This is a genomic window from Pseudarthrobacter sp. NPDC080039 (assembly GCF_040702335.1).
GTDB lineage: Bacteria > Actinomycetota > Actinomycetes > Actinomycetales > Micrococcaceae > Arthrobacter > Arthrobacter enclensis_A.
This window is the reverse complement of the sequence record NZ_JBFBKY010000023.1, coordinates 1-55,700: the sequence shown is the minus strand read 5'-3', so window position 1 is coordinate 55,700 and position 55,700 is coordinate 1. Positions and strand designations below refer to the sequence as shown.

Genomic DNA, 55,700 nt, shown 5'->3' with positions numbered 1-55,700 from the left:
TGCGGCATAGCCGCTCGACCTGACGCGATGACCGCACGCCGCGGCAGTACGCATAGACCAGCAGTCCCAGGAGCATCCGTGGATCGTATCCCGCTGCGCCGACCCCGCCGCGCCGCCGCGACGCTTCGAAAGATGACACATCGAGCGTCTCGACGATCTCAATGACAAGCCAGACGAGATGATCTTCCGGCAGCCAGTCCCGCATATCCGGCGGAAGCAGAAACACCTGATCACGCCGCACAGGACGATAACTCCGAGCCATACCCGATTCTCCCAAGCACCTTGCCACCGCCCGGGCTGGGACACGCCATTCTGCGACAGGCTCTACGACGTGGAAATCCGGCGGGTCATCTGCAGCACCAACGCCATCGAATCCGTCAACGCCCGCTACCGGCGCGCGGTCAGGGCACGCGGCCATTTCCCTACCGAGCAGGCGGCCCTGAAATGCCTCTATCTGGCCACCCGGGCCCTGGACCCTACAGGCAAAGGCAGGGCACGATGGGCCACACGATGGAAGCCGGCACTGAACGCCTTCGCCATCAGTTTCGACGGAAGAATCAACTAAATGCCAACCGCGGATCCACCGAAAATCGGACAGTCCCATCCCCCTTGGGCGGGCGTGCCGCCGGCCCCTGTGTGTGCTGGCCCCTGCCGGCTTTGGCTGAAGCGGTTGCGGGACAGCATCTCCCCAAACACGGTTTCGTTTCCGTTCGCCGGGCCTCCTGTTCACCGCTGGTCTTCTGTCGGGCATTAGGGCGTACTTTGCTCTTGGGCATAAGCGGGGGTTCCTTCCCGTTTGGGGCGACAGGGGCCCGGGTCTGGTTCCTGTGATCATCACTCTGTTCGAGCTGGTTATCCTTGCCGGGCCTTCATTCGGGGGTTTTTCTTGTTGATGACGAAGGTGCGGCCTCGGCGTCGGACTATCTGGGCGCCGGGGATCTTTTTCAGCGCCCGCAGCGAGTTTCGTACTTTCATGAGTTTCTCCTTGATGTTGTTTCGGTGGTCCGGTTCAGCTCGAACGGGTCTTGGATCGATTCCGGGCTGCCGGCCATCTCCGCTTCGGTTAGTTCGCAGGCGGTGAGCAGGGCGGCAATCTCCGCGGCGTCGACCTCGTCGCCGGTGACGGCCAGGACGGTTTCGGGGTGCCCGGTTTCCGGATGGCAATCCTGCCCGGGACCTGAAGGGGCTATGGACAGGTCCACAGGAAGCGGCCCGCGTTCTGCCTGCCATGGGCCGGTGTTCTCCAGCCAGATCCTGGGACCGATGCCGTGGACAGAGATCCGGCAGTCCGGTGCTGACGCCACCCAGAGCCGGCCGCGAAGTGAGCAGGATCCTTCGGCCAGGGACGCCAGGGCGTGGCGGAAGCGTCCCGGATGCAATGGACGCTCGATGCGCTGGACCACGGTAGTGAAGGGCGGGGATGATGTGGCCGGGGTCCGCGCCGAGCCCGGAGCAGTGCGTGCTGTGGCCGCTGCGACGTTGTGCCGGCCCGGCCGGACCTCGCCCGCGCTTTCGATGACCACAGCGTGCGGAGCCAACTCTTTGATCAGCTGGACTCCGCGGACCCGTGCTGCAGGATCAACCGGCAGCAGGGCCGGGTCGGCCAGCAGCACGGTGTCGCTGAACAACAGCTCTCCCACGACAAATTCCCCTGGCGTCCGGTCATCCTCCGGGACGGGAGTAAACCCGGACTCGAACAACGTGTGGGGATCCCATATCTGATCCTCAACGGCATCCGGGGCGCAGGCCAGTACCACCGAATCAATGGTGAAAGTGCCACCCAGGCCCCTCAGAAGCGCATGCACCGCCGTCGACGAGGCAACAGCAGGGGGCAATCCCAAAATGATCTGGGTACCGGCCTCAAGCAGCCTCTTCACTGTGGGGACAACATCCAGACGCACCGTGCAGCTAAGGCATCCGTGTTCCAGAGTCGATTCCGCCCGCTCAACACGACGACCCTCCCTGAATGTCCTTCGGATGACGAGCCCGTCTTCCAGAAGATCATGGAAGACGACCAGGGCACCCGGGGAATCGGCCGCCAGCGCAGCGCAGGCCTTCTGACGGCTGAAGACATCGAGGGAGCTCACGATGGTTACATGCATGGCCAAGAACCTACATGAGAATCGTTCTCATTTACAAACCCGCCACCTTGGGTGGCCTCCGGGCGGCCCTGGGGTCCGTTATTGACACTGATTCTCATTTAGCTGACAATGAGTGTTTATGAGACCCGGCGCCCACCTCCTGCGGGTCTTGACCTCCCAGCTGGAGACCGACGTCAATGTCGGGCTGCGCGGGGAATCCTGAGATGGAGCGCATCACCCGCCAGCAATTGGCCCTGCGCACGGTGCTGGAGCGGAGCCGTGACTTCCGCAGCGCCCAACAGCTGTACGCCATGCTGCGCGAGGACGGCGAAACGGTCTCCCTGGCCACCGTCTACCGGATCCTGCATTCGATGGCCCGGGAAGGCAGCGTCGACGTGCTGCGAACACAGGACACCGAAAGCCGCTACCGCCGCTGCGAGCGTCAGGAACATCACCACCACCTGGTCTGCCGCCTTTGCGGACACACCGTTGAAGTCACAGAGACCACAGTGGAACGCTGGGCCTCCCGCACCGCGAGCGAACACGGCTTCGCCGCCGTCTCCCACACCGTCGAACTCCTTGGAATCTGCGCCGGATGCGAAGGCACCTCACGCGTCTAGGCATGGCGCCTGACACTCCTCGGAAGACACTGCCGATAGACGGTGCCCTGCGCGCCCATTTTCCGGGCTGGCCGGGGGTCTCGGGCACGCCCCACATCCCGAAACCCGAGTTTCCCGAACCAGGCCGCATGCCAGGATTGCCCGGACCTGGGAAAGCATTGATAGGTGCATAAAAGCGTGCTCATATTTCTATGTGGCCGTCGACGAGGAATCCCGTCCGGGGGTGGCGGAGTTGTTCAAGACGCTGCCCTCCACCTCTCGGCCGCCCATCCTGTGCGCGCTTGCCCACGAGGCCTCGTCCGTAGGCGCACTGGTTGGGGCAGCGACAATGTCCCAGCCCTTGGTTCCCCAGCACCCGCGGCTGCTCCGGGGAATCAATCCGGTCACTGCCAACAGGTCAGGGCGCGAAATTATCCACTCCCTGACCAGTGCCCACGTGGCCCGCGTCATCCAGGACGCCATCCCACACAGTCTCGAACGGTAGGCGCCGACCGTTCGGCGCCCGGGAAGGAAAAGGATCATGACCGAGGAAGTCAAAGCAGAACACACACTGGCCGAGCACCAGCACGGGAGCCCGGACTGCACCCACGACACAGTCCAGCACGGCGACCATGTGGACTACCTCCACGACGGACACCGCCACGCCGAACACGAAGACCACTACGACGAACACGACGACCCGGCCGAGCACACGCCGGCCGAGCACCAGCACGGGGGCCCGGACTGCACCCACGAAAGGGTCGAGCATGGCGACCATGTGGACTTCATTCACGACGGACACCGCCACGCCGAACACGAAGGCCACTACGACGAACACTAGCAACACCCAAAGGCTCAGATACCGGAGCTTCTCACACCGGGCGCGCTTTTCACCGCACTCCCACTCAGCCCGCTATCCACGACCCAGCGGGTAGCTCCCACGCCCTGGCGCCCGACCCCCTGGTGCCCACCACCACTCAGCACCAGGGGCTTTAAGGGTCCGCTCATCAAGGCGATCAAACGAGGGGGCTGGACTCCGGCCCCGAAACTGCAGCGCAATTTCGCCGCAGAAGCGAAACCAGGTGGCATCCTTTATAGTTAACGAGATTCATTCTCAATAACAGTTAGGTGTATCGGATGCAGGACGAAAAACATGGTCACCGGCTCTTCCCGGTGGCTCTCGCGGCGGCTGGAACGGCGTTGATGCTGCTGCTGGCCGGCTGCAGTTCCAACAGCGCGGGACAGGCATCCACAACCGCCGCGCCGGTGGAGGTGACCGCCTCCACCGATGTCTACGGCGACATCGCCCAAACCATCGGCGGGGACAGAATTCATGTCACGCCCATCATTCACAGCGTGTCCCAGGACCCTCATTCCTATGAGGCCACCGCACAGGACAAGCTTGCCGTCTCCAAGGCCAAAGTCCTGATCGAGAACGGTGGCGGATACGACGATTTCTTCAACACTCTCGTCGCCGACAACACCACAGGCGATCACCGGCTCATCAACGTCACCGAACTCTCCGGGCTGGCACCCAAGGCCGGAACGGCCAGCCCGGGCGCCGCCCCGGAGACGCAAGATTTCAACGAACACCTGTGGTACAACTTTCAGACCATGACCGCGGCCGCGGACGCCATCGCCCAGGAACTATCACAGGTAGACCCAACCGGCGCCTCTTCGTACGCTGCCAACGCTGACCGGTTCAAAGCCGAACTCGGCAAACTCCAGGACCGTACCGCCGGGCTGAAAGCGAGCCACGAGGGTGAAGCCGTAGCCATCACCGAGCCGGTTCCCCTCTACCTGCTCGAGGCGGCCGGCCTGGTCAACAAGACCCCGGAAGAATTCAGCCACGCCATCGAAGAAGGCCGGGACGTCCCCGTCACCGTTCTGCAGGAAACCCAGAACCTCATCACGGGCAAAGCAGTCAAGATACTCGCCTACAACGACCAAACCGAGGGCCCGCAAACCAAGAAACTCAAGGACACCGCAACCGCCGCCGGCGTGCCCGTGGTGGACTTCACCGAAACCCTGCCCGAGGGCAAGAACTACCTCCAATGGATGGGCGAGAACGTCGACCACCTCGAAAAGGCCCTGCAACCCTAGTGCAGAACTACCGCCCACGCGTTACTGGAGCCCCGGACAAACCTGTCCGGGGCTCCCTCGTCGATGCTCTGGAGACTCGGCCGCTGCCCGAAGAATCGGGCGCAAGCCTCCTGCACCAGTGCCACCGGGTCCGGTTGGTGGCGCTGAAGTGCTTTCACGCGCTTGTCCAGCAGCAGCACCCTGGCCAGCACCTCAGCGCCTGCTCAGCAAGGTAGCGGCGCGGCAGCTGACTGCGACAGTGAAATCCAGCGACGGGACAGGCGCGTTGTGGGCCAGTTGGCGGCCCGGGTTCAGCAGCCGGCTTACAAGCTGGTCTAACCACAGCACCGCATCCTCCGCCACGTTCCGTGGTGGTTCCACATGCCATTTACCGATTACAGAACGCCGCCAAATAGCGCCGAAAGTCACACGGTCTGCTGAACATGCCGAGGGGTGTCTCGTGAACGATCGTTACCGAGACGAGTCATGATCTTAGAATTCACGGACCCATGGGTGGGTGTGATTGGGAATGGTGGTTTAGTCGCAGCCTGAGATGGCCGTTCGCCCTTTTCGCGTACGGAACGGCGAACGACACCCCGCAGGGAGCGGGGTGCCGTTCATCGATACTCGGGGCCGGCGCGTGTTTGCGACCTAGTTTCCGTGGGCCTCGATTGACACCGGCTGCCATTCTTTCCATGTTGCCAGGCGTGATTCGTAGTCCTTGGTTGCAATGTCCAGGGGTGCTTTGCCGAAGAAGATCCGCAGCGGCGGGTTCTCGGCGTCGACCACCTTGAGGATTGCGCCCCGGGTGGCGGTGGGGTTGCCCTTGTTGTTGGCGGAGGGGCGGCTTGCCGCGGCCGTGCGGACCTCGTCATAGACGTCCATCTGCTCACTGTGCGAGGCGGACGGCCCGGACCAGTCGGTAGAGAACCCGCCCGGTTCCACGAGCGTCACGTGGATATTAAAGCCTGCGACCTCCTGGGCGAGTGACTGGGAGAAGCCCTCCAGCGCCCACTTCGAAGCATGGTAGACGCCCACGGTGGGGAAGGCGCTGATCCCACCGATGCTCGATACCTGGATGATGTGTCCCGAACCCTGTTTCCGCATGATGGGAAGTGCCGCCTGCGTAATCCAGAGTGCACCGAACACGTTGGTCTCAAGTTGAGCCCGTACTTCGGCCTCGGTGAGTTCTTCGATCGTGCCGAAATGTCCGTAGCCGGCGTTGTTCACAACGACGTCGAGCCGCCCGAAGTGCTCGGAGGCTTTCTGGACTGCCGTGAAGTCGGCAGCACGGTCGGTGACGTCGAGCTGGATGGGCAGGAAAGTATCAGCGTACTTTTCAACAAGATCTTGAAGAGTCTCGAGCTTTCGCGCTGTGCCGGCGACGTTGTCTCCGCGCTCCAGGGCAGCTTCGGTCCATTCACGCCCGAAGCCCTTGGACGCGCCGGTGATAAACCAGGTCTTACTCATGGGTACGTTCCTTTCGATGGTGTACGTGGACAACTAACGTCCGGCGAGGACAAACACTTCCCAATGCATCGTGCCCGGGGGTGCCCCGGCAGCTTACCCGCACTGACAGTTCAGTTGGTCGGGAGAGTTTGCCGATGGTTTGGGCCACGGTGCACTCCACCCTCGCCTCCGACCTGAAGCTCGGTGCCTTGCGTGAAGAGTGGATGGACTCACCACAGCGGGCAACGGAAGCCGCAGCGGAGTGGAACGCGGCAGCGCGCAACAGGCGCACCGTGTCCAGGACCGGTCCCGAGAACGGAATACCCCCGGCGGAGATGTGGGTGGAGTACACGCGGAACGCGAGTGCACTGGTTGAGCAGCTGCGCACACTGCCCCGTGATGACCACGCCACGTGGGCGAGGGCAGCGCGGGAAGTCTCCGGTGCGTTCGCGGCATGGTCCCACCGGCTCGAACCGACGCCGGGGCCATTGGCGGCCACCGCCGCCGAACTGTCCCGCACCGCCCAGCTCCGGGCACCACGGGATCACAGCAAGCCCGTCGCCCTGCCGTCCATTGCCGGGACTGCCGTGTTGTTCATGGCCGCGTCCAGCAAGAACAAGACGGCCGCCCAATCGGCGCTCATGCTGCAGCTGGTCAATACTGCCTTCGCCATCCACGAAATGCACCAACAGTCCGGACGAACCCGTGAAGCGCAGCGGCTCCGTGCCGTCGTGACGGAACAGCTGAAACCGTTCGCGGCGACCATGCCCCGACCGGTCACCGTCGGTGCACCGGAACAGGCCCCGGCTCCTAACTCCGTAGAACTTGGACTGCGCGGCATGGCGCCCATCCGTCCAGGGTCAGCGGTGCCGAGCACACCAACGCCGGCCAAAACCGACCAGCACACGGGCCGTGATTCCGGCCCCGTACTTGACCGATAGGGACCACCACCAACTGCACGGGGAGCACGATGAGTGAATCAGACGGAATGGACGAACTGCTGGACGGCGGAATGCGGCAGTCCCTCATGATCGCGTCCCGCATTGCCGAGACGCTGTCCCGTCGCAGGCAGGAATCCCAACGGCAGCAGGAACACCAGGATGCACAGGCAGCGCACGAAGCGCAGGCCCGCCTCACGGCAGACCGCAGCGCAGCACGAGCGGCTCTGGCACAGGTAGAGAAAGACCAGTGGTGGGACAGGGCCCAGCCCCACGACATCGCCACGGCCCACGCCGTCGCTGAGGGCTGGAAAGACCACGACCCGGCCGCCCTCGCGGCCTCGGAAAAGATCCGGCAGGAAGTCCTCACCCGCTACGGCATCGACACCCACGACGTCGGCGCGGACGCCGCCTACCTGGAATCAGGGATCCAGACCATCACCACGGAAAAGGCACGGCAGGACGCACTGGAACGCAGCCAGGAAGAGACACGCAAGGCGGCCGCCGAGCACGAGAAAGCCATGGGATTGCTCGCCGCGGCCCGCGCCGAAGAACTCCGCGCCCAGGCCGCGACACTGGCCCCGGAAATGGAACGCCACCAGGTGCCCGTGGAATACCTGGCCAACCCCGAGCTGGCCCAGGCATTGCAGACCGCCCACACCGCCAAAACACCCACAGCGGTAGAGGCCGCGGACGCCGCCGTGCAGGAGCGACTGTTCCTCATCGGCAAGGACGGCATCAACGGTCCCGACATCGACCAGCTCCGCAAAGAAACCACCGCGAACGTCAACGGCGCCGGCGACTCCCACTTCGAGGATCCCGAGTTCGTGAAAGCGGCCAGGGACATGCACGAGGCCAAACTCCTGGCAGAGGGCGGTTTCACAGGGTCCGAACGGACGCCCGTGGAACAGCGGTATGAACGGGCCGAAAAGGAACTCTTCGCCCGCATGGAAAGCGTCGGCCGTGAGATCGAGAACCGCGTCACCGGCAACGACAGCAGCCGGCCCAAGGACAAGGGCCTCAAAGCGGAGAGCACGTCGGCCGCCGACTACGGCGCAGCGGAACGGCAGGAAGCTTTCGCCGCGTCCCTGGCAACTACCGGCGCCAACGAAAACCAGATCCGTGGGCGCCTCGCCGCAGCACGTAGCGAGGGCACACACCCCAGCCGGCCGTCACCATGGGTAAGGGCGCAGCCAAGGCCAGGAAGACCCGCACAGGGGCAGCCGTGGGGGCCGAACGGGCCAAGAGCGGCCCCGCCCGCTAGAAATCTTAGGGCAGCTGTGAAAGGGGGAGGCTATTTCACGAAGTAACTTGGAGCCCTTCTTTGGGCCCGGAGAGTTCCGCGGGGAACTGGCGTTGGCCTGGGCTCTGGTTAGAGATAGCTGCAGATGCGTTCCGGGTCGCAGGCTGTTGGGCCTCCTGCGGCCGCGGCATTATGGAATTGGGCGACGGTTGTACGCAGTGCTGATAATTCTGCGATCCGGGCCTCGAGGTCGCGGAGCTGGGTGGCCAGCAGATCACGGACATGTACGCAGGGAGCCTGGCCGAGGTCCCGTAGGGCGAGGATGTCACCGATCTGGGTCAGGGTCAGCCCGGCGGTGCGGCCACGGCGGATGAATTCCAGCCGGCTGACCGTCTCGTGGGTGTAGTCGCGGTACCCGTTAGGAGTTCTCTCGACGGACGGCAGCAGGCCGCGGTCCTCGTAGAACCGCAGGGTCTTAGCTGTCATGCCGGCGGCCGCGGCGGTTTCACCAATACGCATCGTGCATACCTCTCGATCCGGGGGTCTCTCTTGACCTTCCACTTTAGTGGAAGGTCAAGAGCCGATACCGACCCAGGCTGATTGTGCCGGCCGGCGTGAGCCCATGTTTTTCCGGGATCCCGGCAGAAGACCGCGACCCCGTGCCGGTGTGCTGACGATCCAGCTTTCCACCCGGTGGGCCCACTTCAAGGCGCTCCTCGCGGTGGCCGAGGCCAGCCATGTCGTCCTGGAATGAACAGCTTCCACGCTCCGGCCGCCTTAGCGGCATCGGGGGAGCCGGGTGTCTGGTTTCGGAGGCTGTGGTGGCTTAAATTGCGTCCATGGCAGAGGACCCTGTTCAGACGAATCCGGATAATTACCGGCTGATCTTCGAAAACGATCGCGTCCGTGTGCTCGAGTATGCGGACGCTCCCGGGCACACAACCACCGAGCACTACCATCCGGACAGTGTGATGATTACGGCCAGCGCTTTCCGTCGCCGTATCTCCTCAAACGGCAAGACCGTAGATGTGGAGCTGCCCGCCGGGGCCGTGCGGTGGGTGGCGGCGCAGCACCATACCGGTGAAAACACCGGAGATACGGACACTCATACGTTCTTCGTTGAGCTCAAGGACGCCGCGCCGCCTCCATCCAACGAGACCGCCGATCAACTCGGACCAAGCGACCCCTAGACCTGGCCGGGCAGCGGCTGGCAGCCGGAGGTTCGCTCACCGGTTCCCACATGGCCGCCGGTGCGTCCGGTCCTGCTTCGCGGCCGTGGAGGGGTACGGCGTCAGGCCCAGTGCCGCCGGTTGCCCGGGTGCAGGGTTTAGCAGCAGCGTCCTTGGGGGTTGTTTTCCTGGCGGTCTGTTTTGTCGCGCCAGAATTCCCGTTCGGTCATCAAGGGGTGGCTGGTGTCGGTGGGCGGGTGGAGTTTTTGGTGGTGGGTTTTGTATTTTTCGTAGGCGTCTTCGCCCATGATGCCTTTGAAGAACCAGGTGAAGCCTGTGACGCCCTTGCGGGCGGATTCGAGGATGGTCATCAGTGGCCTGTCCGGGCGGGTGTCTTGTGTGCGGGGAGAGCGTCCCATTCTTTCTGGAGGTCCTTCTCGGCCGGGGTGGGGATGAATCCGGCGGGGGCGAAGATCCGGGACGCGACGGCGGGGTCTTCGCTGCTGGCGTTGGCCCCGGTTTTGTAGGCCTTCCAGGTCGCGAGGGTCGCGGCGGCGATGACGATGATCGAGAGTGTGACGAACAGGATGGAGAGGACGCCTTGGATCATGGTGTTGCGGATCACGGCTTCGATCGCGGTAACGGTTTTGGCTGTCCCGAAGCTGGTTTTACCTTCGGCCAGTGCTTTGGTGAAGGCCTGGTTCTGCGCGAAGTAGCCTACTGCCGGGACGTCGGAGAAGATCTTGTAGAACGAGGCGGTGATGGTCACGACGGCGGCGAACGCCAGGGGCAGCGCGACGACCCAGATGTGCCGGAAGTTCCCGCGTTTGGCCACGATTGCCATGCAGACGGACAGGGCGATAGCGGCGAGGAGCTGGTTGGCGATCCCGAACAGCGGGAACAAAGTGTTGATCCCGCCGAGGGGGTCGGTGACACCCATGATCAGCACGGCACCCCAGGCGGTAACCATGATCGCGGTTGTCAGCCAGGCCCCGGCACGCCAGGAGGTGTCCTTGAATTTGGGGATGAAGTTCCCCAGGCTGTCCTGAAGCATGAACCGGGCGACCCGCGTGCCGGCATCGACGGCGGTAAGGATGAACAGGGCTTCGAACATGATCGCGAAGTGGTACCAGAAAGCCATCATGGTACTGCCTCCGATGAATTGCTGCATGATGTGGGCCAGGCCCACGGAGAGAGTCGGGGCGCCGCCGGTGCGGGAGATGATGGTGGTTTCTCCGACGTCCTTCGCGGTTTGGGTGAGCATGTCTGGGGTCAGGCTGACGCCTTGGAGTCCGAGGCTGTTCACGAACGCGACGGCGCCCTCGACCGTGCCGCCGGTGGCGGCCGGGGAGGCGTTCATGGCGAAGTAGATGCCCCGGTCAATGGAGAGCGCGGCGACGAGGGCCATGATCGCGACGAAGGACTCCATCAGCATCCCGCCGTAGCCGATCATGCGGCTCTGGCGTTCCTTCTCGATGAGTTTGGGGGTCGTTCCGGAGGAGATGAGGGCGTGGAAGCCCGAGAGCGCACCGCAGGCGATGGTGACGAACAGGAACGGGAAGAGGGAGCCGCTGACCACCGGCCCGTTGTCCTTGGAGGCGAATTCGCTGAACGCGGGGACGTTGATTTCGGGCCGGACGATGACGATCGCCACGGCGAGCATCACGATGGTTCCGACCTTCATGAAGGTCGAGAGGTAGTCCCGTGGTGCCAGTAGCAGCCACACGGGCAGGATCGCGGCGATGAAGCCGTAGATGATGATGCCAACGGCGATGGTGACCTTGTCCAGGTGGAACAGGGCTGCGCCCCAGCCGGTTCCGGCGATCGCGCCGCCGCCGATGATCGCGGCGATCAGCAGAATGAATCCGATGATGGAGATTTCGGTGACTTTCCCGGGTCGGAAGAACCTGAGGTAGCAGCCCATGAACAGGGCGATCGGGATGGTCATGGAGACAGAGAAGACACCCCAGGAGCTTTCGGCGAGGGCGTTGACGACAACCAGGGCCAGGATGGCCACGATGATGATCATGATGACGAGGGTCGCGATCAGGGCCGCGGTGCCGCCGATGACGCCGAGTTCATCGCGGGCCATCTGGCCCAGTGACCGGCCGCCGCGGCGCATGGAGAAAAACATCACCAGGTAGTCCTGGACGGCGCCGGCGAGGATGGCGCCGACGATGATCCAGATCGTCCCGGGCAGATACCCCATCTGGGCTGCCAGAACGGGACCGACCAGCGGGCCGGCACCGGCGATCGCCGCGAAATGGTGCCCATAAAGGACACGGCGGTCAGTGGCGGCGAAGTCCTTCCCATCGGCCTTGTATTCCGCCGGGGTCGCACGCCGGTCATCGGGCTTCAGCAAATACTTCTCGATGTACTTGGAGTAAAACCGGTAACCAATGAAATACGTGCTCACCGATGCGAAGACAAACCACATGGCATTCACCGTCTCGCCCCGGACCACCGCGAGGACAACCCACGCCACACCGCCCAGGAGAGCGATCGCCACCCACAGAGCAATCTTCGCCGGAGTCCACCGCGGCGCGCCGGTACCGTCGGGGCCCTCATCCACCGCTACACGTGGCAACCCCGGATCCTGCTCCGGCACCCCCGCCGGACCGGTTGTCGGGTTTGATCCCAGGGGCGTGGCACCCATGGCTCCTCCTTGAGATGATGCGTGCGGATGTGATCTTAGCTACCCGAGAGTAACAGCACCGGCAGCCACCCCGAATACCGGAAAAGGCACATGCCGTCATAAACCAGTAAGCTCCCGACCACCGGTCCAAGGCAACCCCGGGCCGTTTGCCGACGATGATTCCAGCGTGTTCTTCTCGAGATGCACCGGGGCAGCCACCGTCAGGAAGCCGAGCCGGCGATGTTCCCACCGATTTAGCCCTTCCATCGGCGCGCGGGTACACCGGCCGAACGCGCCGGTGGGCGGAGTACGTGAGGTGGGGATCGGGTGATGTGTGTTCCGGATCGCAGAACCCCGGAGAGATCTCGCCTAGATTCGTGAAGAAGACGGGTTCACCCAGTCAAAATGACGCTCCCATAGAGGAGTCTTGATGTGCCGTGCTTGCTGAAGCTGCCCGGGAGGTTCGTTCCGGCATGGTGGAACGTAATGTTTGGTCAGCGCGGCGGGATGAGAGGACTCTGGTGTGGGGCGCCCCGGCAGTACGGGCCGGGATTTTTCGAGAGTGCCGATATCGATGATGATGAGGGGTTTTCATGGCTGAGGAAGTCGATGTTGTTGTGATCGGGATGGGCCCGGGCGGTGAGGCTGCCGCCGGGGAACTGGCTGAAGCCGGCCTCTCGGTCGTAGGAATCGAAGGACGCCTGGTGGGCGGGGAGTGCCCTTATTACGGCTGCATTCCGAGCAAGATGATGATCCGGGCCGGTAACTCCCTGGCGGAGGGGCAAAGGATCCGCGGACTGGCGGGGGAGGCCGATGTCCGTCCCGGCTTCGCGCCGGTGGCGGAGCGCATCCGTTCCGAGGCGACCGATGACTGGGACGACACCGTCGCCGTGGACCGCTTCACAGGTAAGGGCGGCCGCTTTGTCCGCGGCCTGGGCAAAATCACCGGGCCGCGCACAGTCACAGCGGCCGGCCAGGACTTCACCGCCGGTCGCGCCATTGTGGTCAATACCGGTACGGAACCGATGATCCCGCCGATCCCGGGGCTGGCCGATGTGCCGTTCTGGACGAACCGGGAGGCAATCGCCGCCGGCGACGCCCCGGAATCCCTGATCGTTATCGGAGGAGGGGCCATCGGTGCGGAACTGGCGCAGGCGTTCGCACGCTTCGGCACCCGGGTCACCATCCTGGAAGCCGCACCGGGCCTGCTGCCCCCTGAAGAGCCCGAAGCCGGCAAGCTCCTTGAGGATGTTCTCCGCGATGAACGCATCGACGTCCAGGTCGGGGCCCGGATCGAAAGTGTCCGGCACACCGCCGGCACGTTCACCATCGACGTCGGCGGTTCAACGCTTAGTGCCGGCAGGCTTCTGGTGGCAACGGGCCGTACTACCAACTTCGAATCCCTCGGCGTAGCTGCACTGGGACTGGACCCGGCCGGCCGGTTCCTGGAACCCGATGCGCACATGCGGATCGCCGACGGCGTCTACGCCATCGGGGACATCACGGGCAAGTGTGCCTTCACGCATATGTCCATGTACCAGGCCTCTATCGCCGCCGCGCATATCCTTGGCCGTGACCAGGCTCTGGCCGAATACCATGCGGTTCCGCGGGTGACGTTCACCGACCCGGAGATCGGTTCCGTTGGCCTCACCGAGGCACAGGCCCGCGCGAAGGGCCTGAAGGTGCGTGTCGGATTCACGGACCTGGCAGCGTCCGCCCGGGGGTGGATCCACAAATCCGGCAACCAGGGATTCATCAAACTCGTCGAAGACGCCGACCGCGGCGTGCTTGTCGGCGCGACGTCTGCAGGCCCCGCCGGCGGCGAGGTCCTGTCGGCCCTGACACTTGCCGTCCATGCCCGGATTCCGGTGAGCACGCTGCGGCGGATGATCTACGCGTATCCGACGTTCCACCGCGCCATTGAAGACGCATTGGACCGTCTTGAATGAATCCGGCCCGGCTGTGCAGATGAGAACTGAACCCGTTGCCCGCCACGGAATGCACCGGACTTTCCGTCCCGGCGCGGACGTGAGCGCCAAGTGAGGGGTCCCGTTTCGGGCGGCCGGCGCAGGGCGGCCCTTCGGCTGGGGGTCCTGGTGCTTCTCGTGGCAGCCGCCGCCGTGGCCATACTCGTGGCTCCGCTTCCGCCGGTCGAGCAGATCCGGAGCTATCTCGGCAGTACGGGTTGGTGGGGTACGGCGGCGTTTATCCTGGGCTACGCCATGCTGACGCTGGCTCCCGTGCCGAAAAGCATCCTGTCAGTTGCCGCGGGCCTGGTCTTTGGGTTCGCCGGCGGTGTCGCGGTCGTCGTTGCCTCCGCGATGTTGGGTTCCGTCGCTGCTTTTTGGCTGGGCCGCTGGCTGGGCCGGGAAGCCGTGGAGAGGTTCACCGGGGGGCGGGTGGAGAAAGTCGATCAGCTGCTGCACCGCCGCGGACTGGTAGCCGTGATCGGTGTCCGGCTGGTGCCTGTACTGCCTTTTACGGCTATCAATTATGCCGCGGGGCTGAGCTCTATCCGGTGGTGGCCCTACTTCCTCGGAACCGCCATCGGTATCCTTCCGGGGACAGTAAGTTTCGTGACCCTGGGTGCGTTCGGATCGCAGCCGGGTTGGCAGCTCAACACCGCCCTTGGGGCCCTCGCTGTGCTGACTGTGGCCGGCCTGGTGGTCGCGCGCCGGCGGCGCCGGAAAGGCTCGGCCGCCGATGTTTGATGCCCGGTTGCGCCGGGCCATGGAGCCGGCTCTGGGGCGGGCCGCGCTCTGGCTGGACCGGGCCTGGATCACCCCGGACGGTCTGACGGGCCTGAATCTGGTGCTTGGCCTTGCCAGTGCGGTCCTGGCTGCGGTGCAGTGGTGGCTTCCGGCCCTGGCCGCATGGCTGTTGTGCCGGGTAGCCGACGGCCTGGACGGGCCGCTGGCCCGGCGCCGGAACCGCCGCGCGGGGATTGAGGACACCGGAAGCGGTGGTTTCTGGGACATCTGCGCGGATTTCATTGTCTACGGCGCCACAGTGGTCGGCGTCGGGATCGGCGCGACAGCGGCATTCGGCGCCCCGTGGCTGCCATTCCTGCTGGTCCTGTTCGCCTACTACATCAACGGCACGGCCTTCCTGGCATTCTCCTCCATCGCCGAGAAAACCGGCCGCCAACTCAGGGACGGCCGGTCATTATCGTTCCTGTCAGGCCTGACCGAGGGCGCCGAAACCGTAGCCGTGCACAGCCTCTGGCTGATCTTCCCGGGCGCCGCGTGGGAAATCGCCTCCGTCTGGGCGCTCCTCGTGACCGCCAGCGGCGTCCAGCGCATCCTCGCCGGCTACCGGTCCCTGCGGTGAGGAACGGTCCGGTTCAGCCAGCGCCGCCGGAACCAGACCAGCCCCGCCATCGCCCGGCGCACCAGGGGAGAAGCCAGACGCTCCCGGACGTCAGCGACGGCGGCATTCCAGACCCCGTCTGAATAGGTCGGGTAGGGGTGGGTTGTTCCGGCAATGTCGGACGTTGTCATGCGTTTCTGGACGGCCAGGGTGAGTTCAGCCAGGGATTCCCCGGCCCGGGGACCGACGATGGTGCCGCCCAGGATCTTTCCCCGCCGGTCCAGGATGAGCCTCGTGAAGCCGCCCGTGGAGTCCTCCGTCACGGCACGGTCCACATGGGTGTGCCGGACTGTCCTGGCACGGTGCTGCCGGTGTGTGTCGGCCACGGTGAGCCCGACGGCGGCGACTTCCGGGGACGTGAAGGTCACCCTGGGCACGGTGCCGCTGACCTGGCGTTTGAGCCCGAGGACCGCGTTCGAGGCGGCCACGGAAGCGTGGACGCCGGCCAGATGGGTGAAGCGGGGGTTCGCGGTCACGTCTCCCGCGGCCCGGATGAGCGGATTGGACGTCATCATCCGCGAATCCGTGATCACCTGGCCGTCCTTGTCCAGCTTCACCCCGATCCGTTCCAGGCCAAGACCCACGGTGCGGGGGGTGCGTCCGGTGGCCAGCAGGACCGTGTCCGTCTCAACGGCGGCACCGCCCGCCAACTGGAGCATGGTTCTGGCGTGCGTGGTGACCGCGTCCTCGATGGTTGTGTCCTCCAGGACGCGGACTCCGTCGTTTTCGAGGGCCTTCCGGACGAGGGCGGCGGCGTCGGGGTCCTCCTTGGGGAGGACCCGGGAGCGGACGATCATGGTGACCTCGGATCCAAGGCGGGCGAAGGCCTGTCCGAGTTCGCAGGCGATCGGCCCGCCCCCAACAATCGCCAGCCGCCCCGGAAGGGTGTCGAGGTCCCAAATCGTGTCAGAGGTCACTGTGGCCCCCGGGTCCAGACCCGGGATGCAGGTGCTGACCGGTGCGGCGCCGGTGGCGATCAGTGCCTGCCGGAAGCGGATCGTCCTGCCGTCAACCTCGGCCACACCGGGGGAGCGGAACACCAGGGAGCCCTTGATGACCTCCACACCGGCGGCTTCGAGTGCCGCCGGGGAGTCGACGGGTTCGATGATGCGGATCGCGGCAAAGATGCGTTCCCTTACGTCAGCGAATTCCGGTGGCTGCCCGGTCAGCGCACGGGCTGTCGCGGCGTGGTTGGCTGCCGACAGAAGGGTCTTGGACGGCACGCATCCGGTCCACAGGCAGTCACCGCCGGTCCGGGCCTGTTCGACAAGGAGGGTTCGCGCTCCGAATCCGGCTGCCGTTTTGGCGCCCACGATTCCCGCGGTTCCCCCGCCGACGACCAGGAGGTCGATGACCGGGTTCTCGACTGTCATGATGGACTCCTCGTCAGTGATGTTGAACGCCGGACATTGCGCCCGCCGACGCGGTCGTTGGCACCCGTGCCGCTGCGGCGGATCGAATCGGAAGGAGCCTGCCATCGGCGATAAATACACGCTGTTTGCCCCGTTTTACGATCTGCTCTCGGGCGAATACCCTGTCTATCATGCCGGGCGGGTGCTCGGCATCAACGCCCTCGCCCCAGGCGCGGGCCAGCAGGTGCTCGACATCGGATGCGGAACCGGGCTCAATTTTTCCTTGTTGCAGGAACGCATCGGCGCCTCCGGGACCATCGTCGGGATCGACCGCAGCGCCGAGATGCTCCGCCAGGCGCGGCGCCGCGCCCTGGCGCACGGCTGGCAGAACGTGATACTGGTCCAGGCCGACATGGTGCTGCTGGATCCCGGGACCATCGCTGCCCGCATCGAAGCCAGCGGGGGAACTGCCGTTTCGGATGCGGCCCTGGCGACCTACTCCTTGTCCCTGATGGGGGACTGGGAGCAGGCGTGGATGAACATGACCGGGCTGCTGGCCAAAGAAGCCAGCGTCGGGGTGGTGGACCTGCAGGACCCGGTGGGATGGGCCCGATGGCTCACGCCGCTGGCACGGCTGGCCTGCGCACTGGGAGGATCCGACATCACCGCCGCCCCCTGGCGGGCCGTGGAGGAACGCTGCGTCGAAGTCGTGCGCGCCTCGGCCCGGGGAGGGCACCTGCAAATCCGGGCCGGTAAGTTGATGCACGACAGATAAGTGCAGCCGCCGCCACGTTCACATCCTGGCTTTGCGGAGGGGCAATGCACCGCCGACCTCATCTATTTGTGTTGTGTACTGCAGATTACTGAACGGTGTCCCGGCCCGCCCATACGTTGAAGACATCAGCATGAAGCACTTCCATGGAAGGCCGCAGTTATGGCTTCTGCATCAGCTCTTTCACATCCCGCCTCCGGCACCGGCCCCGGCCGGCGCGTTCTCGCCGGGGGCATCGCCGCCGGCATCGTCTTCGGGATGCTCATGGCCATGATGGGCATGTTGCCGGTCATCGCGTCCAGGATCGGATCCAGGTCGGCCGTGGTCGGCTTCGGAGTCCACATGATGATTTCCGTGGCTTTCGGCTTGGGCCTGACGGTATTGTTCGGCAACCGGTTCCTGACCTCGTATGGCCGCGGCGCCCTCGTCCGGCTCGGCTACGGTGCCATCTGGTGGGTCCTGGGCCCGCTGATGATCATGCCGGTCATGATGGGCATGCCCCTGTTCGCCGTTGACCTGACCGCGTTGATGAGCCTGATGGGCCACCTGGTTTATGGCGTTATTCTGGGACCGGTGGCGGTCCTCGTCCTCACGGGCCGGGCATGACCGGTACCTGCCGGGTCGATGTGGCGGCCACCGTCTCCGGAGACCTGCGACCGTGGGCCCCGCGGCAACGAGAGGCCGACCCGCTCATGGTAGGACCCGCTGACCCGTTCAGTTGTTTGAATGAAGTTGATCTGTTCGCTGACCTGAGCGCGCAGGAGATCGAGGCCATGGACCTGATGGCCCCGGCCCGGCTGTTCCGCCGCGGTGAGCTGCTGTTCAGCCAGAGCCAGCCTGTGAAGGCGCTGTTTATCCTCAAGTCCGGCCGGGTGCGCATTTTCCGGGTCGCCGAGGACGGCAAGGCCCTGACGATGGCCATCCTGGAACCCGGCGCAGTGTTCGGGGAGATGATGCTCGTGGGTCAGCGGATGTATGACAACTACGCCGAGGCCATCGAAGACTCGTCGATCTGCCAGCTCAGCGTGGAGGAGGTCGAACGGTTCCTGCTCTCGGATCCCCGGATCGCGATCCGCATCTCCCGTCTCCTGGGAGAACAGGTCGCCCGCCTCGAAGAACGCCTGACCGACCTGGCGCTGCGGCCGCTGTCCGCCCAAGTGGCATCCACCCTGCTTAAACTCGGTGACGCCGCGGGGGCCCCGCGGTTCGGGCAGGCCCGGACCATCCACCTGACCCACGAACAGCTCGCCGGCCTTCTTGGCGCCTCCCGGGAGGCCACCAGCAAGATCATGGGTGAGCTCACGGCCAAGAAGGCCATCCGGCAGGGCCGCGGGCGCATCGTCATCCAGGACCGGGACATCTTGTCCAAACTGGCACGGAGCGCCTCATGATGACCGCCACGTTCCATGGCCAGGTGATCGCCCGCTCAGAGGCGACGGTGTATCTGGAAGGCAACCACTACTTCCCCGCAGAGTCGCTGGTGCCGGACACGCTGGAAAACAGCTGGGTCCGGACCCTGTGCTTCTGGAAGGGTGTGGCCCGCTACCACCACGTCCGCGCCGGGGAGCACCGGGCACCGAACGCTGCCTGGTCCTACCCAAGGCCCTCACCCCTGGCCCGGATGATCAAAGGCCACGTCGCGTTCGCCCCCAGCGGGGGAGTCATCGTCAGCGACGACCGCCCCTGACCGGCGCATCTGCCCGTTTCCCTCAACCCCACGGTTTTGTCCTGTCAATTCAAGAGATAAGTGAGTACCCGCATGCCACGCATTCCCGCCCACACCGTTGCCACAGCACCCGAAGCCTCCCAACCGATCGCCCGGAAACTGGAGCAGCAAATGGGAAAACTGCTGAACATCCACGCCGGCATGGCCCACTCGCCCGTCGTGATCGCCTCCTACGAGGGGATCTCCGCCGCCATCGCCGAACACGGCAGCTTCGACGCCCGCACCCGCGAAGCGATCGCCCTGGCCGTCGGAAACCAGAACGGCTGCGACTACTGCCAGGCCGCCCACACCCTCTCAGCACGCCGGGCAGGGCTGGACGATGAGCAGATCCTTGCGATCCGCGCCGGCGAAGTCGATTTCGACGCCAAACTCGAAGCCATCTCCTCGGTCGCCCGTGAAGCCGCGGCCAGGACCGGGAACGTTTCCGACGCGACCTGGCAGGCGGCCCTTGACGCCGGCTGGAGCGCCGAGGAACTCTCCGAAGCCTTCGCCCACATCGCGGCCAACCTGTTCACCAACTACTTCAACCACTACGCCGGAACCGAACTGGACCTGCCCGCAATCCCGGAACTAACCGCCTAAGACACCGCGGGCCGGTGGAAGGGAGCACCCTTATCCCTCCCACCGGTCCCCGTTCCCGGCGCCCCCTCCACCTTTGCCCCGACTATCCTCACACCAGCAGGAGAAGAATGAAGATCGCAACCCTCCTCCGGAGCGTTGAGCTGCTCACACGCCCGGTCCACCCGGAGAGCAGGGCCGCGATGGATCAGCGCTGGGCCGGGCTGCCCGGGCACGTGAAGACCCCGGCGCAGCTGCTGGGACGAAGCGCCGTCGGCTGCGAAGGCACCCACGGCGTCTTCCCCAAATGCAATCTGACCTGCTCACCCTGCTACCACTCCGCAGACGCGAACAGGGTCCGGGTCGACGGCGACCACACCGTCACCGCCGTCAGAAAGCAAATGGAATTCCTGCGCAAGGTCCGGGGTCCCCGTGCCCACGCCCAGCTGATCGGCGGGGAAGTCAGCCTGCTCCCGGCCAAAGACCATGCCGCCGCGCTGGAGGCCATGCACGCCAACGGCCGCGAACCGATGTCCATGACCCATGGCGACTTCGACTACGACTACCTCCTGGACGATGCCGGCCTCCCCCGGTTCCGGAGAGTGTCCTTTGCCGCCCACTTCGATTCCCTCATACGGGGCCGTCGCGGCGCCGTACGCCCCCTCAATGAAGCAGAACTGCACCCGTTCCGCGCCCGGTTCGCCCAAATGTTCCTTGCCCTCAAACGAGACCACGGCATCAGGTCCTACCTTGCCCACAACATGACCGTCACCCCGGCCAACGTCGAGGAGGTCACCGAGGTGACCCGGGCGGTCCTGGACATGCCGTATGACATGCTGTCCTTCCAGCCGGCCGCCTACATCGGGGATGACCGAAGGTGGTCCGAGAACTTTGAGGAGATCACCATTGACGCCGTCTGGTCCCGCATCGAAGAAGGCGCCGGCCATTCCATTCCGTGGCAGGGGACCCAGTTCGGTGACACCCGGTGCAACCGGACCGCCGTCGCCCTCAGCACCGGCTCCACGCTCACCGCATTGCTGGATCCTGACGACCCGCGGGACCTTGCTGCGCGGGACAGGCTCCTGAAACACCATGGCGGCATGTTTTTCGGCGGCACCCCGGCGTGGATAGTGGGCGCCAAAATCCTCCGGGCACTCCTGGCCCACCTGGACGATCTTCCCGTCATCGTGTCATTTGGCCGCCGCCTCGTGCGCCGGGCCGGCGGCCCGGTTTCGGTGGCGTCCGCTGCCTGGCGCCGCGAGCTGTCCTTCAAAACGTTCGTGGTGCACAACTTCATGGACGCCGCCGACGTCGCACCGGCCTGGGCCCTGATGGAGCGCGGCGTGACCAGCGATGACCCGGAAATCCGGGAAACCCAGGAACGCCTCGGCTCCTGTATGTACGCGATGAGCCACCCCGAAACCGGGCAGCTGGTCCCCGCCTGCGTCCAGCATTCGACCCTGGACGCGGCAGAAAACGCCGGCCTGCGCAAAATGCTGCCGCTCCGCCCCGTCATGCCGGCAGGCAAAACCGGAACAGCGATGCCGTGAGAAACGCCAAAAAAGCAACGACGGACCGAACAAACGACGATCACCACCCTGACAGGACCGAAACACCAATGACTCTTGCCTTCCGCGCCAGATCATTCCTGATCATCACCGCCGCCGCAATGACGGCAGCTTCGCTCGCGCTGGCAGGCTGTGCCGGCCCTCCGGCCGCTCCGGCCGCGCAGGCCGGGTTCACCGGCTGGGACCAGGTCAGCGCGGCTGCCCGGGGGCAAACGGTGCGTCTGTGGATGTACGGCGGCGACGAACAAGGCAATGCCTACGTCGATGGCACGCTCAAACCCGCCGCGGCCAAAGAAGGGGTGACGCTCGAACGCGTCCCGGTCGCCGACACGAAAGACGCGCTGAACCGGGTCCTGACTGAAGTGCTGGCGGGAACCCGGGACGGTGCCGTCGACCTTGTCTGGGTCAACGGCGATAATTTCGGCACCGGGAAGCAGGCCGGGGCATGGTCGTGCGGCTGGACCTCGATGCTGCCGAACATGAAACTCACCATGCCGTCGGACCCGCTGCTGGCCAACGATTTCGGGACCCCGGTCCAGGGCTGCGAAGCGCCCTGGAACAAGGCCCAGTTCACCTTCGCCTATAACTCCGCCACCGTCACCGACCCGCCGAAGACCCTGGCAGGGCTGCTGGACTGGGCACAAAAACACCCCGGCCGTTTCACCTACCCCGCGCCGCCGGACTTCACCGGCTCCGTCTTCACCCGCGAAGTGCTCGACAGCGTCTCCGGCGGATACACCCAAGTCCCGCTGGCCTTTGACCAAAAAGCCTTCGACCGGCTCACCCCGGCCCTTTACGACAGGCTCAAAGAACTGGCACCTTCGCTGTGGCGCGAAGGAAACACCTACCCGAAAACGTCCTCGGAACTCAACGCCTTGTACGCCGGCGGTCAGGTCGATTTCACCATGACCTACGGCCCGGCCACCCTGACCAAACTCGTCGCCGACGGCACCTACCCGGCAGCCACCAAAGTCCTCACCCTGGAGGAGGGCACCGTCGGAAACGCCAGCTTCCTCGCGATCCCGTCAACCTCCGGGCGCCAGGCGGGGGCGATGGTCGTCGCGAACCTCGCGCTCTCCCCGGAACAGCAGGCCGCCAAAGCGGACCCCCGAACCTGGGGCCAGTTCCCGGTCCTGGACCCGGCCGCGCTCAGCGCTCCTCAACGGGCCTTGTTCGATGCCCTCCCGCCGTCCCCGGTGGTGCCCGCCTACGATGTGCTCTCGAAAAACGCCAACCCGGAACTTTCGGCCGCATGGGTGCCGAAACTCGACGACGCCTGGCGGCGCCAGATCCTCACGGGCCGGTGACACCGTGCCGTCCAGCCATGCCCCGCTGAGTCCGCGCAGATCCCTGCCCCCGGCGCTGATGGCTGCCCCGGCGTTGCTGATGGCATCCTTCGTCGTTTTGGGCGGCCTGTTGACCGCAGCTGCCCAAAGCCTGGGCCTGCTGCCGCTGACCGGCAGCCCGACACTAACCCTGGCGGCGTACACCGCTGGCGCCCCGGACCTTCCCGCAGCCATCGGCCTGTCCCTGGCCATCGCGGCGGCATCAACGATCGCCGCCTCCGTCGTGGGGTTCACCGCGGCCCTGATCATCGTTCAGGGCCGCTGGTACGGCCGGGTGGTTGCCGCGCTCAGTACCCTCACGATCCCTTTTCCGCACATCGTCGGGGCCGCGTCCGTCGGATTGTTACTCTCTGACTTCGGACTGCTGTCCCGGCTGACCGGAGCGGGGAATGCCTGGCCGCAGCTGGTCGGCGGACCTTTGTGGATCGCGGTCATTGCCGACTACAGCTGGAAGGAATCAGCCTTCGTCGCCCTGGTGGTCACCGCCGCCCTGATCACCCGCTCAACGGGCTATGACGAAACGGCGGCCCTCCTGGGAGCCGGCCGCCTGCGGCGGCTCAGGCATGTTCTTCTGCCTCTGAGCCTTCCGGCGCTGACCGTTGCCGCAACGATCGTCTTCGTCTACACGTTCGGCTCCTACGAGGTCGCATGGCTCCTCGGGCGGCCCGATCCGGAACCTCTTCCCGTCATGGCGCTCAGGGTCTTCGGATCCGCGTCGCTGACATCCCGCCCGGAGGCCGCAGCCCTCGCGGTCGTGACCACGATCGTGTCCTTCGGGACCGCCACCGCAGCGTTCGCCCTCCTGAAGCGGATTCCACTATGGCGCTGACGCTTCCCCCGGGCCTGAGGCCGCCCTGGACGCCGCCGACCGGTGACGGCTCGGCCCTGAGGGTCTCCCGTACCCCCGGCCGGGCTGGACGAACCGCGCTGACCATGGCCCTGGCAGTATGGTTCCTCCTTCCCCTGGCGCCACTGGGACTGTGGGTGTTTGCGGACAGGTGGTCCTATCCGGCCGCACTGCCCGATGCCTGGGGATTCGACGGTCTCACGGCGGCGCTGTCCCAGGGAGCGGTCCCGGCCTTGGCCCATTCAGTGGGCCTGGGACTGGCGGTGAGCGCCGTCGCCACCCCGCTGGGCGCCCTGGCCGCCCGGGCCCTGGCATACCACCGCGTCCCCTTCCCCGCGGCGGTCAACGCCGTGCTGTTTGCACCGCTGGCGCTTCCGGCGTTCGCGGCGGCCTTCGGACTCAACGTGCTGCTCCTGAGATTGCAGATCCCGCCTCTGGCCGGGGTGATCCTCATCCTCAGCGTCTACGCCCTGCCCTACACGACATACACCATGCGCGTGGCCTACGGGGCGCACGACCGTGGCTTTGAAGACGAGGCCCGGACCCTGGGAGCCACCCGGTGGCACGTCCTGACCCGGGTGCATCTTCCCCTGCTCGCCCCGGCACTGGCCCGCAGCGCGTTCCTGGCCTTCCTGGCCGGCTGGAGCGACTACCTCATCACCCTTCTCGTCGGCGGCGGCGCGATCACCACAGTTCCCCTGCTCGTCGCATCGGCCGCGTCCGGGACCGGTAACGATTCCGTCGTTGCCGTATTGTCCGTTGCGGCAATCCTTCCGCCACTGATCCTGCTGCTGGGTCTTGGCTTCTTCGCACGCAAACCTCCCGGAGGTCCCGCATGAGCGACGCCCTGGTCATCGATGGACTCTCAAAGTCGTTCAGCAGCTCATCAGCACCGGTCCTGAACGACGTCAGCCTCACCCTCGATGCTGGTTCCAGCACCGCCGTACTGGGGCCCTCCGGGTCAGGGAAAAGCACACTGCTTCGCGCCGTGGCCGGACTCGAAACGCCGGACGCCGGAAGCATCGTTCTTCGCGGCACCGATCTGGCCCGGGTCAGCCCCGAACACCGCGGCATGGCCCTGGTCTCCCAGCGCCCGCTGCTGTTCCCCCACCTGAACGTCCTGGACAATGTCGCCTTCGCCGCCACGGTCCGCGGGGTCCGCCGCCGGGCCGCCCGCGCCGATGCCGCGCATTTCCTGGACCTGGTTCAGCTCGAAGGATACGGCCGCCGTCCCGTGACGGCCCTCTCCGGCGGGCAGGCCCAGCGGGTGGCCATCGCCCGGGCCCTGGCCGCACGGCCTTCCGTCCTGCTTCTGGACGAGCCGTTCAGCGCCCTTGACCAGGAACTGCGCTCCACCATGCACGAGCTGCTGGCACAGCTGCGGGAGCGGCTGGCCCCCACCATCCTCATGGTCACCCACGACCGCGACGAAGCGGCCGGCGTCGCCGACCGCATCGCGCTCCTCAGCCACGGCAGGCTGCTCCAGCACGACCGCGTCGACCTCGTGTACTCCCGACCCGCGTCCCTGGAAGTCCACCGGCTCATGGGCGGCACAAACGAAATCACAGGAACTGTCCGGGACGGTGTCCACTACTCGGCCCTGGGAGACCTTGACCTGCCCGCGGACACCGACTGGCCCGACGGGCCGGGCGTTTTGGTTACCCGCCAGGAAAGCATCAGCATGTTGGACAACTCCCGTGGCCCCGGAGGGCACGACGTGACCGCCACCGTGACGGGCATCCGGGTGCTGGGGCCCCGCCGGCTAGTCACGCTGAACGCCTCCGGCATCACACTTCAGGCTGAGGCGCCCTGGGGCCGGGTCCTTGGCGTCGGTGATCACGTCAGGCTCTTTATCCCTGTGTCCGCCCGTGCTGTTGTCACCGACGGCGGGGTTTCCCCCGCACCCGCTAATGTTGACAGAGCTTCGGCCGTTCCCGCGAGGGACTGGGCCTGAAGGTGTCCGCCGGCACCGGACGGTAGCGACGTCTCCACTCATCCTGCCCGGGATCTGGCGGGCTAAAAGTAAGGACTATGAACATGGGACATCCTCTGACACGGACCGCCGCCCTCGCAGCGGGGGCCCTTCTGACGCTCGGGCTGGCCGCCTGCGGCTCCGGCGCGGATCCGCTGAAGAACGCACAGCCCTCCGGCCAGGCCAGTTCCGGGGGCGCCCTGGTTATCGGCTCGGCTAACTTCCCGGAGAGCCAGACCGTGGCCGAGATCTACGCGGGGGCGCTGAACGCCGCCGGCGTCCCGGCATCGACCAAGCCCGGGATCGGGTCCCGCGAAGTCTACGTCAGGGCGCTGCAGGACAGGTCCATCGACATCGTCCCCGACTACAGCGGTAACCTTTTGCGCTACGTGGATAAAACGGCCACCGCGACAAGCGCCGAGGACGTCATGAAAGCGCTCCCCGGCAAACTCCCTGCAGAGCTCACGGTGCTCGAACCGGCCAAGGCCGAAGACAAAGACTCCATCGTGGTGACCGGGGCGACGGCGGCGAAGTACGGACTCAAAAGCCTCGCCGATCTGGGCAAGGTCTGCGATCAGATTGCACTCGGTATGCCGCCGGAAGCGACAGAACGGCCCCAGGGTCTTCCCGGGCTCAAAACTACGTACGGGTGTGTCCCCAAAGAGTTCGTTCCGTTCAGCGACGGCGGCGGTCCCGTGACCGTCAAGGCACTGCTGGATGACAAAATCCAGGCCGCCGACGTGTTCAGCACCTCACCGCTGATCGTTCAGAACAAGCTCGTCGCTCTGGAGGATCCGCTGAACAACTTCGCCGCCCAGCAGGTACTGCCGCTGGCCCTCAAAGACCGCCTGGACGCCAAAAGCACGCAGGTGTTGAACAAAGTCTCACAAGCCCTGACGACCGTTGATCTGCTGAGCCTGAACCAGGACGTCTCCGGTGACCGCAAAATGAACCCCCGGGACGCGGCCGCGGCCTGGCTCAAAAACAAAGGATTCCTCGGGTAGGGGAATCAGTGGACCCGGCGGCAGCGTGGCGCAGTGGGTAGTCTGCTGCGCTGCGCCGCCGGGCACGGTCACAGCTTCGTCAGTCTCCCTCGGCGAGGGCCGCGGGTAGCCCGGTCAGGGTGGTCACGGTGAAGTCCGGGTCCTGGAAGTGTTCCGGGTAGCTTCCCCCGGTCCGGTTCAGCCATGCCGTGCGCATCCCGGCGCGGGCCGCGCCGTGGATGTCCCACGGGTGGACGGCCACCAGCAGCATTTCGGCCGGCTCAGTCCCGCAGGCGGCGGCTGCGTAGTCGTAGGAGGCGCGGGCCGGTTTCCAGGCGGGAGCGTCCTGGACCGAGAGGAGCGCCTCGAACTCCTCCCGGATCCCGGCGCCGCCGAAGAGTTTCTCCGCGAGCTGGGCCGAGCCGTTGCTGAGGGTGACCAGCCGGAAACCGGCAGCGGAGAGTGCCCTGACTCCGTCGGGGACGTCCGGATGCAGTTCGAGTCCGGCCATGCCATTCATGATGTGATCGACCGCCCCGTCCAGATCGCGGTTAAGCTCCACCCCGCCGAGCAGCTCACGCAGTACGTTGGCCCCGATCGCGGCGAACGACCCGTTGTCTGCGCTGGCTGCCAGTGCGAAGCCGTCCCGGAGAAGTGTGGCGAACCAGAGTTTGGCCATTGCAGCGGGCGCTCCGACCTCGCTGAAACGCGCCCCCATGGGGGACATGTCGGAGAGGGTTTCATTCACATCAAAGACAATGACGGACGTGGTGGGGGTGGTCATAGGTTCTCCTTGTCGTAGTCTGCTGCGGGCCGTGCGTTCAAAGTCTGCCTCGCTCCCGGGTGGCGGGAGATGGGCTTCCCGGGGAAGTGTCGGGCCGGCCGGGGCGGGTTTAGTGCAGGTATTCGGCGAATTCCTTTTCGAGGAACTGCTTGGGCCGCGCGCCGATAACGGACGCTTTGTTTTCGCCGTCCTTGAAAAGGTAGATGGCGGGAATCGACGTGATTCCCAGGCTCGCGGCCACGGCAGGGTTTTCGTCGATGTTGACCTTCACGACCTGCACTTTCTCAGCGTACTCGGCGGCGATCTGGTCCAGCACGGGGGAGACCTTCTGGCAGGGGCCGCACCAGTCGGCCCAGAAATCAACGATAACTGCTTTGTCCGACTGGAGGACGTCTTCAGCGAATGAGGCGTCCGTGACGTTCTTTGTCGTCATGGTTCTGTGTCCTTACTGGGTTGGTAGTGGTCATTTTGGTGCAGTATCAAACCTTGGTTTCAAGCGGTGCTGTCCGCGCTGTCTCTGCCGGCCTGGGGATCATCCGGCAAGCATACTTCCGACCCCGGGACTGCCGGGGTCGGAGATGATTGGTCTCAGGAGGCGCAGCAGGAGAGCCGCGATACGTCTGTGCTGTAGGACTGCGCAGCGATTCTGATTCCTTCGGTCATGGTCAGGTACGGGGCCCACAGATTCGCGACCTGATCGACGGTCATGCCGGCCTCGAGGATGTAGACACCGGCGGCGGCGATTTCTCCTGCGTCTTTCCCCACGGCCGTGATGCCGAGAATTCGTCCTGTTTCGTTATCGGCGACGAGCTTGATGAAGCCCCGGGTGTCCCGGTTCACCAACGCCCGGGGCACGAATTCCAGCGGAAGAACCCGACATTCACAGCGGATTCCGTCGCCGTTGGCTTGTTGATCTGTCATTCCGACGGCGCCCAGCGCCGGGCTGGTGAACACAACCCGGGGAAGGTGGCGGTAGTCGACTTCACGCCCGGCGCCAGTGAAGGCGTTCTCAACTGCCAGGGCCCCGTGGGCCGAGGCGACGTAGACGAATTCGCGGTGCCCGGTGACATCCCCTGCGGCCCAGATCCTCGGATTTGAGGTAGCCAGGGTGTTGTGTACGAGGATTTCGCCCCTGTCCCCGGTCCCCACGCCGACGGTTTCCAGGTTCAGGGCGTTGGTGACGGGGCGCCGTCCGGTGGCCATCAGCAGCCGGGCCGCCCGGAACTCCTCCTCCCCGCCGGCGACCGCGGCGGTCGCCACCACCTGGCCGGTTTTAGGGTCGGTGCGCACTCCGGACAGCGTGGCACGGCGCACCACCTTGATTCCTTCGTCGGCGAAAACACCCATCAGCGCCAGCGAGACTTCCGGTTCCTCCGCCGAGGCCAGCCGGGACCTGACCAGCATCGTCACCTTCGAGCCGAGCCGCGCGAACAGCTGCGCCTGTTCCAGAGCTACATATCCGCCGCCGATCACCAGCAGCGACTCTGGGACCTCTTCTACCTCCATCGCCGTGGTCGACGTCAGATAGCCGGTCTCCTGAAGGCCCGGCACCTCCGGCACCCACGGGGCAGATCCGGTCGCAACAAGATAGTGGGCGGCACGGACAGACTTCCGGTCACCCCCGGGGGAAACGATGTCCAGAACCGGGTCCCCCGGGGTCCCCGCGAACACGGCCTCGCCTTGGCGCATCTCCCAGCCATAATCGGCGATCAGATTCACATACTTCTCCGAGCGCATCCCTTCCACCAGGGAGCGCTTCCCTTCGATCAGTCCCGGCATGTGCACCGGCCCTGCGGAGATGTCAATACCGGGAAACCGGCCTGACGCGTCCAGCGCCACGTGACGGGCGTCGGCCGCGGCTAGGAGGGCCTTGGAGGGCACGCAGCCTGTGTTCACACACGTCCCGCCGATGGTTCCCCGTTCCACCATCAGCACTTTCTTGCCCAGGTTCGTGGCACGGATCGCGGCGGCAAAAGCCCCGCCACCGGAGCCGATCACCGCCAGATCATAATCAAATACCGCTGCCTCAGTCATGAAACCTCCAAATTATCCGAAACGGACCCGGCCCACTGTCGCGGACCGAAGCCCGTCCTGCGGTCCTGCCTATTGATCTGGACCCAGTCTGCACCTTCCCGTATTGGGGAAGGTCAAGTGCATGAGGGCGAACGGTGTGCGTCTGTCCGCCGGCAGCGGACTGCCCGGACTCTGGTTCCTCGCCGAGTTGATCGCGTTGATCGGTGACCCGGCTGACCTTCGCCCGCTCGCCCGGTTCGCCCCGGACCAGGAGACCGTGGCAGAGGAAATCACTCCGGAAGCACGGTGTATTTTTGTCTCTCATATGGAGCGGCCGGCTGGTCGGTCCCTGCCGACTGCGTCAGCTGTGTACGGGTCCGGATTGTTCACGAAGGTGTCACGGCAGTCGGGGGAGCAGAAGTAGTACGTATCCCCGTCATGGACACTGCTCGCGGCCGGCGCTGCGACGTTCACGTCCATCCCGCAGACCGGATCCACCGCCATGCCGGTACCGCCCGTGCCACCGGGTTGCCCGCTGCCGTTTCCAGTTGAAGGGGTCATCGGCTCCGTGCCGGGCTGATCAATGTATTTGGCCGGTGCGGCAATGAACTTTGCATGGCACCGGTCCGAGCAGAAATAATAAGTGGTGCCGCCGTGGACGTCGGTGGCGGGTGCGTGGGCGCGTTCGACCTGCATCCCGCACACGAGGTCCTTGGCGTAGGCTCCCATCCCACCGAATCGTTCCCGGGTCCGGTACAGCCAGTACACGATGCCGGCCACGATAAGTGCGGCGATGTTCAGCCATGTGGTGTAGTTCCACTCAAAAGAGGTGTGCGCGATCTCGGTAGGACGGTCCGGGGCAGGGATCCCGAGGCCGCGGAAGAGCAGGTCCACGACAAGGCCGGAAAGACTCATCACAGCCCAGAACGAGAAAAAGATCCGGGTGGCGATCCGCCGGCCATAAAACTTGCCGTAGATGATGACCAGGGGCAGCGCGATCAGGTCCGCGAACACGAACGCGACGGTGCCGCCGAAACTTAGGCCGCCCTTAAACAGGGCCGCGGCCAGCGGCACGTTGCCGATAGAGCAGACGAAACTGATGAACGCCACAAACGGGCCCACGATCACGTTCTCCAGATCCGTCCAGATCCCGTGACCGGAAAAGAAGACCGCGGTGTACGCCGAAGCCGGCACAGCGACGGCCAGGATCCCGGCGACCAGGTAGCCGATAAGAAGTTCCCTGCGGAGCATACTCAGGTCCGAGACGGCGTACCCGGCAGCGTCGGCCCAGCCTGCCTTCGACCGCAGCCGTCGCCCCAGGCTCACCCCGTGCCGTTCAGCCTCGTCGGATTCACCGGACCTGCCGTTGACGGAAACGCGGGCATTCAATCGTTCCCTGGCTTTTTCGAGTTCGGCCGCGGGGAAGACCAGCGGTGCGATAAGCACGAACAAGGCGATCATGATCGCGCCCCCGACGAATTCAGCCAGGGCGAACTGCCAGCCGATCAGCAGCCACAGCACAATGCCGAGTTCGACCACGAGATTGGTGGAGGCGATCATAAAGACCATCGCGGTGGTGAAGTCCGCGCCGCGTTGGAACAGCGATTTCGCCAGCGCCGTTGCTGCATATGAGCAGCTCGAGGAGGCGGCACCCAGGAACCCGGTCCGCACCACGGTCCCTGCGCGGTGGTCACCCATGGCCTTTTGCATCTGGTTCCGTGACACGAATGCCTGCACCGCGCCCGACAGCGTGAATCCGAAAATCAGGGCCCACAACGTCGCCCAGAACATGAAAAACCCAGCGCTAAGGCTCTGCTCGACTATCTGTAGAAAAGTCACGAAAGTTTCCCTTTCCCGTCACGGGCGGCCGTGCCTGTTGCGGCGCTCCTTCGAACACGCCGCCGGGCCACGGCCTCACGGACTTCCCGAAGCACGAAACCGGCGCGCCCCGCCGGTCCGGCGTCACATCCGGGTACCGCCTCGGCGGTTGCGCCGCGTTCACCGGCATCAGCCTTCGGTTCCGGCACTATTTTCATACCCGTTCCTCCTTCATCGTCGCCCAGTTCGTCGCGGCCGGCCCCAATCTTCCCTGCAGGCAGCAGGGGCGGAGCGGACCATGTCGAACCACACTAAAACCTTGCCCTGGGGTCAAGGTCAAGGCGGGCCGGATTTGGCGGGGGGAGAGTTCACAACGGCCCGCCAGTGCGTGCTGACTGTGTCAGTCGGCGCCTTCGATGATGTGGCAAATAATGGCCTCTTCGCCGCTGCGTTGGCTGTCTCGGGCAGAGATACGCGCCTTGTCGAGGCTCTGGCGCAGACGTGAAAGGTCGTGCAGCGTGCGGTCGAGGGTTTCGATATGCGCGTCCAGCAGTTCGGTGACGCGGGAGCAGGGGACCGCTCCGTGCCGCTGAAGATCCAGGATCTCTTTAATTTCGGTAAGGGTGAGGTCCAGCGCCTTTGCCTGGCGAATGAAGCCCAGGACCTCCACGTCCGCGGCAGAGTAGCTGCGGTAACCCGCTTGAGTTCGTCCGGTGGCGGGCAACAATCCCTTCGCCTCCCAAAGTCGAACGGCCTTCGCGGTCACATGGGCTGCAGCAGCAGCGGCTCCGATAGTCATCATCGGTGGTTTTGCTCCTTATGGTTGTTGCGGCCCCGGTACCCGGGGTACCAGCAGAAGTGTTCGGGTGAAAGACGAAGACCGAGTGTCAGCTGCCGGGCCTCGCAGGACGCTTCCCCTGTCGTGTCCGAATCCACCACGGTGCACCGGATGATTCCGGGCGTGGAAGCGCCGCGGGAACGGCAGATTACTTGTTGATCTCCAAGCACGTCTGACGTGCCATCCGGCCAGTCTTCGCCCAACACGGGGTCCGGTCAAACATGCTGCCCAACGCCCCGATGCGAGAGGCCCCAAACGCTTCGCCCCGGACGGTGGATGCGCGGGCACGACCTGGGCGAGGGAATTAGAGGGCACCAGGTCTTGTTATCTCCGCCATGACACTTCTTCCCACACAGACAGCACCTGACCTCTCCCTGGCCCTGGTTGGCGGGGGATCCACCGATGATCTTAAGCTGGGTACCGGAGCCGGCGGCCGTTTCAGCCTGGTTGTTTTCTACCGCGGACTCCACTGCCCGATCTGCCGCAAACAGCTGGCCGAGATCGACAAGCGGATCGAGGACCTCAAGGAAGCCGGTATCGGCCGGGCCGTTGCGGTCAGCATGGAAACGGAGGACCGGAGCGCCCGGATTGTGGATCAGTGGCACCTGGCCAACCTCCCCGTGGCCTACGGCCTGAGTGAGGAAGCCGCCCGATCCTGGGGTCTGAACCTCTCGCACGCGATCAACGACGGCGAGCCGGACCTGTTCAACGAACCCGGCATCTTCATCCTGGACGAGGACGGGACCCTGTTCTGGTCGAGCACAGCGACCATGCCCTTCGGCCGGCCGTCCCTGGATGAAGTGATCGCCGGGGTCCGCTACGCCCAGGACCATGACTACCCGGCCCGTGGTGCCGCCTAAGACATCGCGTCAGGGGAGTCCGGCGGCCCGAGAGGGATTGACCGGTCCCGCCGGACTCCACAACGGACCTTTTCGAACGGAGAGGCAGTAAAGACGATGAACACACCCCTGTCCCCGGTCCGGCGTGACCAAGTCGAGGTCGCCGGGACGCCCCTTTCGTATCTGAGCAGCGGCGATGAACACGCGGCGCCGCTGGTGTTGCTGCACGGGACTTTCTGGAGCCGCGTGTGGCTGCCGGTCCTGCCCGCACTGGGAACCGCCCGGCGGTGCATTGCCCTGGACCTACCCGGTTTCGGGCGCAGCGGCGGAGAGCTCGACATCAGCGACGCCACTGTCCCGTCCCTTGCCGAAACAGTTCTGGCGACCGCCGATGCTCTCGGCCTGGACAGTTTTGATTTGGCCGGGCATGACATCGGTGGGGGAATAGCCCAGCACATCGCGGCAACCAGCGGGCGCGTGAACCGGCTCGTGCTGATGAACTCCGTTATGTTCGATTCATGGCCGGTTCCTGCGGTGGAACGGTTCCGCGACCCGGAAGTCCGGGCGGCCACAACAGCCCCGGATCTCCTGAATGCACGTGCGGTATCCACGCAGCGGGCGGTGAAACGCACGCTCACCCCCGAGGAACTCAACGAGTATTTATCACCCTGGACCGAGCCTGCCCGCCACCGGTCGTGGATGGCCATGGCAGCGGCCGCAGACGCCCGATACACCTTGGACCTGGTCCCGTTGCTGCAGAAGGATCAAATACCGACCCGGCTTGTCTGGGGCCGGGACGACGAGTTCCAAGAAATCAGCTTTGCATGCCGCTATGTCAGGGAAATCCGGGGGTCGGACCTCGTTGAAGTCGACGGCAAGCACATCCCCACCGAAGACTCACCCGCAGCCGTAGCCCAAGCCATCCTGGACCACCTCGGCAGATGATCTGCAAACAGCTGCCCAGCAGAACGTGCCCTCCGGGACTGAAGAGAGGACCGCCGGGAAGCGACCTGCCCCGTATTCGGCGCCTTCGCAGCTGTCCCCACGCGGCCGGAACGTACCACGGGAGCTGGGAAACACAGATCTGCCCCTGTGACCGGTGTTCCACCGCGCAGCCTGTCTACACGGCACTGAAGCAAGACTTTGTAACCTCCCCCGGAAAACTACCTCTCGAAGGACAACGAAATGGTAAAAGCAGTCTGGAATGACACGGTCATCGCCGAATCGGACAACACGGTCGTGGTGGAAGGCAACCACTACTTCCCGAGGGAAAGCGTGAAGAGCCAATACCTCACGGACAGCGAAATGTACTCCGTCTGCCCTTGGAAAGGGGAGGCCAGCTACCACACGCTGGAAGTTAACGGCCGCCAGAACGTTGACGCGGCCTGGTTCTACTCAGCACCCAAGCCGCGGGCACTCGCCATCAAAGACCACGTCGCCTTTTGGCGCGGAGTCACCATCGTCGAGTAACGCACCGACCCGGGAGGCACAACGAAGGGCGCGCCATAACCCCATCCTAAGCATGCTTCCGGTTTGGATTTGACTACCTGGCGGTTGTGTGCAGCCGGTCCGTTGGGTCCCGTCGTCCGGATGTGTGCGGGAAAAGCCCGAAGGTTTTAGCTTTTGCCGTGCCCATGATGCTCCTATGGTCGTCAAATCCATGTTTTGCTCTTGATGGACGCGATGGGGCACTGTTGCTCGGGTGTGTGTCGGACGGAGCGTGGGGGTGCTTTAGTTTTCGGTTCCAGGATTTCTGAGTCGTCGCCTGACGACCAGAGCCAGGGCGACAAAGGCGAGGATCAGGGCAGCGCCTGCGGCGATGGCTACCGTGATGCCCGTCTGGGCGCCGTTGCCGGGCGTGGTGTTAGCCGGGGTTGCCGGTGGGGGAGAGCCCGCGTTCGCCGTGCCGGCGGTAAAAGTGAAGGTTCCTTCGATGGGGTGGCCGTCAGAGGAAACCACGCGCCAGACCACCGTGTACTTTCCGCTGGGAGCGTCTGGTTTGACGGCTTGGGTGACTCGGTTGTCGACGATGCTTACTGGCCCGTCGGCCTGGTCTGTTCCGGTGGCATCTTGGACTCGGACGATTGAGTTGATGGCGATGGGTGTGTGGTCGAAGGTCAGTCCGACCTTCGTCGGGACAGTACTCACGGTTGAGCCGTTGGCCGGGGTACTGGAGACGAGGACATCGTGGGCCTGCGCCGCCACGGGGGATGCCATCACGAACGCCGCAGTGGTCAAAAGGAGCAGCAAACGTCCCATCCACGTTGCCGGACCTGGGGGCTGGGTTTTCATGTGCGTCCTATCCGTGTGACTTTCAGGGGCTGCGGCAGGGCCGAAGCCCCGCCGCAGCCCCTGAAGGGGAACTTAGTTGGTGGTGGTGCGGGTGCGGCGGCCAGCCAGGACGAGGCCCAGTGCCGCTGCACCCAGGACGAAGCCTGCGGCTCCCAGGACGATGCCCCATACCGAGCCGCTGTCGTTGGAGACCTGCGCGGTTTGGGCCGCGGCAGCAGCAGTGGGCGTAGCTGATGCGGTGGCGGAAGCCTCCTTGTCGGCGGCCGTGGTGACGAAGGTCGGGGCAGGGTGTTTGGGTTCGGGCTGGCCTTCAGCGCTTTCTTCGTCCCAGTTGACCACGTTGCCGTCGGTGTAGGTCTGCGCGGCCTTCAGGGTGACTTTAGTGCCCTCGGCAGGGAGCTTGCCGACGGACAGTGAGAAGGACTGGTACTGGTTTTGACCCAGTTGGTGGGCTTCGTCTGCTGTCCAGACCACGGAGGTCGGCGCCTTGGTAACGGTGGTGCCGGAGACAGTCACGGGCTTGGGCAGGGCACTGGTGATGACCTGCGCGGTCCATCCCTCGACGGGTTTGACCGAGACGGACGTGAATGGGGTGTCGGTGGGCAGGCTGACCTCGAGCTTGCTGGTCTTGGCCGTGGGGGATTCGTTGGGGACGTTGAACGTCAGGTGCGAGTAGCCGTTAGCGCCGGTGTCGTCGGGGTTTACGGTCACGTGGGCGGATGCGGCCGTGGCACCGGCGGCGATAATTCCCGCAGCAGCAGCGGCGGCGGTGAGGGATTTCAGGGTACGACGGAGTGAGTTTTTCAAGACAAGCCTTCCAAAAAGTGGGGTGCGCCACGGAGCCGCTCGTGCGGCGGCGCAAAAAAGGAACAACACAGCCGTGTTTTGCTCTGCCAGTTGGCAGGGTTTCAGCACGGTGTGGAGGGGGTCAGCCGCTGACTAGAGTGCGGCGTGGAAGGCTGGTGGGCCGCGCAGGGCAGGCAGCCGGAGGTTCCGCCAGCGGGAAGGGACCACGGTGGCGGGCGCTGCCGGGAGGCGCGGCCAGTCGGGTATGACCAGGGCCGTGAGGATTCGCACCAGTGGGAGCAGCCACGCGGCAAGCGCCCAGGCGGCTGCCTCGCCGCGGGCAAGGACCATCGCGGTGGCCAGGGTCGCGGCACCGTGGAGGACGAGCATCAGGACACTGGGCGCTGCGGCATGCTCCGGCATTACTGCCACAGCTAAGGGATGCGTTTGCAAACCGGTGTGGACATGGCCGCCGTCGACGGGAGTGAATCCGGTGGAGGCGGCCAAAACACTGAAAGCCTCGTGGAGGACCCACTGCCCAACACTCAAGAGGCCGATCATGCCGGGCGCGTTGAGTCTGATCTTCGACAGGATCATCACCGGCGCCAGCACCAGGGCAACGAGTCCGGCGACGATGGCCGGCTGCGGCAGCGAACCGCCCGCCAGCACGTGGGCTCCGGCGGCCAGGGCAAACATGGCGGCAGTAAAGGCAACGGCGCGAGGGAAGCGGAAGGGCGCATTCATGCCATTCGCCACCCTTTCATCCGATATTGCCACCTCAACTGTAGAGAAACCTGGACCTCCGCGCGTAATTTCGGGGATTCGATGATTACGCGCCGGTGAGGCCAACGTCGGGGTCCCTCCGCCACTGCCCCACATGCGGGATTCATGGGGACTAGTCAGGGTGAGAGTGGGCTGTCCATGTCTGGGGTCAATTCGGGTTATCCACGGCTGGATTTCTTGGGAGCCATGAGGTAGCTCCCTCGGTGGTGGTAGCGGTGGATACCCGTGGGGATTGTCCCCGGTTGTGGACAGGTGCTGTTGAGTGAGCCACTGTCGGTAGGTTTGGGCGACGTGGTCGTTTCTGGCAATCCCGCGCTCTATGCGGGAGAGGTTGGAAGACCACTGGTTGAGGTGTTCGCCGGCTTGCTGCAGCGTGATGCCGAGCTGCTGTCTGAGGGGTCGGAGGTCGGTGATGTCTGGCGCTGCGATGGGGTTGAATATTTGGCGGTAGATTTCGCGGGCGACGTAGAGAGAGGCAGCGCATGGTTTCTCGTTTGCTCTTGCCGTCGGCCGTCCGTTTGGCGACGTAGTCCTGGGTTCGGTGGTCGGATTGCATGCGGGAGAGGACGACGTGGTGGAGGGCGCTGTTGGCTTGGCGGTCACCGCCTTTGCTGAGTCTGTGGCGGGTGGTTTTCCCTGATGATGCGGGCACGGGTGCGGTGCCGGTGAGGGCGGCGAATTGTGCTTCGTTGTTGATCCGTTCGGGGTTGTCTCCGACGGTGACGAGGAGTTGGGTGGCGACTTCAACGCCGACGCCCGTCAGCTCGGTCAGCAGCGGCGCGTATGAGTCGAGGATTTCCTGCAGGAGCTCATCAGTAGACGCAATTTCAGATCGTAGGGATTGATATCGCAAAGCCAAAGTTTTCAACGGCAAAGCCGTGATGTATCCCGTCTCTGCCGGGTGCCCTGAGGGCCGCGAACGGGCAAGTGCGGTGACCATCGCCGATGTGGGGAGGCCGCGGTACTTAGCTCGTATCGTTTCGGGTGCGGAGACGAGCAGGCTTCGGATTTGGTTGATGGCGATGGTGCGGGCCTTCATTGCCGAGGTCCGTGCTGTCCGGAGGATGCGGAGGCATTCCACGGGTCCGTCTTTGGTTTTGGGGGTGGAGATGCCTCGTTCGGCGAGTACTGATTGGGCTGCCTGGTAGGCGTCGAATGGGTCTGATTTTCCCCGGATTCTGCGCTGTTGACGGTTTGGCCGGTTTACCTCGAAGACCTTCAGCTTCTCCTTGGTTAACACGCGGGACAGTTCGGCCCCGTAGGAACCTGTCCCTTCCACCCCCACAGCGCCGACCGTGCCGTGGCTGGTGATGAAGTGGATCAGTTTGGTGTAGCCGGTGGCTGTTGCTGCGAACTTTTGATCAGCGATGGGTTTGCCGTATTCGGTGACGACGGCCACGTGATGGGTGTCGGCGTGGGTATCGACGCCGACAATGATTTGGGGTTTTTCCTCGGCCAATATGGCGACGGCCCTGTTCTTTCTGGTCCTTGGGTGTTGCACGTTGGCCAGGCCGGCAGACAGCACGGTAATGGGACTACAGCGATTCAGGCTCCTGACTTGTCCGCCTGACTCAACGAGCTCGGTGCTGGTCCTGAACCGGTGGACAAATCATGAGAAGGACAGCGTTCACGCGCGTCAAGTGGGCGACGAGCCACGCCGGTTCAGGACCTTTACCATCATTACCGTGGGCGAGGGGTTACTACTCCGAACCGCCGGTCACAGGAGCCGGCTCCTGGGCGGCCTTCCGGCCGCGTGGGCGGCCGCTGGCCTTCTTGGTCGGAGCATCGAGACCGAAGCCCCGCAAGTCGGATTCGGACCAGTCTGTGCGCAGGGCGGCCTGGTAGTCCTTGGCGTATTTCTGTTCTGCTGTGGCGAGAAGCTGAGCAGCTTCCTGAACCTCGACACCGCTGGCAGCTGCCCTCTTCACGGCGTTTACTTTGGCGTTCCGGGCGGGGTCGATCTTGGCGGCGGCTTTTGCGGCGATGTCGTTGACATCCATACCCAAACCCTACCTGCCGCCGCTGCAGTCGGAGGCAGGGTTTTCAGAAGCCCCGCACACGGGGCGAAAAAACATCAAAACCAACCGGACGGAGCAAGCTAGGTGGTTATGTGCCATAACCCGCGTGTCGATCCACGGCCTGCGCGCGTTGATCGGCGACACTGAGGGTGTCGGCCCGGAAATTCCGGGGCGCTGCGCTGGGCATGTGGGGGAGGGGCACGGGATGAGCGAAGAGCCGAAGTCTTTCCGCCGGTTCGCCCGTCGGCGCCGTGCGAACATTGACGGGGCTACTCAGTACGTACGCGTGTCGATGTCGGAGTTCGAGCGGGCTCAGTTGAAGGTCCTGGAGGAACGAACGGGGCGCAGCCCGTCGGAGATCCTGGTCAGCGCTGCGTTGTACGCGGAGAACTCCGAGTCGTTGGCTGAACGCCGGGCGATGGCGGTGGAATTCATTGCCGCACGCCGATACCTTGCAGCCCTGTCGAACAACGTCAATCAGCTGGCCCGTCACGCCAACGCCATGGACGAGTTCCCGGAAGCTGCCCGCACCGTGTTGACCCGTGTCCGGGCTGTCGCTGACCGGATCAATTCGCTGCTGGATTCTTTGGTGCGCTGATGATTCCCAACATCACCAAGGGCACCCGCATGCATGGGTTGATCGCATACCTTGCCGGTCCCGGGAGGGCGAACGAGCACACCGATCCGCACCTGGTCGCGGGTTCACCATCGATCATGGCGTGGCACAACGATGACGAACTGAAGGCTGACGCCGCCGGGGCCATTGCCAAGGAACTTGACCGCGCCCGTAGCGTCCTGGGTGTCGAGATTCCTGGCGGACACGTCTGGCACTGCTCCCTGTCACTGCGTGCGGAGGAAGGCGACCTCACTGACGAGAATTGGGCGGCCATCGCCCAGGACTTCATGGACGAAATGGGGTTCACCGAAGCCAGCGGCCGTGCACCGGCACAATGGGTCGCGATCCGTCACGGCCACAGCAAAGCCGGGAATGACCACATCCATATTGCCGCGTCCATGGTCCGCGAGGACGGCACCAAGTGGAGCAGCTGGCGGGACTTCCCGCGCGCGCAACAAGTGGCCCGCGAGCTGGAGAAAAAGTACGGTCTGGAGGAACTCTCACCCACGCATTCCACTCGCGGTCTGCGTCCCGGTGAGCGCGAAGCATCCGCACGGCGCGGTGCACCCGAACCGGAACGCCGGTCCCTGGAACGCAAGGTCCGTGCCTGCGCGACCGCGGCCCAGGATGAGGCAGAATTCGTCCGCCGTCTCCGCCGTACCGGTGCCTTGGTCCGGCCACGGTACGGGTCCGGACGCGACGATGTCGTGGTCGGCTACAGCGTGGCCGAACGCCCAGCAAGAGGTGGCCGGCCGGTCTGGTTCGGCGGCGGCCACCTCGCCAAAGACCTCGCGCTGCCCAAGCTCCGCTCTGAGTGGCAGGACACCCCGCAAGGGGCGACCGAAGCCGTCGCCGAATGGCAGGCAGCAGCCCGCGGACGGCGCCCTGTCACGATCGGCCGTGAAGCTTACGAACCGGACCCGCAACTGTGGGAGCAGTACAGCGACGAAGTCGCGCGGCTGCGCGAAAACCTGCGCTCCGTTCCGCTGGATGACCACGCCACCTGGGCGCACGTAGCCCGCGAAACGTCGGGGGCGTTTGCTGCCTGGTCGACAGCCACGGAACCAGCGCCCGGGCCCCTGGCAGCGGCAGCCGATGAACTGGCCAAGACGGCGCAGCTGCGCCGCTACCCGGTCAGGCCGATCCGCAGCGCCGGACCATCGGCCCGGGGAGCCTCGCTGATGCTCATGGCGGCCACGATGGGCGGGGCGGGAACCGCTGCCCAGGCGATCATGCTGCGGCAGCTGCTCAACGTCGCCAAGGCCGTCCACGACATGCACAAGGCCTCAAACGATCTTCGCCGGGCACGGCAGATCAGCCACATGGTCAGGCACCAATTGAGCCAGGTCGCTGCCGCGCTGCCCAGCGCTCCCGCCCCGACGCCGGCTGTAGATCGTGAAGCGGCCGAAGCTGTCCGGACGAGCATCGCCGGCCAGACCCAAGGACGACCGGCCGGTTCGGTGCTCCCATCGAAGTACGAGCCGGCACGAACGCACGCGACCACCCGGGCCGGGACCACCCACCCGGACATTGAGAGATAAGACCAGGAGGGTAGGGAACCATGAGTGAATCTGACGGCATCGAGGAAGCCATCGAAGGAATGACCCGCATCGGACTGACCATCGCCGGACGGCTCGGAGAGCAGCTCGCCAGGACACGAGAGCAGGAGCTGCGCCGCACCCAGGCAGCCGAAGAACAACAAGCCCGGGAACTGCAGGCCCGGTACGACGCAGAACGTGCTGCCGCCCGCGCGCAGCTCGCTCCGGTCATGGACACCCGCTGGTGGGACACCGCCACCGGCCGAGACATCGAACGGGTGCACGAAACGGCCACCGCATGGAAGGACCACGACCCGGCAGCTCGCGACGCCGCCGAGGCAATCCGCGACCAGGTCCGGCGCCGCTACGGCTTGGACGTGGACAACCTCGGCGCCAACGAAGTGTCGGTTGCGGAGGCACTGGCTAGAGCCGAACGGGACCGAGAACAGGCAGAACAGGAACGCCGTACCGGCCGTGAGGAGGACGCCCAGGCTGTGCAGCTGCTGGCCCAGGCCGACCGGGAAGACAGCGACCGTGAACAGGACGTGACCGAAGAGAACCAGCGGCCCGAGGCGTTGACCGACGAAGCCGGCATGAAATATGACTCAGCCGAACGTCGTCAGGAGCTTGCGGCCAGCTTGGAAGGTGTCGCCGACCGCGAAGCAGTGCAGGCACGACTCAGCGCAGACCAGGACCAGGGCACGCCACCCAATGCGGCGGTGGCCAAGGGGCTAGGGCGTACTCCGAAGGCGCGCCAGACGCGCGGGACCAACGGACAGAAACTCCTTCAGAAGGGCATGAGCCGCTAGACACTTTAGGCCGCCACCCAGGAAATGGCCCCATGGGTGGGGCAACAACCCGGTCCGGGGTGGGTGCCGGCCACGCAGGATGCCCGGGGCGACCGCTGAACCCGCCTATCGACGCGTCCTGATGATTCATCACAAGGTTCCCTTCCGCACATCGGCAGTAGAGCCCCACACGGTGGCGTTCATTCTTGAGGGAATCTTGATTGGCGGCAAGCACGCGCTTGATCCTTGTCAGGAAGAGTGTCACGCGTGAAGGTCATGCAGAGCGCGCCTGACCTTCACCGGGGTTCTGTTGGCGGGCGCTCATATTTTTTTGAGGATGCGCTTGAGAACCATGGGCAACGTACTTTGTGCAGAACGACCCGCAGCTGCTGATGCGCTGGGACCGGCGGGGGCTGAAGCTTCCCCTTCAGAGTCTTCATGGCCGGCGATTATTGGGCACACCCATGTTCTCGACCTGCAAAGCCTGTGGGATATTGCCGAGGACACTGGGGGCCCTGCCTTGGCTCTCCGATTTCTCCATGACTTTTTGAGTTTGCTGCAGGGGCGACTGTCCCGGCTCCTCGCCGCCCTGGCAGCTGAGGAGCCCGCAGCATCAATGGACGCCGTCCTGAGCTTGCAGACCGCTTCGGCCATGGCCGGGGCAACGAAAATTGCCGGGCGCTGCGCGAGCATCCTGCCGCTTGTCGCGACCGGTCATTTCGCCTGTGCGCGGGTACAGGCAGCAGCCCTTCAACGCGATGTCGACGTTCTGACTGCTGCCTCTCCGATGCTGCTGGAACAAGCCGGAGCTCGGCTTGGCGGCGAGCCCGCTGCCGGGGCTTAGGCCTGTTTCAGGTGCGTGCTCCCAGGATGGGCAGGTCATAGAGCGCCGCCACGCGGCTGAATTCGGGATCGGGCCCTACATTTTTGGAGGTCAGCTGCAGCAGGTCGTTGCGGCCCGGTGAGAGGCCTTCGTCTGCCCTTCGGTCCCAGTACGCCCAGCACCGGCCTGACAGGGTTTTGGAGGGGTAGTTTATGCCCAGCGGTTCTGAGCCGTCGTCCAGGGTCGAGCCGCGGATAGTGTGGGCGAGGAGAGTGGTCAACGCACGGTCTTCGCCGCTGAGGGAACCGGAGGTAAGGAGTTGCAGCCGCTCTGTCATTCCGGCTGTCGTGGGCGTCAATCGTTCAAGAGCGCGGAGCGTGTCAGGGTCGTCTATCTGTACCCACCATCCTTGCCGTGGAAGACGGATTTCATAGATCGACCGGTCCATCTGCCAGTCCACTGAAATGGCCCACGGTACATCGACGCCGTTGGCCTGGGCCTGAGCGCGGACGCTGGTGATGTAGTCCTCCACTGTCCAGCCGATTGACTCGGCTGCCTTTGCCACGGCGGCCCGCTGCTGCCGGAAGCCGAGCAGGACCTCGGCGTAGGCGCACTGACGCGAATCGGCAAGGTAGACCGTTGATCCTATGCTGTCGTACCTGCCGCGGGGGTCACTGGCGGCACCGGACCCGATGGGCATCGGGCCAACGAGGGAATTTTTCCTCACGGACAGCGCGCCGTAGCGGTCCTTTGCGACCCGGAAGGCGATCTCGCCCGCAGCCGGAACAAGGCGCAGCCCTGTCGAGGCGCACCTTCGCCCCTTGACCGCTGCGATCATGCGGCGAAGGTGTCATTCACGAATGCTTCGGCTGCTCCCAAAACCTCACGGGACCGCAGGTGCTGGATGTAGAGGACGGGAAGTTCCTCGTCCAGCCGCGGGTTTGCACCCATGAGCCAGGCAAGGGCGACGTGCTTTCCTTCGGCAAGTTCCAGGGTCTTCCACACCCGATGGCCCAGCCGCAGCCGTGATTCGACCTCCGGCCGCGGTTCCGGCCCGTCCGGTTTCGCCCATCGGAACGGGGACGTCCTGTCCTTGACGCCGGCCATCGTCTGGACGACGGTCGTTCCCAGGTTTTCATTCAACTCGCGCACAAGGTCGTGAATGTTCATCCTGGTGGTACCCAGGTGGATGTCATGCCTGGTTGTTGCTTCCATGCATCCATAGTGGCACCCCTGCCAACTCAAAAGCAACATGAATGCAATAGAAGATAGTCGCAAGCGTTGAGGTGGCATCAGGGCGCCGCTTCGAGGCAGCTGCGGAGGAGCAGGCCGGGAGTGGGACCGAGGGTGGGGGATCACTTCACGCTGAACCCCGGTTGAAGGCTTGCGCCGGCGCCTGTCCCTGCGGAACACTCGAGGAGCATGCTGAATTTCACGGAAATTTGGATGGCGGGAACCAGGGAAACGAAAGGCGACGATGCCTCGTACCTGTCCGGCAGCAAGGATGCAGCCAAGATCCCGCAGATCGAAAGGATCGCAATGGCAGGAATGTTCGAACTCTTTGTCGACGCGGAATCTGCGTATAGGTTCCGGCTGACAGCACCCGACGGAACGATCATGGCCGTGTCCAAGCCCTTCAATACCAAGTCCGGTGCTGTTGCCGGCATCGCCGCCGTGCGCGAGTACGCCGGCATGGGACTGATCACCGACTAATGCACAACGTCCCCAAATGCCGCAGTGCCACCGGCATGGAGTGACACGGGTGGCCAGGCCGAGGATTCCCTGCGGATGCCAAAGATCGACTTCCACGGACGTGCCAGGGCGGTCCGCCGGGCCGTTTCCGGTCCCCGCTGGGCGGGCGCGATCCACAACCTTTCCTGAGCGGGCGGGAGGGGGACGAAACACGCCGGTCACCAGCGGCCCTGCGTAGCTCCAAGCGCCCTACGCTGGCCTTCGCTTATCACCGGCCACGGCCTCCCAGCGCTTCTGGGCACCCTGCCGGCTGATCCCGAAGGCCCTGCCGATCTTCTCCCAAGAGACGCCCTCTGCCCTTGCGGTAGCCACGGCTTCATCGAGCTGGGCCTCCAGCTCCTTAAGGCTTCCACCCAAGGTGCGGATCCTGTGCAGCGACAGCTCCGGGGCGACATGCCGGTGCCACACATCAAGGAACAGCGGCTCCAGATCCTCCCGATCACCTAGGTCAGCAGCATCGGCGCTGGCCGGCGATCCAGCGTAGACGCGCCCCGCCGCCAGATCCTCGTCTGCCGGATCCCAGACCCGTGTCCACAACGGATCCAGGATGGCGTGCTCGCGGAACGGAACACAGCTGCAGGCGACCCTCCAGCCGACCACCTGGGACGGCGGGCGCCACGCCTCGCGGGCCGGATCATCCTCATGCCCGACCGTCCGACCGTCCGGCGTCATCAGGTTTATCTCCATATACCTGCCGCCCGAGCCGTACATGCCGTCCGCGAAGACGCACACGACGTAGCCTTCATGCTCGCTGCCCTCGGTAAACCAGCCCACCGTGCTTCCCTTCATCAGTCACCCGTTGGTACAGTGACAGTACGAGGTCTGGCAACCATGGTTGACAAGTAGGGGACTTGTAGCAACTTTACTGGCATCCCTGCGGATTGAGTCCGGGCGTATTCCTTGATCAGGCCCCGGCGTCAGGGGTGACGAGGGAAGCCAAAACACCCACTTGGTCATGGTTTGGTGCGGAGATTGACGTACCGGGACCAGGCGTCCCCGGCGTTGTCCGCATGGATGAACGCGATTTGGTGGCTGTAGCCGAGTGCGTCGGCGACGATTGGCGGCGGTGAGGCTAAGAGGTGTTCGTCGAGGGCGGTGTTTCGTGCGCCGCGCAGGTCGATGCCGAGGCTTCGGAGCCTGTCCATGATCCCGTTTGGGTGCAGGGGTTGGCCGGCTCGGGTTCCCGGGAAGAGCCATGAGCTTTGAGTGCCTGCTGCGGTTCTGAGGTTCGGACGGCTCACAAGGTGCTCTTGTAGTAGCTCCGCGAAGGGTTCTGGAACGGGCACTGGATGGGCGCCGAAGGTGATCCGCATGTTGCCGTTGATTTCGTTGGTTTCGATGGCATCGGTCCGGAGTCTGGCTACTCGCACGAGCGGTTGGGCGTAGAGAAGCAGCAGGATGCCTGCGATTCGGTAGGGCAGGGATTCGCTGGTGCCGGTGAGCAGTTCCCGCAGCCAGGCCACGCGCTGGTCCTGGGTGATCGCGGGGCGGGTTTTGGCGGTGTAGTGGCCCATGTCCACGCGGTGGTTTGTTCCGGTGTTCTTGATGAAGACGATGAAGGTGCGGATGGCTTTTCTGGTTGTAGGGCCGGTGGCAAGCCAGGTCTCGATGTCTTGCTGGGTGCAGGTCGCTGCGGTCCGTTGGTGGGTTTCCCAGAGCCAGTCCAGGAACTTGATGGTTTCGGTGATCTCTTGTTTGGCGGAGTGCACCGGTGCCTGGGCGCTCTTCTCCGGTGTTGTGATGGACCGGATGCGGCGGAGGTGGTGCCAGGTGGCGAACTGCGAGACGGGTTTGGCGATTTCCTCGGGTAAGTCGCGGAGTTTGTCGTCTATCCAGGTCTCGAATCGGGCCAGATACGGATCCTGGTAGGGGAGGAGGCCGTGATGGATCAACAGGGCCCGCAGGTGATTGGCTTCGCGTTTCGCTGATTCAGCCGCGGCGTCGAGTCCTTCGTGCGTCAAAGGAGTCTCCCCGCATGACAGCGAGGTCAGGAGGGCTTGGACTTTGGGGGAGCGTTTCCACGTGATGATGCTTTCGGGCCGGTCCGCCTTGCAGAGGATGTCGAAGATTTTGCCAGCGGTTTCAGGAGCGGCGGGGTCTGGGGGCAGTAGCTCGGTGAGGTCATCCCGGAGGGCGCAGCGGGCGCAGATCCCGCGCCGGTAGAACTCACCTTCGGCATTGCAACGGGTGCAGTGGAAGTCGTGGAGGATACCGGCGCAGGGTCCGCAGCGAGGCCCACCGGCGGCGGGCGGCCCGGGAAGCAGTCGCTGTTGACCGCAGTCCGGGCAGGTCCCGTGGGTGCGCGTGGCGGTGGTGAAGCAGGGGCCGCAGATTCTTCCTTCGGGCCAGGTTGCCCGCGTTCGGCCGGCGTTGCGGCCGCAGCGTGCGCAGGTGGCGGTCCCGGTGGTGCGTGGCCGGCCGAGGTTGGTGTTTCGGGGGCTGAGGCCGTTGGGCTTGTTAGTTGGCATCGTCGATGATGCGTGCCCGGCGTGGGCGGACGGTGCGGTTCAGGTCAACGACGTTGGGGGCGCTGGTTCCGGTTTTCCGCGCGCGGGCGTCGGCTGCTGTGACGGTGATGAGGTCCTCGGGTCCGCAGGAAAAGATGTCACAGATCGCGGCGATGACCTGCAGCGCGACACGTTCGGGTTTCTGGTTGACGAGCCGGTAGACCTGGGGCCGGGATAGGGTGATGCCGCGCTCGGCCAGCAGGGGGATGAGGTCGGTGGTGTTGTGGAGACCCCTTGCTGCCATGAGCTCGGAGAGGCGCCATTTGTATTCGACTTCGCGTCTCACCACTGGCCTCTCATCTGCACGCCCAGGACTTCGTCCATGGTGCGGTCCAGGGCAGCCCGCAGGGTGGAGTTCCGGAAGTCGTCGCTGACGAACTGGTAGATCCCGGTGGTGGAGGCATGTTCATGGCCCATTTGATATTGCAATATCTTGAGCCCGTGAGGCTGATGTGCCTCTGAACTGCGGTTTTGTGTTGATGGTCGTGTCCGGGACGTGCATGACGGTGGCATTGGGTGTCCTTTCATTCTCGTGGGACTGTTATTGATTCGGGATGCTTGCGGCAGCGGGTCATGGACTTTGGCGGCGTTGTCCGAGGGCGTGTGCGAGTTGCTGGCGCAGGCGTTGATTCTCGTCGTTGAGTCGTCTGATTCGGTCGTTGGCGGCTTCGAGTCGTTGCCGTAGCGAAGCCTCGCTTGCCCGCTGTGACCGGTAGTCCAGTGTGGGCTCCGGCGCGGCCCGGTTTTGACGGAGGCGTTCGATTTCGGCGCGGAGGTCGGGCTGGGTGTAAAGCCAGGAGCGGGAGACGCCGGCGTATTTGGCGACGGCGTCGAAGGTGACCGGGTGGCCGTCCGCGTGCAGGGTGCGCAGCGCCTGGACGGCTTTGGACCGGGTGAGCGCCGCGCGCTGCTGTGCGGCTTTGATCAGGTGCCGGCTGTTGTCAGGGCGGTTCATCCGGTCGCCTCGGCTGGTGCGGTGTCGTCGAGGGAGTCGATGATGCGGTCCAGGTTGTGCAGTACTGCCTGGTTCATCTCGATGAGCCGGGTCTGCCCGCGGGCCTCGGCCGCGGAGAGGATCCGGACGGTCTGGCGGCGCTGCTCGCGGTGCTGGGGGAGGAACTCGGCGGTGGTGACAAACATGGGACAGGTCAGGCACGCGTTGGCGTGCGGGCAGGACTTCTGGACCGGCAGCCCGCAGAACCCGTTCGGCAGGCTCTGCGTCGCGCGGCCGAGGCGTTGCTTTGCCCAACTGGCTTCGGCGAGGGGACCTTGCGGGTCAACGGTGATGGTGTCGCCGTTGACGTTGACCTTGCGGGCTTTCTCCCAGTGACGGCGCACGGTCGTGTCGTGCAGCCGGGCGTAGTGGGCGGTCATCTCGGCCGAGGTGTGGTCCAGAAGGACCCGGACTACTTCCTGCGGGACGTCGCGGTTGATCAGTGTTGTCCCGAAGGTATGGCGCCACTGATGCGGGGTCAGGCGCACCTCTTGGCCGTGTTCGTCGCGGATGTCGCAGCGTTCCAGCCAGTCTTCGAGCTGTCCTCGGTAGGAGTGGGTGGTGAGCGGTTTTGCTCCGTCGGGGTTCATCTTCGGGGCCGGGAATAGCCAGTTGCTGCCTTCGGGGAACCGTTCGCGGACGTGTTGTTGCTGGTGGAGGATGGCGGTATGGACTTCCTCGTCGAGAGGGACGAGGGCTTCGCGTTTCATCTTCCGGTTCAGATACCGCAGGTAGGGGGCGCCGTCACCGTCACGGACCACGCAGTCGGATACCAGGTTGCAAGCGTCCCCGACGCGCAGACCGCAGCGCATCAGGATCAGGGTGAGAAGCCGACTGTCGGGGCTTGCCCATTTACCGAGGTTCTCGGGCTGGTCCAGTTGCGCCATGATGTGGTCGGCCAGGGCCCTGGGTAGTCGCTTGGCCGGTCTCGGGAAGTCTTCAGGGTAGAAGTTTGCCGATGCCGGCAGGTCCTCAGCCCACCCATGGCGGCGGATCGAGGCGAAGAAGGCGTTCAGGGAGCTGACGTCCCGGCCACGGGAGGTCACTGCCCTTTTGTCCCGGGCGAGCTCGGCGAGGAAGCGTTCCAGAATGCCGCGATCGATGCAGCCTGGACCGTCGGAGCCGGCGATGGCGTGCGCGAGGAACGCGGCGAACCGGTTCAGGGCCAGGATGTCGACGCGGGCTTGGATGATTTCCCGGCCGCTGGTCAACCGCCAGCGGATGAAGCGCTTTGCCAGGGCGCGCAGCCACGGTTGCGGGATCTTGTCGAAGCGGAGGGTGCCGCGGGTGTCGGTATAGCCGAGCCGGTGCAGGGCCCAGGCGTCGCGGGTGAACTCGGATTCCCAGCCGGTGCCGGCGGCGAGGTCTTCGAGCCGGGTGTAGGCAAAGCGCAGGAACGCGAGTTGCCCGTTGTGGCGGTGGCTGCGGCCTGCGCGGCCGGCTCCATAGAACGCTGCCCACTGGTCAAGATTCCAGTCCAGCAGCGAGGTGACACCGCTGTCGGAGACGAGCCGGATCACAGGCGTTACGACGGAGGCGCGGGTACTGGCCCGGCGTTCGTCGTGGCGGCATTGCAGGGCGTGCTGGAGCTCGAGGCGCAGCTGGGGCCGGTCGTGCAGGCTCCGGAAATCGAACCGGTCCCGGCCGGTGCTTTCGCACCGGGTGACGAATTCGTCGATGTCCGGTGCGCCGAGCGCGTGCCAGCGGGACTTGTGGTTCAGACACAACGGCGAGTTGCCTTGTGCCCAGAGGTCACAGAACGCGAGCCGGCATTCGGGCCGTTCGGTGGCCGGCTCGGGGGAGAGGGTAGCGAGCCATCTGGTCATGTCGGTCTCGCCCGAGCGGCCGAAGAACCCGTGATGGCGGACGCAGAGGCCGCGTCTGGCCGAACCGAAGCGGCACCACGTGACGGTGCATGCCGCCAACGGGCCGTCGCCTACGGGCAACGGGCCCGGGTTGGCAAGGAATGACTCCAGTTCCGGGCGTCCTTGGTCAAGCCAGCGCTTGTAGTGGCTTTTGCAGAACCCTTTCACCGTGCGTTGCCTTTGGCACTCGTCGATCCGGCAGGGCTCGGTGGTGAAGACGAGAGCACCAGGGGCTGGAATCACGATTCCGGGCCTGAACTCGGGCCGGACCGTGGCCATCAGCTTAGCCAACAGACCGCGACCATCCTCGTATTGGTTCAACGCGGGGGAGCTCACCAGGTGACCTCTTTTCCGGTCAGCAGCCCTGCCTTCTCGAGAGCCCGGCGGGCGTCCTCGACACTGAGGTGGCCGTAGACGTCGATGGTGGTCGCTACCGATGCGTGGCCAAGCAGGCTGCTGATCACCTCGACGGGCGTCCCGGCCCGCAGCAAGCGGGTGGCATAGGTGTGGCGGAACCAGTGCGGGTCAAAATCCACCCCTGTATTTCGGCGCAGTCGTTGCACGAGGTCATAGACTCCCGCGTAGCTCATCGGCCGGCCGTGGGTGCCGGCCCACAGATTCACGAACACATAATCGCTGTCCAGATCGCCGTATTCCTCATGAAGGTAATCGCCGTAGAGCCGCACGACATCCGCGCCGATCGGTATCGTGCGCGGCGAGACGGACTTCGCCCGGGCCCGGTTGGCGTTCACCCGCCGGCGGATTGTCAGCTCGCCCTCGGCGACTGCAATGTCCTCATGCCGCAGTCCGAGTGCTTCGCCGATACGGATTCCCGACTCCCAGAGCAGGACGAACAAAAACCGGTCCCGCAGCCGCGTGCACGCATCCAGCACAGCCTGCGCCTTCACGGCAGGCAGGACCGTGGGCAATCTCTTCGGCTCACGCAGCTTCACGGTCCGGCGGCGCTGCGGCCTGTCCCCGGCAAGGTGGGCAAGGAATGGTCTCCATCCCGTTCTCCTATGCCGGACCGTTTCGAACTCGGTCACAAGATCGCCCAGCGGGACCCCATGCCGGGAGTGGAAGACGTATAAACCGCCAACCGCTGCCAGCTTGCGGTTCACTGTGCTTGGCCCGCAATGATGAGCGGCCGAGGGCAGCAACGTCACACCAGCGGCGCGCCCAGCCGGCGGGAGACGCAGCCAGGCGACGAACTCGCCGACGTTCTCCAGCCCCACCTGACGCCAATCAATGCCGCGGTGACGGAGAAAGACGAACCAGTCCTTGAGATCATGCGCATACGCTTTGAGCGTGTTGGGCGACCGTTCGACGTCGGTCAGGTAAGCCAGGAACCGCTCCACCGGCTCGATGACACCATGGTCATCAAGCACAGTCCACGACTCAAGCGGCGAACCGGACACCAAAACTCGTTGAACCTGCATGAACCCTCCCGGGATCCCGTGTGACGGACAGCTTCAGATAACCATCTCCATCACGCGGAATTGCACGGTTACGGGTCACGTGCTGCACGTCAAAGACACAGCAATTCCGACCCCAGATAAATTGCACGAATCTAGGATCCCATCCGTCCTCCAGCAGGTGCGTTGCGTAAGAACGGCGCAGCGAGTGCAGGTCCAGGCCATCCATCGGCATTCCCAGCTCGGCGAGATAACGCCGGAGGCGGCGCAGCAGGGTCGATTCACAGATCAGGCCGCCGCGTTCACTGGGGAACAGGTCCAGGGTTTCTAGCGTGCCGCGCCCGTTGGCGAGCCAGTCCTCGATGACACCGGCGGTCCAATCGAAGACCGTCAGGACGCTGCGGGGTTTATAGGGGGAGCCCTTGCGTGACTTGCCAAAGCGGACCTTGCAGACACCGACTTTCCCGAACCTGCGCGCCTGCGGGTTGGTCGCGAAATCAACGGTTTGCAGGTGCCGGAGCTCGTTGAACCTCAGCCCGTACGAGTAGGTCACTTTCAGCATGACGGCGTCCCGGTAGGCCGCCTTCCAGCCCTTTTTGCCCGAGGCTGCGATTAGTTCGACCTGGTCGTCGGCGTGGTCGAAGAGCCTCTGCAGTTCGGCCTTGGTGAAGGGCCGCTTGGCAGGGCGCCCTTCGTACTCCTCGGAGTGCGAAGCGGTGTTCCAGTCAAAGAAGACCTGGGACGGGTGCGTCCCGAAGCGCTGCTCACAGACCGTGTCCCAGCCATAGTCCGGGTTCGACACGTAAGACGAAAAACGGCGAAGGGTGGACTGGTAACCACGGATGGTGGAGTGCTTGAGCTGACGGATCGAGCGCAGATCCCCGAAATACTCCTCGACATGCTCAGGAGACCAGTTCCAGGGGAACTCGTTCACATGGTCCACGAACCGTCGGACACACCCGATGCCCTTATCAATCGTGTCGAACTGAAGGTTCCGGGAGAGCTGCTGGTTGCGCCAGCCCGTAAACATGTCCTCGAGCGTCTGTTCCTCCGGATGCAGCAGAGAAACAGCACTCAGCTGCAGCACGCGCCCGGACCCATCAACTGCCACAGACTGCCCCCCAAAATCGGCCTCGAGACGCATTCAATATCTGAATCAATGATTCATTAAATGCATCATCAGCGCAAAACCGCAGGTCAGATGCCCGTCAAGCAACGTCCGCGCCCAGACTTCACTGCCCAGAGGAGGCGACCATGAAGGCGAGAATCGTTAGCACGCCCCCCGGAAACCCGCGGAATTCCGGGCAGCCGATCACTTCCTTGAGGCTCCAGTGCATTGGGGCGAAATTGATTCATCTGATGCAATACGCAGAGTACAACTTGACATAAGATCCATTATCGGCTAAAAGTTAGGCCATGTAATGGCCTGATATCAGGCTATAATTGCACCATGAGAACCGTACCGTTGAGCGAAGCCAAGGACAAGCTGTCCGCCCTCGTGGAGGAAGCAGACACGACTCACGAGATCATCCAGATCACCCGGCACGGGCACCCGTCGGCGGTGCTGATGTCCGCCGATGACCTGGAATCCCTTCAGGAAACCATCCACTGGCTCTCGCAGCCCGGCATTCGCGAAGACCTGGACCAGGCCCGGCGTGACATCGCCGGCGGCAACACCGTCAGCGGCGCCGACCTCCGCCGCGAATTCGGTCTGCCGCCCCGGTGACCGGCGCAGAATCCACCGGACCCTCGGCATGGAACGTTGAGGTCACCAGCCCGGCACTGAAGGGTTTCCGGCGACTGCCGGAGAAAGCCGCGGCAGCGATCGTCGAATTCGTCACCGGCGCACTGGCTGAGAACCCCCACCGGTTGAGCAAACCCCTCACCAATGAACTCCTCGGACTCCGCACCGCACGGCGCGGCGACTACAGGGTGCTCTTCACCCTCGACATCGAAGACCACATTTTGTATGTCCACCGCATCGAACATCGCTCCGACGTCTACAAGCCGCGTTAGCCGAACTCCTCGGGCAAAGATGCGCCACTGAGGGCCACTCCCCCACGCTCAGGCCAACGAAACGTCCATTATCGGCCTTTTAGAACAGGTGGGGGAGACGGCGGAAAAGGGGCTGATTCCGGCCGTCACTCGCAGCGCTTTTGCCCGAAGTCCAATAAGTCAGAACAGCTTCGCCAGCAGGTGGAACCCTTCCGGAACGATCCTGAGTGCAGTCGTACCCACTGCACCGGCAGACTACAACCGGATCACATCCCCGGTGCCGGGAGAATATATGTGAAAAATACCAGCGGGATGCCGGACACTGTGTTTCAACAGTGCCGCTCGGGCACCGGGAGAGGTAACACCGCCATGAACGCGTCGATCACCCTTATCGCGGCGACCGGACCCGGGGACACCACGCCGGCCCGCTTCCCTGTCCGGCCCCTGGAAACGGCAGATCTTCCCCAACTCGCGAGTTTGCACCAGTACGCGTACGCCGGGCAGCGGAAGCTGGGCCGGTCCGGAGCTGTCCCGGACGAGGGCCGCACCCGCATCGCCGAGGCAGCGTCCCTCGTCGCTTACGGACCCGGGGGCCAGATAAGGGCCGCCATCATCATTACCGAACGCGACAGTGAAGCGGTCATCGACGAACTCTTCACCCACCCGGATCATCGCCGCCAAGGCCTGGCTGAAGAACTCCTCCGACACTCCATGCAGGTCCTGCATACCCTGGGCCGCACCACGGTAACCGTCACCGTTGAGGAGAGTAATTCAGCGGCCCTGGCCCTCTATCTTTCCAGGGACTTCCGTCGCATCCCCGCCGGTGACAGCGAATACGACTAACCAATGGCTGGTTGGCTGAATATCCATTATCGGCCCATGAAAACGGGCAGGGAGTGCCTTCAAAAGGGTTGTTTCCCGGCATCGGCGCGGTTTCCCCTGACCCCGGAACTCAGAAATGCCCAGTCAGCGTCCAGATATTCTCTGGACGTTCTCCTTCCTCCGGGCATATTCTGATCTCTCATTGCCCGGGGGGTGAATGGAATGGGCAGCTTGCCTTGCTATTGCCGCACCGTGCCTGTTCGTGCCCTCCTGGTCCCCGCCTTGATTGCACTGGCCTGGCTCGTGTGGGGTGCGGGCAGCGCGCAGGCGTCAACGGACCCTTCCAAGGCCGCCGTTTCTGAAAGCGCCCTGGACCCTGGCCTCGTCAATGCTCCGTCATCCCCGGCTGCTCAGCACGTTGCAACTGCCGCAGACTCAGTCGTTGGCACGACCGCGCCTGCTGTTTCCACAGTTACCCGGGTGATCGAGCCGGTGGCCTTGCCGGTGACCCGCATCGCAACACCGGCAGTGTCCGCTGTTTCTCAAACCGCCACACCGCTGGCCGCTACCGTGAACGGAACGGTGGCCCCTTTAGTCTCCACTCTCGTGGACGACGCCGGTGCTTCCATAACCCAGCCGCTACCGGGGCTGCCCCTTCCGGCGGTCAATCCTCCACAACTGCCCAACCCGGACGTTCCTGTCGCTACCGTTGGGGAGACGCCGCCGACGCTGTCCGCTGTGCTGCCATCACCAGTTGAGGTCGCCCGGCGGACTGACCCTGACCATCCGTCAGGGGCGATTCATCCGGTCCAAAAAGTTGGTACGCCGTTCAAGAGGCTCGCCCCGCTGCTAATCACTGCCGCAACCCGCCCTCTGGCCAGCGCTATCCAGGCGCCGGTCCGAAGGCTGCTGCACGAACACCCGGTCATAGGGTGGCTGAATAATGCCGCGCCGCGCGGCGAGGCGGGCTCCTCCGGCTCAGGCAGCTCCGCCTCACCCACGGCCGATGTCACCGCCTCCTGGAACCCGCTGTCCCCCGCCGCCAGCGCCCCCGCCGCCGGCACAGCGGTGACACCGCCTTCCGGTCCCGCCGCCGATCCGGGGTCTTCCCCCGACTGAACAGGTCAGATCTGCCGTCACACAGGCAGATAAGACCAGCCGTACGCCCACTCGGCCTACGGACTCAACGTTCAGTCAGGAGAAATGCCATGTCCAACCACACCCAGCTTTCCGTTGCCTCAGACCAGTCCCGCCGTTCCCACATCGGCAACTGGCCGGACCCCGCAGCACGTGCAACTGGCAACTGGCCGGATCCCACGCGTGCACACATCGGCAACTGGCCCAACCACAACGCCCGGAGCAGTCACCCCTCGGGTTGCCTGATTTAGACCGGAAAGGACACGGGGACACCATGGGTCTCTCAACGGGTGTTGCGGCAGGAACAGTTGGAGGGAAGGTCGGGGTCATTGTCTTCCTCTCCGTTTCGCACCCTCCGGGCCACCCCGGATTGCCCCTACAGCTTGATCACCAGAATCGAGGACTCCTTCTCTCCCGCCTTGCTAGCTACGGAGAGCCCGAAGTGAACACCTTGGGCAACGACGTCTACCAGGGCGGAACGTAAGACCCGAGACGGGGAGTCATTCACTCCCTGCTGGGTTCCTGTCCTATTCCGGCGCAGGTACCGTCGCTGCATCCTCCCGGTCAGGTTCCCTCGCCCCTTGTCTG

The 55,700-nt window shown here is 64.6% G+C and carries 60 protein-coding genes and 2 pseudogenes (1 of these 62 running past the window's edge); 34 read left to right on the top strand and 28 right to left on the bottom strand.

All coding sequences use genetic code 11. From position 1 onward, the window contains the following. On the bottom strand, positions 1-226 hold the 5' end (the start) of the coding sequence (locus AB0313_RS18355; protein WP_366307330.1) for a transposase. 1,319 nt of this gene lie to the left of the window's left edge; only the first 226 of its 1,545 coding nucleotides appear in the window; its start codon is at positions 224-226; the stop codon falls past the left edge of the window. Between the two features lie 81 nt (positions 227-307). On the opposite strand from AB0313_RS18355, the pseudogene AB0313_RS18350 reads away from it, so the two are divergent. Next, positions 308-565 (top strand): annotated as a pseudogene (locus AB0313_RS18350) (transposase); the annotation flags it as partial. Between the two features lie 287 nt (positions 566-852). Here AB0313_RS18350 and ykgO read toward each other — a convergent pair. Next, positions 853-975 carry a type B 50S ribosomal protein L36 gene (ykgO, locus tag AB0313_RS18345; protein ID WP_011693081.1) on the bottom strand — a complete coding sequence of 41 codons (123 nt, stop codon included), beginning with the start codon at positions 973-975 and terminating at the stop codon, positions 853-855. Beyond that, the gene (locus AB0313_RS18340; protein ID WP_366307328.1) at positions 972-2,102 is read right to left on the bottom strand and encodes a GTP-binding protein; all 1,131 of its coding nucleotides are present in this window, start codon (positions 2,100-2,102) and stop codon (positions 972-974) included. Before AB0313_RS18340 ends, ykgO begins: the two co-directional genes overlap by 4 nt. A 203-nt stretch (positions 2,103-2,305) precedes the next feature. Between AB0313_RS18340 and AB0313_RS18335 the strand changes: the two genes are divergently transcribed. From AB0313_RS18335 to AB0313_RS18320, 4 genes are all read left to right on the top strand, one after another. Continuing rightward, positions 2,306-2,701 carry a Fur family transcriptional regulator gene (locus AB0313_RS18335; RefSeq protein ID WP_366307326.1) on the top strand — a complete coding sequence of 132 codons (396 nt, stop codon included), beginning with the start codon at positions 2,306-2,308 and terminating at the stop codon, positions 2,699-2,701. 223 nt (positions 2,702-2,924) lie between these two features. Then, positions 2,925-3,185, top strand: a complete 261-nt coding sequence (locus AB0313_RS18330; RefSeq protein ID WP_366307324.1) for a transcriptional regulator — start codon at positions 2,925-2,927, stop codon at positions 3,183-3,185. A gap of 36 nt (positions 3,186-3,221) precedes the next feature. After that, positions 3,222-3,521 carry a hypothetical protein gene (locus AB0313_RS18325; RefSeq protein WP_366307322.1) on the top strand — a complete coding sequence of 100 codons (300 nt, stop codon included), beginning with the start codon at positions 3,222-3,224 and terminating at the stop codon, positions 3,519-3,521. 296 nt (positions 3,522-3,817) lie between these two features. After that, positions 3,818-4,783, top strand: coding sequence for a zinc ABC transporter substrate-binding protein (locus AB0313_RS18320; RefSeq protein ID WP_366307320.1), 966 nt, complete (start codon positions 3,818-3,820; stop codon positions 4,781-4,783). Between the two features lie 630 nt (positions 4,784-5,413). On the opposite strand, the gene AB0313_RS18315 is transcribed toward AB0313_RS18320, so the two are convergent. Then, complete coding sequence (locus tag AB0313_RS18315) at positions 5,414-6,232, bottom strand: SDR family oxidoreductase (RefSeq protein WP_366307318.1); 819 nt, start codon at positions 6,230-6,232, stop codon at positions 5,414-5,416. 134 nt (positions 6,233-6,366) lie between these two features. Here AB0313_RS18315 and AB0313_RS18310 point away from each other — a divergent pair, with 134 nt between their 5' ends. After that, entirely contained in the window at positions 6,367-7,152 is a 786-nt protein-coding gene (locus tag AB0313_RS18310; RefSeq protein WP_366307317.1) for a hypothetical protein, read from the top strand. A gap of 29 nt (positions 7,153-7,181) precedes the next feature. Beyond that, positions 7,182-8,413 (top strand): annotated as a pseudogene (locus tag AB0313_RS18305) (hypothetical protein). 108 nt (positions 8,414-8,521) lie between these two features. Here AB0313_RS18305 and AB0313_RS18300 read toward each other — a convergent pair. After that, positions 8,522-8,911: a heavy metal-responsive transcriptional regulator gene (locus AB0313_RS18300; protein ID WP_366307316.1), complete on the bottom strand. Its 390-nt coding sequence runs from the start codon at positions 8,909-8,911 to the stop codon at positions 8,522-8,524. A gap of 320 nt (positions 8,912-9,231) precedes the next feature. On the opposite strand from AB0313_RS18300, the gene AB0313_RS18295 reads away from it, so the two are divergent. Next, the gene (locus AB0313_RS18295; protein WP_366307315.1) at positions 9,232-9,582 is read left to right on the top strand and encodes a cytoplasmic protein; all 351 of its coding nucleotides are present in this window, start codon (positions 9,232-9,234) and stop codon (positions 9,580-9,582) included. A gap of 137 nt (positions 9,583-9,719) precedes the next feature. Here the strand turns inward: AB0313_RS18295 and AB0313_RS18290 are convergent, their stop codons facing one another. Further along, positions 9,720-9,932, bottom strand: a complete 213-nt coding sequence (locus AB0313_RS18290; RefSeq protein ID WP_366307313.1) for a YbdD/YjiX family protein — start codon at positions 9,930-9,932, stop codon at positions 9,720-9,722. Next, the gene (locus AB0313_RS18285) at positions 9,932-12,217 is read right to left on the bottom strand and encodes a carbon starvation CstA family protein (RefSeq protein ID WP_366307311.1); all 2,286 of its coding nucleotides are present in this window, start codon (positions 12,215-12,217) and stop codon (positions 9,932-9,934) included. Before AB0313_RS18285 ends, AB0313_RS18290 begins: the two co-directional genes overlap by 1 nt. 572 nt (positions 12,218-12,789) lie before the next feature. On the opposite strand from AB0313_RS18285, the gene AB0313_RS18280 reads away from it, so the two are divergent. The 3 genes from AB0313_RS18280 (at position 12,790) to AB0313_RS18270 (ending at position 15,526) form a co-directional block, all read left to right on the top strand. Continuing rightward, on the top strand, positions 12,790-14,145 hold the full coding sequence (locus tag AB0313_RS18280) for an NAD(P)/FAD-dependent oxidoreductase (RefSeq protein ID WP_366307309.1): 1,356 nt from the start codon (positions 12,790-12,792) through the stop codon (positions 14,143-14,145). A gap of 90 nt (positions 14,146-14,235) precedes the next feature. Continuing rightward, positions 14,236-14,907, top strand: a complete 672-nt coding sequence (locus AB0313_RS18275; RefSeq protein ID WP_366307307.1) for a TVP38/TMEM64 family protein — start codon at positions 14,236-14,238, stop codon at positions 14,905-14,907. Beyond that, positions 14,900-15,526 carry a CDP-alcohol phosphatidyltransferase family protein gene (locus AB0313_RS18270; protein WP_366307305.1) on the top strand — a complete coding sequence of 209 codons (627 nt, stop codon included), beginning with the start codon at positions 14,900-14,902 and terminating at the stop codon, positions 15,524-15,526. Before AB0313_RS18275 ends, AB0313_RS18270 begins: the two co-directional genes overlap by 8 nt. Here the strand turns inward: AB0313_RS18270 and AB0313_RS18265 are convergent. After that, complete coding sequence (locus AB0313_RS18265) at positions 15,508-16,938, bottom strand: NAD(P)/FAD-dependent oxidoreductase (RefSeq protein ID WP_366307303.1); 1,431 nt, start codon at positions 16,936-16,938, stop codon at positions 15,508-15,510. The genes AB0313_RS18270 and AB0313_RS18265 overlap by 19 nt on opposite strands. A gap of 181 nt (positions 16,939-17,119) precedes the next feature. On the opposite strand from AB0313_RS18265, the gene AB0313_RS18260 reads away from it, so the two are divergent. From AB0313_RS18260 to AB0313_RS18210, 11 genes are all read left to right on the top strand, one after another. Next, a complete protein-coding gene (locus AB0313_RS18260; protein ID WP_366307301.1) occupies positions 17,120-17,692 on the top strand; it encodes a class I SAM-dependent methyltransferase in 573 nt (190 codons plus the stop codon). Positions 17,693-17,851: 159 nt separating this feature from the next. Next, entirely contained in the window at positions 17,852-18,295 is a 444-nt protein-coding gene (locus tag AB0313_RS18255; RefSeq protein WP_366307299.1) for a hypothetical protein, read from the top strand. A gap of 116 nt (positions 18,296-18,411) precedes the next feature. Then, positions 18,412-19,080 (top strand): Crp/Fnr family transcriptional regulator, encoded by a 669-nt coding sequence (locus AB0313_RS18250; RefSeq protein WP_366307297.1) that lies wholly within the window; start codon positions 18,412-18,414, stop codon positions 19,078-19,080. After that, positions 19,077-19,376: a DUF427 domain-containing protein gene (locus AB0313_RS18245; RefSeq protein ID WP_366307295.1), complete on the top strand. Its 300-nt coding sequence runs from the start codon at positions 19,077-19,079 to the stop codon at positions 19,374-19,376. Before AB0313_RS18250 ends, AB0313_RS18245 begins: the two co-directional genes overlap by 4 nt. A 72-nt stretch (positions 19,377-19,448) precedes the next feature. Further along, positions 19,449-19,997 carry a carboxymuconolactone decarboxylase family protein gene (locus AB0313_RS18240; RefSeq protein WP_366307294.1) on the top strand — a complete coding sequence of 183 codons (549 nt, stop codon included), beginning with the start codon at positions 19,449-19,451 and terminating at the stop codon, positions 19,995-19,997. Positions 19,998-20,104: 107 nt separating this feature from the next. Next, positions 20,105-21,523, top strand: a complete 1,419-nt coding sequence (locus tag AB0313_RS18235; protein ID WP_366307293.1) for a hypothetical protein — start codon at positions 20,105-20,107, stop codon at positions 21,521-21,523. Between the two features lie 68 nt (positions 21,524-21,591). After that, positions 21,592-22,848: an ABC transporter substrate-binding protein gene (locus AB0313_RS18230; RefSeq protein WP_366307292.1), complete on the top strand. Its 1,257-nt coding sequence runs from the start codon at positions 21,592-21,594 to the stop codon at positions 22,846-22,848. Between the two features lie 79 nt (positions 22,849-22,927). Beyond that, positions 22,928-23,716 (top strand): ABC transporter permease subunit, encoded by a 789-nt coding sequence (locus AB0313_RS18225; RefSeq protein ID WP_366307290.1) that lies wholly within the window; start codon positions 22,928-22,930, stop codon positions 23,714-23,716. Beyond that, complete coding sequence (locus AB0313_RS18220; RefSeq protein ID WP_366307288.1) at positions 23,707-24,573, top strand: ABC transporter permease subunit; 867 nt, start codon at positions 23,707-23,709, stop codon at positions 24,571-24,573. Before AB0313_RS18225 ends, AB0313_RS18220 begins: the two co-directional genes overlap by 10 nt. Continuing rightward, a complete protein-coding gene (locus tag AB0313_RS18215) occupies positions 24,570-25,688 on the top strand; it encodes an ABC transporter ATP-binding protein (RefSeq protein WP_366307286.1) in 1,119 nt (372 codons plus the stop codon). The genes AB0313_RS18220 and AB0313_RS18215 overlap by 4 nt, the downstream gene beginning before the upstream one ends. Positions 25,689-25,771: 83 nt before the next feature. Beyond that, complete coding sequence (locus AB0313_RS18210) at positions 25,772-26,710, top strand: ABC transporter substrate-binding protein (protein WP_366307284.1); 939 nt, start codon at positions 25,772-25,774, stop codon at positions 26,708-26,710. Between the two features lie 79 nt (positions 26,711-26,789). Here the strand turns inward: AB0313_RS18210 and AB0313_RS18205 are convergent, their stop codons facing one another. The 5 genes from AB0313_RS18205 to AB0313_RS18185 all read right to left on the bottom strand — a co-directional run bounded on the left by AB0313_RS18205 (position 26,790) and on the right by AB0313_RS18185 (position 32,106). Continuing rightward, positions 26,790-27,473: a haloacid dehalogenase type II gene (locus AB0313_RS18205; RefSeq protein WP_366307282.1), complete on the bottom strand. Its 684-nt coding sequence runs from the start codon at positions 27,471-27,473 to the stop codon at positions 26,790-26,792. A 109-nt stretch (positions 27,474-27,582) separates the two neighbouring features. Further along, a complete protein-coding gene (gene trxA, locus AB0313_RS18200; RefSeq protein ID WP_366307280.1) occupies positions 27,583-27,906 on the bottom strand; it encodes a thioredoxin in 324 nt (107 codons plus the stop codon). Positions 27,907-28,061: 155 nt separating this feature from the next. Continuing rightward, positions 28,062-29,507 carry a mercury(II) reductase gene (gene merA, locus AB0313_RS18195; RefSeq protein WP_366307278.1) on the bottom strand — a complete coding sequence of 482 codons (1,446 nt, stop codon included), beginning with the start codon at positions 29,505-29,507 and terminating at the stop codon, positions 28,062-28,064. Positions 29,508-29,807: 300 nt separating this feature from the next. Further along, positions 29,808-31,325: a permease gene (locus AB0313_RS18190; RefSeq protein ID WP_366307277.1), complete on the bottom strand. Its 1,518-nt coding sequence runs from the start codon at positions 31,323-31,325 to the stop codon at positions 29,808-29,810. Positions 31,326-31,704: 379 nt separating this feature from the next. Next, a complete protein-coding gene (locus tag AB0313_RS18185; RefSeq protein WP_366307275.1) occupies positions 31,705-32,106 on the bottom strand; it encodes a MerR family transcriptional regulator in 402 nt (133 codons plus the stop codon). A gap of 371 nt (positions 32,107-32,477) precedes the next feature. Here AB0313_RS18185 and AB0313_RS18180 point away from each other — a divergent pair, with 371 nt between their 5' ends. The 3 genes from AB0313_RS18180 (at position 32,478) to AB0313_RS18170 (ending at position 34,451) form a co-directional block, all read left to right on the top strand. Beyond that, positions 32,478-33,002: a peroxiredoxin-like family protein gene (locus tag AB0313_RS18180; protein ID WP_366307273.1), complete on the top strand. Its 525-nt coding sequence runs from the start codon at positions 32,478-32,480 to the stop codon at positions 33,000-33,002. Between the two features lie 96 nt (positions 33,003-33,098). Further along, on the top strand, positions 33,099-33,926 hold the full coding sequence (locus AB0313_RS18175) for an alpha/beta hydrolase (RefSeq protein ID WP_366307271.1): 828 nt from the start codon (positions 33,099-33,101) through the stop codon (positions 33,924-33,926). A gap of 240 nt (positions 33,927-34,166) precedes the next feature. Next, positions 34,167-34,451: a DUF427 domain-containing protein gene (locus AB0313_RS18170; protein WP_366307269.1), complete on the top strand. Its 285-nt coding sequence runs from the start codon at positions 34,167-34,169 to the stop codon at positions 34,449-34,451. Between the two features lie 261 nt (positions 34,452-34,712). Here the strand turns inward: AB0313_RS18170 and AB0313_RS18165 are convergent, their stop codons facing one another. From AB0313_RS18165 to AB0313_RS18145, 5 genes are all read right to left on the bottom strand, one after another. Then, positions 34,713-35,273 carry a copper resistance CopC family protein gene (locus AB0313_RS18165; RefSeq protein ID WP_366307267.1) on the bottom strand — a complete coding sequence of 187 codons (561 nt, stop codon included), beginning with the start codon at positions 35,271-35,273 and terminating at the stop codon, positions 34,713-34,715. A 72-nt stretch (positions 35,274-35,345) separates the two neighbouring features. Beyond that, positions 35,346-36,080, bottom strand: coding sequence for a YcnI family protein (locus AB0313_RS18160; RefSeq protein WP_366307265.1), 735 nt, complete (start codon positions 36,078-36,080; stop codon positions 35,346-35,348). 132 nt (positions 36,081-36,212) lie between these two features. Further along, positions 36,213-36,803, bottom strand: a complete 591-nt coding sequence (locus AB0313_RS18155) for a hypothetical protein (protein WP_366307263.1) — start codon at positions 36,801-36,803, stop codon at positions 36,213-36,215. Between the two features lie 187 nt (positions 36,804-36,990). Then, complete coding sequence (locus AB0313_RS18150; RefSeq protein ID WP_366307261.1) at positions 36,991-38,301, bottom strand: IS110 family transposase; 1,311 nt, start codon at positions 38,299-38,301, stop codon at positions 36,991-36,993. 241 nt (positions 38,302-38,542) lie between these two features. After that, positions 38,543-38,842: a hypothetical protein gene (locus AB0313_RS18145; protein WP_366307259.1), complete on the bottom strand. Its 300-nt coding sequence runs from the start codon at positions 38,840-38,842 to the stop codon at positions 38,543-38,545. A gap of 223 nt (positions 38,843-39,065) precedes the next feature. Between AB0313_RS18145 and mobC the strand changes: the two genes are divergently transcribed. The 4 genes from mobC (at position 39,066) to AB0313_RS18125 (ending at position 42,646) form a co-directional block, all read left to right on the top strand. Then, positions 39,066-39,458: a plasmid mobilization relaxosome protein MobC gene (gene mobC / locus AB0313_RS18140; RefSeq protein ID WP_366307257.1), complete on the top strand. Its 393-nt coding sequence runs from the start codon at positions 39,066-39,068 to the stop codon at positions 39,456-39,458. Further along, a complete protein-coding gene (locus AB0313_RS18135; RefSeq protein ID WP_366307255.1) occupies positions 39,458-41,017 on the top strand; it encodes a relaxase/mobilization nuclease domain-containing protein in 1,560 nt (519 codons plus the stop codon). The genes mobC and AB0313_RS18135 overlap by 1 nt, the downstream gene beginning before the upstream one ends. A gap of 20 nt (positions 41,018-41,037) precedes the next feature. After that, positions 41,038-41,823 carry a hypothetical protein gene (locus AB0313_RS18130; protein ID WP_366307253.1) on the top strand — a complete coding sequence of 262 codons (786 nt, stop codon included), beginning with the start codon at positions 41,038-41,040 and terminating at the stop codon, positions 41,821-41,823. A gap of 331 nt (positions 41,824-42,154) precedes the next feature. Further along, a complete protein-coding gene (locus AB0313_RS18125; RefSeq protein ID WP_366307251.1) occupies positions 42,155-42,646 on the top strand; it encodes an Hpt domain-containing protein in 492 nt (163 codons plus the stop codon). Between the two features lie 7 nt (positions 42,647-42,653). On the opposite strand, the gene AB0313_RS18120 is transcribed toward AB0313_RS18125, so the two are convergent. Then, a complete protein-coding gene (locus AB0313_RS18120) occupies positions 42,654-43,463 on the bottom strand; it encodes a hypothetical protein (RefSeq protein ID WP_366307249.1) in 810 nt (269 codons plus the stop codon). Further along, on the bottom strand, positions 43,460-43,840 hold the full coding sequence (locus AB0313_RS18115) for a hypothetical protein (RefSeq protein ID WP_366307247.1): 381 nt from the start codon (positions 43,838-43,840) through the stop codon (positions 43,460-43,462). Before AB0313_RS18115 ends, AB0313_RS18120 begins: the two co-directional genes overlap by 4 nt. A 231-nt stretch (positions 43,841-44,071) precedes the next feature. Between AB0313_RS18115 and AB0313_RS18110 the strand changes: the two genes are divergently transcribed. After that, positions 44,072-44,338: a DUF1508 domain-containing protein gene (locus AB0313_RS18110; RefSeq protein ID WP_366307245.1), complete on the top strand. Its 267-nt coding sequence runs from the start codon at positions 44,072-44,074 to the stop codon at positions 44,336-44,338. Between the two features lie 228 nt (positions 44,339-44,566). On the opposite strand, the gene AB0313_RS18105 is transcribed toward AB0313_RS18110, so the two are convergent. The 8 genes from AB0313_RS18105 to AB0313_RS18070 form a co-directional block, all read right to left on the bottom strand. Beyond that, a complete protein-coding gene (locus tag AB0313_RS18105) occupies positions 44,567-45,166 on the bottom strand; it encodes a hypothetical protein (RefSeq protein WP_366307243.1) in 600 nt (199 codons plus the stop codon). A gap of 164 nt (positions 45,167-45,330) precedes the next feature. After that, entirely contained in the window at positions 45,331-46,338 is a 1,008-nt protein-coding gene (locus AB0313_RS18100) for a recombinase XerD (RefSeq protein WP_366307241.1), read from the bottom strand. Positions 46,339-46,834: 496 nt separating this feature from the next. Next, positions 46,835-47,173, bottom strand: a complete 339-nt coding sequence (locus AB0313_RS18095) for a helix-turn-helix transcriptional regulator (RefSeq protein ID WP_307312645.1) — start codon at positions 47,171-47,173, stop codon at positions 46,835-46,837. Beyond that, positions 47,167-47,301: a hypothetical protein gene (locus AB0313_RS18090; protein ID WP_345046052.1), complete on the bottom strand. Its 135-nt coding sequence runs from the start codon at positions 47,299-47,301 to the stop codon at positions 47,167-47,169. Before AB0313_RS18090 ends, AB0313_RS18095 begins: the two co-directional genes overlap by 7 nt. Positions 47,302-47,455: 154 nt before the next feature. Continuing rightward, entirely contained in the window at positions 47,456-47,839 is a 384-nt protein-coding gene (locus AB0313_RS18085) for a DUF6262 family protein (protein WP_366307238.1), read from the bottom strand. Continuing rightward, positions 47,836-50,034 carry a tyrosine-type recombinase/integrase gene (locus tag AB0313_RS18080; protein ID WP_366307236.1) on the bottom strand — a complete coding sequence of 733 codons (2,199 nt, stop codon included), beginning with the start codon at positions 50,032-50,034 and terminating at the stop codon, positions 47,836-47,838. The genes AB0313_RS18085 and AB0313_RS18080 overlap by 4 nt, the downstream gene beginning before the upstream one ends. A gap of 41 nt (positions 50,035-50,075) precedes the next feature. Next, on the bottom strand, positions 50,076-51,131 hold the full coding sequence (locus AB0313_RS18075) for a tyrosine-type recombinase/integrase (RefSeq protein WP_366307234.1): 1,056 nt from the start codon (positions 51,129-51,131) through the stop codon (positions 50,076-50,078). A 10-nt stretch (positions 51,132-51,141) separates the two neighbouring features. Further along, positions 51,142-52,245 (bottom strand): site-specific integrase, encoded by a 1,104-nt coding sequence (locus AB0313_RS18070; RefSeq protein ID WP_366307232.1) that lies wholly within the window; start codon positions 52,243-52,245, stop codon positions 51,142-51,144. Between the two features lie 363 nt (positions 52,246-52,608). On the opposite strand from AB0313_RS18070, the gene AB0313_RS18065 reads away from it, so the two are divergent. From AB0313_RS18065 to AB0313_RS18050, 4 genes are all read left to right on the top strand, one after another. Beyond that, complete coding sequence (locus tag AB0313_RS18065) at positions 52,609-52,884, top strand: type II toxin-antitoxin system Phd/YefM family antitoxin (protein ID WP_366307230.1); 276 nt, start codon at positions 52,609-52,611, stop codon at positions 52,882-52,884. Then, positions 52,881-53,174 carry a type II toxin-antitoxin system RelE/ParE family toxin gene (locus AB0313_RS18060; RefSeq protein WP_366307228.1) on the top strand — a complete coding sequence of 98 codons (294 nt, stop codon included), beginning with the start codon at positions 52,881-52,883 and terminating at the stop codon, positions 53,172-53,174. Before AB0313_RS18065 ends, AB0313_RS18060 begins: the two co-directional genes overlap by 4 nt. Positions 53,175-53,522: 348 nt before the next feature. Next, positions 53,523-53,996, top strand: coding sequence for a GNAT family N-acetyltransferase (locus AB0313_RS18055; RefSeq protein WP_366307226.1), 474 nt, complete (start codon positions 53,523-53,525; stop codon positions 53,994-53,996). Between the two features lie 231 nt (positions 53,997-54,227). After that, on the top strand, positions 54,228-55,094 hold the full coding sequence (locus AB0313_RS18050) for a hypothetical protein (RefSeq protein WP_366307224.1): 867 nt from the start codon (positions 54,228-54,230) through the stop codon (positions 55,092-55,094). Positions 55,095-55,700 lie beyond the last annotated feature (606 nt).

Coding starts and splice junctions, on each gene's coding strand:
- ykgO (WP_011693081.1), bottom strand. CDS start 975: ATGAAAGTACGAAACTCGCTGCGGGCGCTGAAAAAGATCCCCGGCGCC.
- AB0313_RS18115 (WP_366307247.1), bottom strand. CDS start 43,840: ATGGAAGCAACAACCAGGCATGACATCCACCTGGGTACCACCAGGATG.
- AB0313_RS18255 (WP_366307299.1), top strand. CDS start 17,852: ATGGCTTCTGCATCAGCTCTTTCACATCCCGCCTCCGGCACCGGCCCC.
- AB0313_RS18135 (WP_366307255.1), top strand. CDS start 39,458: ATGATTCCCAACATCACCAAGGGCACCCGCATGCATGGGTTGATCGCA.
- AB0313_RS18270 (WP_366307305.1), top strand. CDS start 14,900: ATGTTTGATGCCCGGTTGCGCCGGGCCATGGAGCCGGCTCTGGGGCGG.
- AB0313_RS18325 (WP_366307322.1), top strand. CDS start 3,222: ATGACCGAGGAAGTCAAAGCAGAACACACACTGGCCGAGCACCAGCAC.
- mobC (WP_366307257.1), top strand. CDS start 39,066: ATGAGCGAAGAGCCGAAGTCTTTCCGCCGGTTCGCCCGTCGGCGCCGT.
- AB0313_RS18130 (WP_366307253.1), top strand. CDS start 41,038: ATGAGTGAATCTGACGGCATCGAGGAAGCCATCGAAGGAATGACCCGC.
- trxA (WP_366307280.1), bottom strand. CDS start 27,906: ATGACGACAAAGAACGTCACGGACGCCTCATTCGCTGAAGACGTCCTC.
- AB0313_RS18300 (WP_366307316.1), bottom strand. CDS start 8,911: ATGCGTATTGGTGAAACCGCCGCGGCCGCCGGCATGACAGCTAAGACC.
- AB0313_RS18145 (WP_366307259.1), bottom strand. CDS start 38,842: ATGGATGTCAACGACATCGCCGCAAAAGCCGCCGCCAAGATCGACCCC.
- AB0313_RS18285 (WP_366307311.1), bottom strand. CDS start 12,217: ATGGGTGCCACGCCCCTGGGATCAAACCCGACAACCGGTCCGGCGGGG.
- AB0313_RS18340 (WP_366307328.1), bottom strand. CDS start 2,102: ATGCATGTAACCATCGTGAGCTCCCTCGATGTCTTCAGCCGTCAGAAG.
- merA (WP_366307278.1), bottom strand. CDS start 29,507: ATGACTGAGGCAGCGGTATTTGATTATGATCTGGCGGTGATCGGCTCC.
- AB0313_RS18240 (WP_366307294.1), top strand. CDS start 19,449: ATGCCACGCATTCCCGCCCACACCGTTGCCACAGCACCCGAAGCCTCC.
- AB0313_RS18215 (WP_366307286.1), top strand. CDS start 24,570: ATGAGCGACGCCCTGGTCATCGATGGACTCTCAAAGTCGTTCAGCAGC.
- AB0313_RS18315 (WP_366307318.1), bottom strand. CDS start 6,232: ATGAGTAAGACCTGGTTTATCACCGGCGCGTCCAAGGGCTTCGGGCGT.
- AB0313_RS18225 (WP_366307290.1), top strand. CDS start 22,928: ATGGCATCCTTCGTCGTTTTGGGCGGCCTGTTGACCGCAGCTGCCCAA.
- AB0313_RS18180 (WP_366307273.1), top strand. CDS start 32,478: ATGACACTTCTTCCCACACAGACAGCACCTGACCTCTCCCTGGCCCTG.
- AB0313_RS18155 (WP_366307263.1), bottom strand. CDS start 36,803: ATGAATGCGCCCTTCCGCTTCCCTCGCGCCGTTGCCTTTACTGCCGCC.
- AB0313_RS18290 (WP_366307313.1), bottom strand. CDS start 9,932: ATGACCATCCTCGAATCCGCCCGCAAGGGCGTCACAGGCTTCACCTGG.
- AB0313_RS18175 (WP_366307271.1), top strand. CDS start 33,099: ATGAACACACCCCTGTCCCCGGTCCGGCGTGACCAAGTCGAGGTCGCC.
- AB0313_RS18320 (WP_366307320.1), top strand. CDS start 3,818: ATGCAGGACGAAAAACATGGTCACCGGCTCTTCCCGGTGGCTCTCGCG.
- AB0313_RS18205 (WP_366307282.1), bottom strand. CDS start 27,473: ATGACCACCCCCACCACGTCCGTCATTGTCTTTGATGTGAATGAAACC.
- AB0313_RS18055 (WP_366307226.1), top strand. CDS start 53,523: ATGAACGCGTCGATCACCCTTATCGCGGCGACCGGACCCGGGGACACC.
- AB0313_RS18210 (WP_366307284.1), top strand. CDS start 25,772: ATGGGACATCCTCTGACACGGACCGCCGCCCTCGCAGCGGGGGCCCTT.
- AB0313_RS18220 (WP_366307288.1), top strand. CDS start 23,707: ATGGCGCTGACGCTTCCCCCGGGCCTGAGGCCGCCCTGGACGCCGCCG.
- AB0313_RS18335 (WP_366307326.1), top strand. CDS start 2,306: ATGGAGCGCATCACCCGCCAGCAATTGGCCCTGCGCACGGTGCTGGAG.
- AB0313_RS18245 (WP_366307295.1), top strand. CDS start 19,077: ATGATGACCGCCACGTTCCATGGCCAGGTGATCGCCCGCTCAGAGGCG.
- AB0313_RS18235 (WP_366307293.1), top strand. CDS start 20,105: ATGAAGATCGCAACCCTCCTCCGGAGCGTTGAGCTGCTCACACGCCCG.
- AB0313_RS18310 (WP_366307317.1), top strand. CDS start 6,367: ATGGTTTGGGCCACGGTGCACTCCACCCTCGCCTCCGACCTGAAGCTC.
- AB0313_RS18185 (WP_366307275.1), bottom strand. CDS start 32,106: ATGATGACTATCGGAGCCGCTGCTGCTGCAGCCCATGTGACCGCGAAG.
- AB0313_RS18110 (WP_366307245.1), top strand. CDS start 44,072: ATGGCGGGAACCAGGGAAACGAAAGGCGACGATGCCTCGTACCTGTCC.
- AB0313_RS18090 (WP_345046052.1), bottom strand. CDS start 47,301: ATGGGCCATGAACATGCCTCCACCACCGGGATCTACCAGTTCGTCAGC.
- AB0313_RS18065 (WP_366307230.1), top strand. CDS start 52,609: ATGAGAACCGTACCGTTGAGCGAAGCCAAGGACAAGCTGTCCGCCCTC.
- AB0313_RS18230 (WP_366307292.1), top strand. CDS start 21,592: ATGACTCTTGCCTTCCGCGCCAGATCATTCCTGATCATCACCGCCGCC.
- AB0313_RS18105 (WP_366307243.1), bottom strand. CDS start 45,166: ATGAAGGGAAGCACGGTGGGCTGGTTTACCGAGGGCAGCGAGCATGAA.
- AB0313_RS18165 (WP_366307267.1), bottom strand. CDS start 35,273: ATGAAAACCCAGCCCCCAGGTCCGGCAACGTGGATGGGACGTTTGCTG.
- AB0313_RS18295 (WP_366307315.1), top strand. CDS start 9,232: ATGGCAGAGGACCCTGTTCAGACGAATCCGGATAATTACCGGCTGATC.
- AB0313_RS18170 (WP_366307269.1), top strand. CDS start 34,167: ATGGTAAAAGCAGTCTGGAATGACACGGTCATCGCCGAATCGGACAAC.
- AB0313_RS18265 (WP_366307303.1), bottom strand. CDS start 16,938: ATGACAGTCGAGAACCCGGTCATCGACCTCCTGGTCGTCGGCGGGGGA.
- AB0313_RS18125 (WP_366307251.1), top strand. CDS start 42,155: ATGGGCAACGTACTTTGTGCAGAACGACCCGCAGCTGCTGATGCGCTG.
- AB0313_RS18120 (WP_366307249.1), bottom strand. CDS start 43,463: ATGATCGCAGCGGTCAAGGGGCGAAGGTGCGCCTCGACAGGGCTGCGC.
- AB0313_RS18280 (WP_366307309.1), top strand. CDS start 12,790: ATGGCTGAGGAAGTCGATGTTGTTGTGATCGGGATGGGCCCGGGCGGT.
- AB0313_RS18085 (WP_366307238.1), bottom strand. CDS start 47,839: ATGAACCGCCCTGACAACAGCCGGCACCTGATCAAAGCCGCACAGCAG.